Below are 55,692 nucleotides of genomic sequence, written 5' to 3' on the forward strand. Positions count from 1 at the left end.
AGGTATTTGTTTTGGTGTGGTTACCTCACTAATACCCTAAATTCGAGGGGGTGGCAAGTTTTTTTGTATAAAAACGCATGAAATAGGGAATACTAATAGATTTTTTATAAAAACTTTTGACAATACGAATTAGTTTAGGGGAGAGATAACGATGAAAAAATTATTATTAACAGGGTTCGAACCATTCTTGGAATTTCCTATTAATCCAACTTATGAAATAGCTACTACTTTACATGGGACAATAATAGGTGATTATGAAGTGATTGGTGAAGTATTATCAGTGGATTTTCATAAGTCGGGAGAGCAATTATTAGAACTGATTGAAAAACATGATCCAGACGCAGTTCTCTCTCTAGGTCTAGCAGGAGGTAGAAATTCTATAACGCCTGAGAGAATTGCCATTAATTGTAATGATGGCCCTGTAGACAATGAAGGATATAAGCCAAATGGTGAAAAAATCGAAAAAAATGGTCCAGATGCATATTTATCGAAACTTCCTCTCTATGAAATCGTACATAAGTTAGGGGAGTCTGGATATCCGGCAAAAATATCGAATACAGCTGGTACATACTTGTGTAATAATGTGATGTATCACGGTCTTCATTATTTTAGCCAACGTGGATTAGATCGTCCATCTGGATTCATCCATATACCAGCTTCACATAAGTTGGCATTGAAGAAAAACATGCCAAGCTGGTCTCAGCATGATTTGACGGAGGCAATTAAACTGGCAATTAGCTGTATGTAAGGGGGGATAACATGGCACATCCAAAAATTAAAGTAGAGGCTTCACCATCTGAAAGAATCTTTAATTTTCTATCTGTTCTTACCATAATAGGAACGTTTGGTTACACCTTTTATATGTTTAGTAGCTTACCAGAGACAATTCCAAACCATTTTAATGCAGCAGGAGAGGCCAATGGTTGGGGAAGCAGAGGAACGGTCATCATTCTACCAATTGTAGTAGCAATACTTTTTATTGGTATGTATGTACTTTCAAAGTTTCCACATACTTTTAATTACACCATTAAGGTTACAGAAGAAAATGCATCAAGGGTTTATCTAATTGCACGACGATTAATAGCCATTATTAATTTTGAAATAGTGGTGCTTTTCACTGTCTTACAAGTGATAATTATTGAATCTGCAATCACTGGTTCTAGTATTTCGGCTGCTTTTTCTATTCTCTTTATTTTTGTACCATTGATAACCTGTATAGTGTTCCTAATCAAATTAAGTAAGGTCAAATAATAGATAAAAAATATATCATTTTCTCCATTGCTTTCAATACTTAAATATATTAAAATTACTTAGTTAATGAAAAATTGAATGTGAGATGATGATAATGCCAAGGTATATTTGGCTTTTAGCGATTGCTACGACCATTAGTGTAACTGGTGGTTCTTTTTTATGGCCACTTAATACGATATACATGCACAATGAATTAGGAAAAAGTTTAGCATTTGCGGGCTTTATATTAGCTTTTAATCAGGGGGCTAATATTGTTGGGAATTTAATTGGTGGTATTTTGTTTGATAAATTTAGTGCCTATAAAACGATTCTTTTAGGTACTACTCTTTCAACTGGGTCTGCTATTGTATTATCGTTTAATCATGATATATGGACATATTCTATTTGTCTATTAATCATCGGTCTAGGCTCAGGTATTACATGGCCCGTGATGTTTGCTATGGCGGGGTCTGTTTGGCCAGAAGGTGGAAGACGTGCCTTCAACGCAATTTATGTTGCACAGAATTTAGGTGTGGCACTAGGTGCGACAATTGGTGGGTATGTAGCTAGTATCTCATTTGACTATATCTTCATTGCCAATGCATCATTATTCTTTGTTTTTACCCTAATTGTAATCTTTGCATTCCGGGGTATGGATGAAGAGAAGAATCGTCATATGCATACAACAGTTCTGGAACAACGCGGTAAAATTAAAGATAAATCAGCGTTTATCGCATTACTTATATTAAGTGGTGGATTCTTTGTCACGTGGTTTGCATACAGTCAGTGGCAATCCACCATTGCATCCTATACACAGGATGTTGGAGTACCACTTGAGCAGTATAGTGCACTTTGGGCCATCAACGGATTTCTTATTGTATTGGGCCAACCACTGTTAAAACTATTTACGGATAAAGTCACTTCACCGAAAAAGCATATTTATATCGGTGCAGCGATCTTTATATTTTCTTTTGTGATTGCCATGTATGCAGAAGCATTTACCATGTTTGCAACAGCAATGGTCATTCTAACGATTGCGGAAATGCTAATTTGGCCAGCTATTCCAACATTGGCAAACGAATTAGCACCACAGGGTAGAGCAGGATTTTACCAGGGCTTTGTCAATAGTGTAGCTGCTGCAGGAAGAATGCTAGGACCATTCTTAGGTGGTCTAGTAGTAGATTTATTCAATATAGAAGTGTTGTTCTATGGATTACTCGTTATCTTATTTATTCCATTCCTGACAACAAAACTATATGATAGAGGTATACAATCAGAGCAAGTTTCTGAAAAACAAGCTTAAAGGAGTTTTACGATGCCGGATATTAAGTTAATTGCATTAGATATGGATGGTACCTTATTAACTAACGATCACCAAGTGGATGATCGTACGAAAGCAGCGATACAGAAGGCCATGGATAAAGGTGTTCATGTCGTATTAAGTACAGGAAGATCATTCGGTACCTGTTATCCAATTGCAAAGGAACTAGAACTGACATCTTATTTAGTTACATGTAATGGTGGAGAAATTTGGACAATGGAACAAGAGCTACTTGAACAGCATTTACTAGATACAGAGGTTATGGAAAAGCTGTGGAATTTAGGTGCTGGACTAGGTGCATACATGTGGATGATATCAACTGAAGGTTTCTTCCGTGGAGAACGTCCAGATAATTTCTATGATTATAAGTGGCTAAAAATTGGTTTTGAATCATCTGATACAGATAAATTGGATTTAATCATTAAGGAAATGTCATTACTCGGTGATTTTGAGATAACGAATTCTCTACCAACAAACATAGAAGTTAATCCCCTCGGAGTGAGTAAAGCAAGAGCACTTCACCGTGTTTGTGAGGAGATAGGCATCTCCATGGATGAGGTAATGGCATGCGGGGATAGCTTAAATGATATTAAAATGATACAAGAAGCCGGTGTCGGTGTCGCAATGGGAAATGCACAAGAAGCCATTAAAAAAGTAGCCAACCATACAACAGATACAAACAATAATTATGGAGTTGCAAAGGCTATAGAACACTTTGTACTGTAGGGCTGTTGCCAAGTAATTCCATGGTCCCTTTCATTCGACTCAAAAAAAGAGTATAATGGTAGTACAACGATGAAAGGGGATGCTGTCATGTCTTTTTCAAGAGGACCAAAAGAGCCAGTCCCAGAAGTTGAAACAAATATTTGGGCATGCACCAGCGATGAGTGCAACGGTTGGATGAGAGAATCATTCAGCTTCAACCAAGAACCAGAATGCCCACTATGTAAATCCACAATGACACAAGAAGTACGCGTACTACCAGAAGTAAAATAAGGACAACATAACTATAAATAAGCACCCCCACCATAATAATGGGGGTGTTTCCTTATAGTTATTGGTATTGATGGAATTTTTATATTAAATAATAATACGAAAAGATTATAATTATATATTAGCACTGAGTGGCCCGAATACACGGAGACTCCTACGGGAATAGTGGGCAGGGTGAGACCCCACAGGACGTAGTCCGAGGAGGCTCACCGTTCACCCCGTGGAAAGCGGAGTGTATTCGGGCCACGGGTATGTTGAGTAAGTTATTAATCAAATGTAATAATAATGTTAGAATAATTCACCACTTAGCCCACCTATACATAAATTAGATTATAATATTTTTTATAAAAAAGGATGTGTCTTTTTGCCAAGAAAAACAGGTTACTACGTCAGTGGAAACACAGCAGAAGGCTTTGTAAACTTTCTATCCACCAACACTCCCAACTTCCATCACCACATAATCCTAAAGCATCCATCAAATAAAATCAAAACAGCCATTATAAATGAAATCATAAAAAAATACGAAACAGACCATGACATCGAAGTACTCTATAGTTCCATTGGAAAAGAATATGTAGAAGGTGTTATTATTCGTGATAAAAAAGTAGCCATTATTGATGAGAGAATTGCAACTGCAGATCTTTCTGGATCATTTGAAATCGATCTAGCACTATTTATCAGTCAAGATATAACCAATATAGATTTATCCGAAGACTTAAATAAAGTGAACCAACTAACACAAAAAGCCTATGATAACTTTGAAACTGGATTAAAAGTACATGATGATCTAGAGGAAGTATATATTAAAGAAATGAATTTCGATGCTGCGAATAACCTAGCAGATGATTTCATTGAGACAATATTTAAGTACGTTCCCAAGCAGAACAAGGAAGCATCAGCTGTTCATCGTTTATTCGGTACGAACACTAGAGATGGTGTCGTTAATGTGGTACCCGAAATATTAAGCCAATTATCCAAGAAATACTTTATTAAAGGTCGTGCAGGAACAGGGAAATCAACCTTTATGAAGAAAGTAATGTCTGCTGCCCAAGACCATGGCTTTGATGTAGAACTTTATCATTGTAGTTTCGATCCAAACAGTGCGGATATGGTGCTAATTCGTGAATTAGAATTTTGTATTTTTGATAGTACAGATCCACATGAATTTTTCCCAACTGGACCTGGGGAAGAGGAAATCGATATGTATGAAAAAACGGTGACTCCTGGTACGGATGAAAAGTATGAAAAAGAGATAACGGAAATAAATACACGGTACAAATCGTACATGAAAAAGGGTGTTGTCGAATTAAAGGCAGCAGGTGACATCATTCAAAAGATGGAACAGAAGTATACGATGGAACCACGCGAAATGGAAAAAGTTATCTCGTTTATCTCTGGAAAAATTATTGAATAAGCAGTGGTCCTGTGGGTTTAAATTCGCTCACAGGGCTTTTTCCCTAGCTAGGGACCTTTCGACTAAAAACAGTCATAAAACTAAAATTTCACTTGTATTTTGTTATAAAATCATGTAAAATAAATTAACTGAAAATTATGAGTAGAAAAATAATGGGAGGTGGAAAACGTGATATCTGTAAAGATGCTAAAGCCATATTATATTAAGGCAGACGATCAGTTTGTCCGTATAATTTTGGCATATCAATACTTTTCAGTAGTGATTAATAAAATAGTATATCAATTTATTCCAATTGAAGGTAAAGAAATTCGCATCAACCGCAGAACACGAAAAGTAGAGAATGTCGGTAGTCGTTTTGCTTTTCAAAAAGGTAAAGAAATAATTTACTTGACGATGACCGAACTAATTACACTTCCCGATTTTCTAACGCAATTACACAACATCGCTAAACCATATTATAATACCGGTCAAGAAATTAATGAGGTTAATGCTGAAAATGAATTAGTGATGAAAGAACTGGAAAAGAAAAATATTAAACGATTAATAGATAAAGCACTTGACGAACGTGATGAGAAATCGTTTCGTGAACTTGTGAAGCTCTTATGAACCAAAAGAAGTATGCCCTTTTACCTAAAGTTTAGGTGGGCATACTTCTTTTGGTTCATATTTAAATAAAGATGTTTTAAAGATAAAATATGGGGTACTAAACACATAACAAATAATATTCCACTTGAGATATTGGGGGTAATAACCATGGTAACAGTAAAATTATTAAAGCCCTATTGTATAAAGACTGATGCTGAAAATATTTATGTTCTGTTAGATCAGGAGCATTTTACTATTTCCATTCAGAATGAAACTTATCAATTTATACCGATTAAATCGAAGGAATTTATCATTAATAGATATACGAAAAAAATCGAGAATCTCGATGCGACATTTGCATTTCAGAAAGATGATAAGATATTTCATCTATCCATGAGTGAACTGATTAATATTCCAGATTTTCTTATTAAACTATACTTCCTAACAAAATCCCATATTAATTACAATCAGGAAGAGAACATGAATGATGATATTGATGTGATTATGGATGAGTTAGAGCATTTAAATGTAAAACGATTAATCGATAAGGCACTGGATGAACGTAATGAGGAAGCATTTTATGACCTGATTGCGATGCTGTAAATGAAGTAATAATACTTGTGAACAAAGAAGACCCCGTGCTAGTTTAATCCAACAAGGGGTCTTCTTTGTTTACTTAACTTTTTCCATGACGTCTGTAACTTTTTCTACAACTAATGCGCTTGCACCTTTGTCCTGTACTTTTTCCATCATCATGGCGATTAGTATGTCTTGATCTTCGGATGGATAACCGACAAACCAACCGTTTTGTGCTCCATCTTCTTCATCAAGTGTCAGTTTTAATTCGGCGGTTCCGGTTTTTCCTGCTATTTTGAATGGTGCATTTTTTGCGTATCCTGCAGTTCCTTCTGTTACCACATTTCGTAATGATTCTCTAATGATGGCTGCCTGTTCAGAGGTAACTAGCTCATCTTTCCATACTTGAGATTTCTCTTCTTCCATTAGAATGACAGGCTTTATCATAGCCCCATCATTTAAAAATGGTGTATACATGGTTGCCATGTGAAGGGCACTTGTTTCAATTTCTCCTTGACCATAACTGGTGTTTGCTACTAACACTTCTCCATCCAGTGTACCTGTAGTGGAAACAGTGGAAGAAGAAATGGCAAGGTCGATTGGTAATGCCTCTCCAAATCCAAACTTCTCAAGACCAGCTACTAGCGCGTCACCACCCATTTCGACACCTTTCATAGCAAAATAGATATTATCCGATAGGGTCATCGCAGTTAATAGGTTAACAGGGCTTGCACTCGCTACTCGAGTTACTTTATAATCTCCCCAACCTTCACCGTTACCCCAGGTTAAGCCTTCAATTTCGATTTTTTCTTCCGGATCAATTACTCCATTCTGTAGACCGATTGCTGCTGTAACGGGTTTGATAACCGACCCAGGTGCATAGGTTGCATTAGAGCGATTGAATAATGGCTGATCTGGATTGTTCTGTAATTCATCCCAATCCGATTGTGATATTCCGTATACCATTTTATGTGGATCAAAGGAAGGGCTGCTGGCAAGTGCTAAAGTTTCGCCTGTTTTTGGTTCGATAGCAGCAGCAGTACCCGGGATATCATCAAATGATAAATAGAGCTCTTCCTGAACAGTACTATCAATAGTTGTATGAATACTTTCCCCATTTTGTACTTCTATTTCAGCTAGGACCACATCTTCCTGGCCTTCTTTTTCAACGAAAATTTTGATACCTTTTTTACCTCTAAGTCTGTCTTCAAAAATACGCTCCATGCCTGTTTTTCCAATCATGTCATTAGCTGTATAAACTTCTGAATCTAATTCCTCTAAATCCTTGTCTGTAACTTTTCCAATATAACCAACTACATGGGTTGCTGCTTCACCTAGTGGATAGATTCTTCCAAGAGCTGTTTGCCCCATAATTCCATTTACTTGCCATAGTTCATCCAATACTTCTGTATCGGATTTAGGAATTTTTTTATTTAATGGAACAAACATATCCGGTTGTACCCAGTCAGCGCTAATCGCTTTATCAATGGAATCAACCGAGATATTTAATAAAGTGGCAATCTTTTTCTTGTTTTCTTCCGGATTATCTCCAAGTTTTCCAGGGACAATCCCGATATCCCATACTTCTCCATTTAAAGCTAACGGAATTCTGTTCCGGTCAAGTATTTCACCACGGGTTGGTTCTGTTGTCGTAATTCTTATATCTCCACCATCTTTAATTTGAGGGAAGATATATCCAGGATCCCAATTAATAAACCAATTCTTTTCTTCTTCTTCCCCTTGTTGGGTAAGGGTGGCTTCGTAGTCAAACGTAATCGGTCCTGCCATTGAGTCCATTTTTACTGAAAAGGGTAAAGTGGCAGAGCCTTCTTCCATCGCAAGCTCAAGCTTTTCCTCTGATAACTTGGTATACGTAATTTCAACATTTTCTATTTCTAAATCGCCATAGATCTTTTCATATCGATCTATATATTGATCTGTTGGATAGGTTTCTTTCGACTTTGAAGCTAACATGTCATACATGTTTGTAAAGTTATTTTCGCTCCAAAGCTTTATGTAATCATCAAAACGTTCATGTGGTGTAACTTCATCCTCTGAACATCCTGCAATGAACAAGATAGAGGCAAAAACAAAAAATATTAAGCGTCTCATTTCCATCCCCCTGATTAATGAATTTGCTTCAAAACATATTATAACATTTACGTTACATGATAAAAGAATAAAAAGTCATCTGACTATCCGCCAGATGACTTAATTTTGTTATTTTGCTTCCATATGACTCTTAATCTCTGATGATAATCGATTAAACTCAGACTCAGGAACAATGTAATACCATATCGAACCAATAATTTGTCCGCTACCGGAGATTTGCATGGTTTCAACATTTGCCCTTGTTCCTAAGTAATTTGTAAACAGATTTTGAATGTTTTTCATTTGAAGATCAGTGTTAACATTATCACCTAGGATCTCCAGGATGTCTCCAACTTTCGTGATGCTAGTAAAGCTAGCAGCTTCACTCATAGCTGCCGTAATAACGGCACGTTGTCTTTCATTACGTCCCATGTCACCTTGTGGATCACTCTTACGCATTCGCACGTAAGAAAGTGCTTCTTCACCGTCTAAGTGTAATTCGCCAACAGGGAAATGGTTCCCGTCTTGTGAGAATTCCAGCTTATTATTAACGGTTACACCACCAAGTACATCAACACCTTGTTCAAAACCTTCCATATTAACTTTCCCATAAAAGTGAACAGGAAGATCAAATGCTTCTTCCACCGTTTGAACAGATAATTCTACATCTCCAAATGCATAGGCATGATTTATTTTATCCATTCCACGACCAGGAATATTCACGTAAGTATCTCTTGGTATACTTAACATTTTCATGGAATTCGTTTTCGGATTCAACGACATAAGGATCATGGTATCAGAACGACCTTTATCTCCTTCTCGTTCGTCAACTCCTAATAATAGAACATTTAATGATTTCTTATCTTTAAAGATGTCTTTAATTTCTTTTTGCCGTTCTGGATCTTGGTCCCTCTCTAGTGGTTCATGCATGTCACCAACTGTATCATGAATCTTATCCCACACATACCATGCATAGCCTCCACCAATAAGTAATAATGCTAGGAGGATTCCCCCAACCCAATATGGCCATTTTCTTTTTTTCTTTTTCTTGTTTTCCACTCTTGATTCAGCCATTTAAAGTCTCCTTATAATTACTAACTTTTGGGAATAATTATATCGAATCCTGTCGTTTTAGTCTATCTCAAACTAAGTATGATTACTCATTATTTTTTACTAATAGGATGTGCGGTAATAATATAACGATCAGGTGCATTTCCAATAAAGTTAAATGGATAGCATGTTGTTAGAGTTAGTACTTCATTTGGAGCGGTTGGTGCGATAACGGTCCTATCATCTGCGCTAACGATATAGGTATCAACTATTTCATAAGAAAAATCACCATAAGGTAATTTTATCGTTAAAATGTCTCCAAGTTCTAATTCACCCATTCGACGAAAGACTGTTTCACGATGTCCGGACAAGACAATTTGATCTTGTTGGAGTGGATAGGCTGTTCCTTTGTAATGTCCGACTCCCTTTGCCAACTCATTTGGATCGGTTCCTTCTACGATAGCAATGTCTGCTTCTAGTTTTGGAATGTGGAGGAGACCAACTGTTTCTCCGGTATCGGGAGTAAAATCGGCAGGGAAAGTTGAACCTGTTTCTTCTATAGTAGTATTTGTTTGGTTATTTTTTAAAGATGACGATCCTTCAAGAAGAGATTTAGCTTCTGCTAATGCCTGGTTTTGATTAGTATTTGTACTTATGTATTCATATAGGCCAATTCCAACAAAAACAATTCCAATAATCATGATGAGGAGGGCAATTTTTTTCATTTAGGACGAACTCCCTATAATTTATTTTTTATCTTATTTTTTATTGTAGCATATATAAATATGCCTGAGTATTGATATAAAGCTATTTTAACACTATTGATGTTCCTTATAAAGAACAAAATGTTCTTTAAAAAAGTCAAAATAATAAGGAATTAATAGAATATAAGAGGAAATGGAAGCAAAATATTCAAAAAACTTTAAATTTGGCCGAATATGAGGTTTTTCTTTCTGAGTATTATATCCTATACTTCAGTTAAGGTTGTTCTTAATAAGGAACAAAAATGTCTTATTAAAGAACAATTGTGTTTAACTAGTTAGATACATAAGGGAAGATAAAAATATGTAATTATCTTCTCCGTGCGTTTAAATATGCGCGATTTAGACGCACATCGTTCTTTATAACGAATAATAGGGAGGAATTTGAGAATGAGTATTAAGAAAAAATTAGGTATGGGTATTGCTTCAGCTGCATTAGGAATCGCATTAGTTGGTGGAGGAACATTTGCTTACTTTAGTGACACAGAAGTATCTAACAATACATTTGCTGCAGGTACTTTGGATTTAGCGGTGAATCCATCAGTTGTAATTGATGTTGATAACTTGAAGCCTGGAGATGTAATGGTTCGTGAGTTTGCACTTGAAAACAATGGGTCTTTAGATATCTCTTCAATCGAACTTGCTACTGCATACAATGTTATCGATGCTAAAGGTGATAACGTTGATGACTTCGGTAAGCATATTAAAGTTCTATTCTTAGAGAACGCTGATAAGACTGGTGATGGTTGGGTTATCGGAGACTATAATGATGTAATCTCTGAGACTACGTTGTATGACCTGAAAAATATGACTCCAGATGCCGTTGAAAATTTAAATCATTGGATTACTGAGTTACTTGGCTTAGGCGGTGAAGACAGTGGATTAGCTGCTGGAGATAATGACCAAATGTTCGTTGCATTCGAATTCGTTGATAATGATGCAGATCAAAACGAATTCCAAGGAGACTCTTTAGAGCTTGAGTGGACATTCACTGCTCATCAAACTGAAGGCGAACTTAGATAATAATTTATAACATAAAGAGGAGAACTAACCCTTCTCCTCTCTTAAAATTTTTAGAAATACATACTAAATAAAGAACATTTATGTAGAGACTTAAGAATACTTTAGAGAAGGGAATGTTGTAACCATGAGTATTAAAAAGAAACTAGGAATGGGTGCACTAACTGCTGCACTTGGAATTAGCTTAATTGGTGGCGGAACGTATGCTTATTTTAGTGATACAGAAGTAACGAATAATGAATTTACAGCCGGAACTTTAGACATCAATTTAAAAGGTACGGATGATAGAGAAGAAGTGGATTTAAGTATAGATAATATGAAGCCGGGTGATTGGAAAGTTCACCAAATACGTGTTTATAACGAAGGTAGCCTAGATGTCAAGGATGTAACACTAAACGTGGATTATGAAGTTATAGATGTGGATAGTAATAATGTTGGCGAGGATTTTGCGGATCATATTTTAGTGAACATTATGAAGCTAGGATCAAACGAAGTCGTGGCCGATTGGGTACCACTTTCAGATATTGAGGATCTAATTGTTGCAGAAGATTTAAAACCAAAGTCTAACAATCCATATCAAACTGACCATAGACAAACACTTAGATTTGACTTTAAATTCAATGACAATGGTGAAGATCAAAATATCTTCCAAGGAGATAGTATTGACTTCAATCTATCATTCGAAGCTAGTCAGAAAGATGGAGAACCTAGATAGCTCTATTTTTTGGATGAAGGGTGGGTACAGCACCTTTCATCCAGAAATGTTTTTATTTTGTTTTATTAAGAATCAGGTTCTGCAATTTTTAATAAAGCAAAATAAAGTCGTCATAAAAGGAGGGAAGGCCTTTGGAACTGAGTCGCCTTCAAAAATACAAGAATCTAAAGAAGAAGAAGTTAATTTTAATGAGTAAAATTATTGTGGCATTCTATCTAGTAATCTTTTCATTTAGCTACCTTACAGGAGGTACTGCAGCATACTTCAGTAACTCAAATCAAGGAATTATGAAATTTAAGGCTGGCACTTGGTATGATGGCAGCTTTCTAAAATTTGTAGGTAACAATGGAACTGTTGTTGACCAATCTTGTCCTTCAGTTGAAATTTCTGCAGATTTTAAAAATGTAGGCCATAAGATGCGGGGACCAGCAAAGTACGAGGTTTATTATACAGACACTGTAAGTAAGGGGAAAGGTTCACCAGAGAATCATGGTTCCCCCATATTTGAAGGACAAATTCAAGCGTTAGATCAGAATGAAGTAGTAACACTTTCTTTTGTAGGAGAAAATGAAGGATTTTATGTGTTTAAAGTTTATCAAGTAGAGAACTTTGAAGGTAAAGAGAAAGAGAAAGAAATCTGGAGCAATAAATTTAACATTAAATGTAAAGATAAAGGAAAAAACAAGCAGAACACAAAGGAACAAGAAATGGAAAATGAAATAAGTGAAGAAGCTGCTGAAGATGTTTCACAGTCAGAAGAACAAACTAATAAAGAAAACGAAGTAGTCGAAGATTCATCAAGTGAGCCTGTTGAAGAAGAAACTTCACAACCAGATCCAGCTAAAGAGGAAAATAATCAAAACAATGAACAAAATGACAGTACAACAGAGGATATATCTGGAGAAGAAGTAAATTCTTCTGAGGGGTCTAATAATGGAGAAGTAGATGCGGCAGATACAAACAAACAACCTGCAGGGGAAGGGGAAACAAATGAAGAAACCAATTAAGAAAAAAATATTTAGCTTCATTAACCATCTTACTACAGTAGTTCTATTTTTACTTTTAGCAAGCATGCTATTCTTCGTCATTTCATCCAAAGCATCTGGTGGAGAACCAGAGATATTTGGATATCAATTAAAAACAGTACTTTCCGGATCCATGGAGCCAGGTATTAAAACTGGGTCAATTATAGCTGTGAAACCTGGTGGTGATATGACTCGATTTAAGCAAGACGATGTTATCACATTTATGGAGGAAGATGGAAAGCTAATTACCCACAGAATCACGGAAGTAGTTGCTAATGGAGACAGTGTGATGTACCGAACAAAAGGGGATAATAACAACGCGGAAGATATTAATCCTGTCCTATCTGAAAATGTCGTTGCAGAATATACAGGATTTACAATTCCTTACGTAGGCTATGTTATCAACTTTTCACAGTCTCAAAACGGAGCATTCCTTCTACTAATACCAGGAATTCTATTAATAGGATATGCCGGTATAACCATTTGGAGGGCAATAAGAGAAATAGAATTGCCTAAAGAAAATGTAAAAGAAGAAGAAAAATCAGTAGTTTAATAAACTTGTATGCAAAATCTTGCCTGCAGAGGGGGCAATTAAATGAAGCGGATAGTTGGTTTAGGTCTCTTACTTGGAGCGATGTTCAGCATTATGTTTAATCCAATTACAACCAATGCTGATAGTGCTGCAGATTCTGATAAAAAATACAATGTTGATATTAGCTTATCTCCGAAAGATGTATTATTCGATATAGCCAATATGAAGCCAGGAGACTGGGCTCCTAGAGAGATAACGATAAAGAATAAAGGAAAACTAGATTTTGATTATCAAATGCAAATTAAAAATGAGGGTGACGAGAAACTTTATAACGAATTATTACTCGAAATAAAAGAGGCAGACGAGACATTATATAGTGGAAAGTTAGCAGATTTTGAACAAATTCCGCCGAGGTTTCTTGAAGTGAACGATAGTGAAACATTGCAGCTAACTATTCGTTTTCCAGAACATCTTGGCAATGAATTTCAAGGACTTGGTGTCAACTTTTTATTGCAATTCGTTGCAGAAAGAAGTAAAGGGCCAACAACACCAGAAGACCCAGAAGATCCAGAAGAAACAACTGATCCAAAAGAGGATGACGACCAACCAGGCGGGGTAAAAGATGATTCCGACAAAGGCGGCAATAAGAAAGATGTAGAAAGTGTTGGTGGTGTTGTAAATTCTGGAGCTAAACTGCCAGATACTGCAACCAGTATGTTTACATTTATGGTCATAGGTATAAATCTGCTGTTAATTGGTGGACTAATTTGGATGGTATCAGTCATCAGAAAGTCTAAAATTAGGCGAGCATAGCTAAGTTCCCATTATTTTACAAAAGTTGCAAGCTTTTCTTTCAAAACTAGTTGCAATGTGACAAAACAAGACACACAAAAAGCACTAGTTATTTAGTATAATAGTCTTAGAAAATATTCCTTCTATACAAAGGCAAACTCATTGAAAGATGAGGACGCAAAGTTACAGGTCCAAATGCTTTTGCGTGGATGGCTGGACTGCATAGATAGTAAGTAATGGGGGATGGGAAATTGAATAAAGTTCAGAATGGGTTAAAACTTGATTATGAATGGATTAAACTAATCAAGGAGGCAAAGAATCTAGGAATGAGCGTTGAAGAGATCCGTCTATTTCTTGCAGAGACTAAATAGTTACATATATTACTTTAGTTGTAATTTTCGTACTTTATATAGAACTACTCACCCATCTGTGTTATAATTCGCTTGAAAGAGGTGAGTCGACTTGATCGGAGAAAAAATTAAACAACTACGTAAAGAAAAGAAAATGTCTATATCCGAACTTGCCGAAAAAGCAAACGTTGCAAAATCTTACTTAAGTTCAATCGAACGAAACCTCCAGTCGAATCCATCCATCCAGTTTATCGAAAAAATAAGTACCGTTTTAGGTGTTTCCGTGAATGAACTTATAAATGAAGGGGACTCAGTAGAACTAGAAGATTTAGACGGCGAGTGGCTTAGCATCGTGAAAGAAGCCATGGAATCAGGTGTAACAAAAGAAGAATTTAAAAACTTTCTTGAATTTAATAAATGGAGAAAGAACCAAGACTAGGACCGTAGGAAACTACGGTTTTTTATTTTTCTTATTTTTTGTTATAGTATATTAGAATTTAATAATAAAGCATGGTGGAAAAATGCAGAAAAAATACTTCTATTGGCTATTGCCAACTACATGGATGGCGATCCTTTTCTTCTCTTCCTCAACGCCATATGAAAAGCAGGATATAAAACCTATTCTTTCGGGATTATTGGATTTATCTTTTTTAGAGCCTTATCTAAGTTGGATATCCTTCCAATATCATCAATCCGAAGTCAGCGTTAGCGCTCAAGGAGTAAATGGACTAATCGAATTTTTCATTCGTAAAGGTGCCCACTTTGGAACTTTTCTTATCTTGATGATCTTTTTTTATTTAGCATTCAGGAAAACTGTGCACTGGTCATTAAAGAAAATTCTAGTTATCTCATTTCTAAGTACCATTGCATATGCTATCATAGATGAAATCCATCAAGGATTCACACCAAACAGAACCCCTTATATTGGCGATGTCATGATTGATGGCTTCGGTGCTTTTGTAGCATACTTGATGCTATTATTTTGGAATAGAAGGAAAAAATAGTAATTTGTCATATTTTGTTAATGAAATTAGTAGATTTTGTGGTATGATTAGTTCTATAATTCTATAACACTTGGTTGGGGCGGTAATGTAATGGTTGAACGCGAGTTTTTCAAGAATATGATGAAAAAAGTAATTGATGATACAGAAAAGAATAAAATACGTTCTTCTGACGAGTTAATTCAAACATTAATTAAAGAATTAAGTGACCAAAGAACGATGACCCAAAGTAAACGAATGATAAATTAGAGAGAAGGGCTAACACCATGTTCATGGTGTAGTCCTTTTTTCGTTACGCAATTTATTCGACAAAACTGGACATTGCTACATACCATATGCTAATTTGAGAATGTGAATGAAGAAGGGTAGGGACTACAACGATGACAAACGAATCTATATTAATTAAAAATGTAAACATATACTTAGAAAATGAAAAAATAGAGCGTGGTAAGCTGCTAATTTCAGAAGGGAAGATTAGTGCTATCTTCTCTGAAAATGAACAACCAACCAGCTATCCTAGTCGATTTAAAATCCTAGATGCAGAAGGTTTAAATGCTGTTCCTGGGTTTATTGATGGCCATATCCACGGTGCCAATGGGGCTGATGTAATGGACGGAACCGAAGAAGCGCTTGATTCTATTGCGAAGGTTCTTCCGCTAGAAGGTACCACAAGTTTTCTAGCTACAACAATTACACAATCAAAAGAAAATATTGAGCATGTACTTGAAAATGTAGCCAGCTATCAATCAAAAAATGGTTATGCAGAAATAATCGGTATTCACCTTGAAGGTCCTTTTATTGAACCAAGTAAAAAAGGTGCACAACCGTTAGAGCATATCCGTAAACCTGATATTGAACTATTTGATAAGTGGCAGGCACTGTCTAATAATAAGATCAAAACGATCACGATGGCACCAGAACATGATGAAGATGGTGCATTTATTCGTCATTTAAGAGAACATAGTATCAATGTTTCTGCTGGACATACGGATTTAGATTTTAATGGCATGAAGGAAGCGGTCGCGCATGGGGTGAACCAGGTTACTCACCTATGTAATGCTATGAATGGCATTCATCATCGTGATATCGGAGTTGTAGGAGCTGCTTTCTTTCTGAAAGAATTACATGCGGAACTAATTGCGGATGGTATTCATGTGGTACCTGAAATGCTGCAGTTAATCTATGAGAATATGGGCAGTGAACGATTACTATTAATTACTGATGCCATGCGTGCTAAATGCCTGAATACTGGTACGTATGACCTCGGGGGACAGAAAGTATTAGTAGATGAAGAAAAAGCCGTGCTCGAAGATGGTACTTTAGCTGGCAGTATTTTAAAAATGAAAGATGCTATACAAAACATGCTAAAGCTTGATGGAGTCGAGTTTGAGGATGTTATAAAAATGGCAAGTACCAATCCTGCTAAACAACTACATGTTTTTGACCGAAAAGGTAGTATTGCGGTAGGGAAGGATGCGGATATCTTATTGGTGGACGATACATTTACGATTAAAGAAACATTCTGCCGTGGAGTAATCGCAAGAGGAGAATAGCAAACCCGTATCTATAAAAAGAACTTGTAGTTGTAACGATCATTGCTAATTTAGCAGTATTGTATAAAGTGAATAATTAAAAGTCTTTTTACAAAAATAGTTGCTATTTGATAGAACCGCGCGGTACATCCCCAGAATTAAGGTGGAATAGCAGTAAGAAACCTCTCCGGCAGAATACTCCGCTTTCCACGGGCACGGCCTCAGGCTCCTCGAACAGATGTCGCCCCTGTGCTGGCAGTAAAAGCGTAGTATATTTCCGGAGCGGGTCTATGTGCTTTTCATGTTCGTTCGGATTTTAATCAACTAAAACTCTTTTGTCCCAGCCTCATCTTTTTTGTGAAATCAGATTGAAGTACAGTCACTCCTTCGTGCTTTCCACTTCAATCTCCACATACTTTTCCTCAACAGCTTCGATAACTGCCTGACCACTTGTCAAATCAACTATCCATTCTTGAAAAGTAGTTTCCTTCCCATCCTCCACGAAAACGACAAACTCTACATTTTCTAAATAGTTAATGGTCTCAAGAATATGTTCAGAGTTTCTTATCTCATTTTCTAGTTTACCTAGTAATGTGTAGTCAACAGTGATAGAGAATCCTTTCATTAATTGTCTTTTCATGATACCGACAGCCTTAATGGTCTCAGAGGTGGAACTACCATATGCACGAATTAATCCTCCGGCACCAAGTTTAATACCACCAAAATATCGTGTTACAACGACCACTGTATCTTTAAGATTTTGTTTTTTTAGAACTTCAAGCATCGGTACGCCAGCTGTACCACTCGGTTCCCCATCGTCATTTGCTTTTTGAATTTGGTCATGTTCACCAATCATATAAGCAGAACAATTATGTGTCGCATCATGATATTTCTTTTTCATCTGCTGGATGAAGATCTGTGCTTCTTCTTCTGATTCAACTCGTTTGATAGTCCCTATGAATCTAGACTTCTGAATAACAACTTCATGGGAACCACCATCTTTTTTAACGGTATAATACGTTGATAACAATAGACAAATCCTCCTATTAGTAAAATTATAATGAAATTATGTTTATAAAGTGAAAAGTTTGGGTACTTACTACTAGGGTTTCATAAATATTTATACACTTTTTAAAAGTTTTTTCCATTATACCCTATAAAAAAAACGGAATAGCACGTATAATTATACCATAGGTTGGTGAGTGCTGATGGCAGTGAAAACTAGGGATAAAGATTTAGATTATATCCTTGATGAAATGGTTGATGTCGTTGAAAATAGTAAGGACGAAATCTTTAACATTAGTGAAGAGGCCCGTTCTGAACATGAACAATTGCTTCGTGAATTAGAGTATACGAAGGAAAAAGTTCTCGATTACATAGAGGACGGAGACAAGCTTGAGCAAAATGTTCGCTATTCTAGAAAACGTTTATCGGAAGTAAGTAAGTATTTCGACCGCTATTCAGAGGAAGAAATTCGTGAGGTCTATGAATCAACTCATGAGCTACAGACTAAGTTAGCTATGCTACGTCAGGAAGAACGAGCTTTACGATTGAAACGTGATGAGCTTGAGAGAAGACTACAGAACCTAGACAATACTATTAAACGCGCTGAAAACCTAGCAAACAAAATCTCGGTCATACTCACGTACTTAACAGACGATTTTAAACAAGTAAATGAAATGATTGAAGAAGCAAAAGAGAAACAAGAATTTGGTCTGAAAATAATCGAAGCACAAGAAGAAGAGCGTAAACGAATTTCAAGAGAGATTCATGATGGTCCTGCTCAGATGTTAGCTAATATTTTACTTCGTTCAGAACTGGTTGATCGAACATTCCGAGAAGGTAGTCCTGAAGATGCATTAGCTGAAATAAAAAGTATGCGTAAGATGGTCCGTTCGTCACTTTATGAGGTGCGCCGTATTATTTATGATTTAAGACCAATGGCACTAGATGACTTAGGTTTAATTCCTACGATAAAAAAATATGTCAATACAACAGCAGAATATAACAATGTAAAAATAGAGTTCACTTCTATTGGAGAAGTAAAGCGTATTAATCAAAAGTATGAAATTGCATTTTTTAGACTGGCACAAGAAGCGATTCAAAATGCTGTTAAACATGCAGAAGCTACATTAATTACTGTGAAGATTGAGATCTGTTCGAGAAACTTAAATCTCGTCATTACAGATAATGGGAAAGGCTTTGATCCTACCATTAAAAGAGATAAATCTTTTGGATTAATGGGCATGAAAGAGCGCGTTGAGATGTTTGATGGTATAATAGATATAAATTCAACCATCGGATTAGGCACAAAGATAGTAATTCGAGTACCTTATGAAAGGGCTCTTATATAAAAAAATAGAGATAAAAGATTATTGTCTAGCATGGAACGTAATAGGGGAATTATTAAATATTACGTATTGGGGAGGAAAAGGCAATGAGTTTCGAAAAAACAGTTAATATCATTTTAATTGATGATCATAAGTTATTCCGTGAAGGGGTAAAACGTATATTAGAATTTGAACCATCGTTTAATGTTGTGGCAGAAGGTGACGATGGAATCATGGCTGGTAAGCTTGTAAAAGAATACAATCCAGATGTCATTCTAATGGATATCAACATGCCAAACATGAATGGTGTACAGGCTACAGCCGAATTGGTTCGTAACCATCCAAATTCAAAAGTAATCATCCTTTCGATTCATGATGATGAAAGTTATGTAACACATGCCCTTAAAACAGGTGCTCAAGGATACTTATTAAAAGAAATGGATTCTAATTCATTAATTGAGGCAATAAAAGTGGTTAGTGAAGGTGGATCATACTTACATCCTAAAGTTACCCATAATTTGGTACAAGAATACCGCCGATTAGCGAAGGAAACGGTAGCTGTTGGAGTAGGTAGTCACCGAGTAGAATATCACCGTCCATTACATTTACTAACCAAACGTGAATGTGAAGTTTTACAGCTTCTTGCAGATGGTAAAAGTAATCGTGCAGTTGCAGAAGCATTATACATTAGTGAAAAAACAGTTAAGAACCATGTAAGTAACATTCTACAAAAAATGAATGTAAACGACCGTACCCAGGCAGTAGTTTCTGCAATCCGTAAAGGTTGGGTTGAGGTTTTATAAATTGTTAACTAAAATGAGAATCACTCTTTTGATAGAGGATTCTCATTTTTTTATGTATCTATCAGAATTATATATTCTTTAATTCCAATACTTTTTCAGTTGTCATGAGTACTTTTAATGCTTGTTTCAACGTACTAAAAGTTGGAATCTCTTTGAAATTATTCTGATATTGAACAATGGAGTGAGCAACTTCTGGTTGAACTCCAGAGATTGCAGTGGTGATTCCTAATACTTGAAGCAAATAAATTACTTGGTAAAGTCCTTTAGCAACATCAGAATCTAGAACAGGTATCCCGGATAAATCGATAAATAGATATTCAACATGGGACTCTACCACTTTTTCTGGGACTGTTTCATATAGGTGTTTCATTCTCAGAGTATCTACATTGCCATTTAGTGGTAATATGGCAATTGTATCACTAATCGGAATGACTGGTGTACTTAGTTCGTTAATTAAGTTCTGTTGTTTAGTTAAACGTTGAGTGGTTAATGTATAGTGCATCTCAGAGTACAAAGTAGTCAATTTGCTGAAAACGGTATTGAAGGTTTTGTGCCAACGAATAATGTCGGAATGGGTGACCACATCTTTATTTTCATGGATAAAAGAGTACGTATAATCAAAGAAAATATCTTTTGCAATGTTAATAGCATGAATAACTTCATGAGTAGGAGTATCCGTCTTAATTCTACTTTCAGAGACGATATGCACCCATTGATTAATGTAGTTATCTACTACTTCTTCATCATTAAGCAAAGCACTTATAGCTGTTTTATTTGTTAATGTATTTTGAGCTCTAAGCATTTCCGCCACTTCCGGAGAGGTTTTCACCGAATAAATAGAACCCTCCTCTACCTTCCGTGTATTTAACCACTTTTCAGTAATTGAAGGAATCTTACTAAACAAATAGTCATAAATTTCTTGATCTAATTTATTCATAGCTACCCCATCTTTAAAATATATTTGTAACTTAAAATTAACACATTTAACTGGAAAACATGATAAAATTGCATATTAATTTAATTATAATTTCTCATCTACATACTATGGTGCATTTTTTCAGTCATTCATGTAAAATATAAGAGGCGAACAGTAATAGAATAATAAAATAAAAAATTTAGGGGGAGAAGTTGGAATGAAGGTAGCTGTAATGTCTGACAGTACAGCGTATATCCCTGAAGATATGCGTAAGGCTTATGGGATACATATGATTCCTCTTAGTGTAAATTTTGGGGATGAAACGTATCAAGAAGAAGTTGATATTACCTCTGAAGAATTTTATCACAAGATAAAAGAAGTAAAAGAACTACCAACTACATCACAGCCAGCTATTGGACTTTTTACGGAAAAATTAGAAGAACTCAGTAAAGAGTACGATGCTGTAATTTCTATACATCTGTCTAGTGGAATAAGCGGTACATATCAAGCTGCAGTTAGCGCTGGTGATATGGTAGAAGGCATCGATATGTACGCTTTTGATTCGGAAATAAGTTGTATGGCTCAAGGATTCTTTGCACTTGAGGCTGCTGAAATGGCGAAGGAAAATAAATCTGCTGAGGAAATTATGGATCGTCTGAACGAAATGAAGAAAACGATGCATGGCTATTTTGTAGTAGATGATTTAACCAACCTGCAACGTGGTGGTAGATTAAGCAGCGCTCAAGCACTTATGGGAAGCCTATTACAGGTAAAACCAGTATTACATTTTGTAGATAAAGTGATCGTTCCATTTGAAAAGATTCGTACCCGTAAAAAGGCAATTAATCGAGTAATGGGTCTTGTGGAAGAAGATGCGAAAGCTGGAAAGGTTGCAAGAGTAGCATTTATTCATGCAAATGATGAAGAAAGTGCTTTAAATTTACGAGATGAGTTTAATGAAAAATACCCTAATGTTGAAACTTCAATAAGTTACTTTGGCCCGGTTATCGGTACACATCTTGGGGAAGGCGCAGTAGGAGTTTGTTGGTATTATAAATAAGCAATCATTTTTAATATTATATCTATTTGACTGCCAGTTATCTGGCAGTCTATATCATATAGAAAGTGAGTGATTTAATGACAATAGTAAACCCACTTGATGAAATATCCTCTCAAAACCTCCGTCAATATGCAGGTAAATTATTACTCCAGAATGAAATTCCACCTGAACTTACTTTTCATTTTACGAAAATCCCATCCATTAAACGAAAGCTTACTAGAAATGAATGCCAGAGATGTGGTAATCAAAAGAGAGTCCTGTTTGGAACTATCCCTTGTGCAAAGTGCCAACAATCCCATCTATACTGTAGAAATTGTGTAGCAATGGGTAGAGTGATGGAATGTGAACCACTCTATTTTTGGGAAGTCGAGGATACAAATTGGACTAGCTATGATTCCCCATTAAGTTGGAAGGGTACATTAACAAATGCCCAGCAAAGAGCCTCTGATCAACTCGTTTCCACTATTCAAGAAGGTAAGAAGGAATTCCTGATTTGGGCAGTATGACTAGCCGAAAATGAAAACAGAGAAAAAGACATTAAAATGCCCATTCGATTTCAATGTCTTCTCCGTTAATAATTATTTGTTTAACAAGCTTTTGAATAGTTGCTTGTCGGGTGTTGAAATTTGCATCCTTTATTTGGATAACTAGATCATGTAACTCTTCCGCTGATATCTCTTCTTCAGCGGATTCTTCTTTTTGTCGAAGTAAGAGGCGTTCTTTCTCAGCATTTAAAATATCTATTTGTTTATCTAAGGCTTCTCTTTCAAATTTTCCAATAGCATACAGACCTATAATACGTTCAATCTTCTCGTTAACTTTGCTAAGCTGAGCTTTATAATTTATTGCGGGTTTGGCTTTTTCCTCTTTTTCCTTACCGAGTGTTAGGTGTTGAAGTTCTTCAAAAATGATATTTTCTAACTTTGAACCATTCCAAGTTTTATTCATGCACTTCTCCGGGTATTCAGAAGGAAATCTTCTAGCTCTACATATGTAGTAGCGGTATTTTTTACCCTTATTATTTCCTGATTTACCGCTTACCGCATAGGTAAGGTAAGATTCTCCACAACAAGCACACGTGATTAATCCTGATAATAAGCTTTCTTTTGCTTTATGGGCATTGTGTCCTTTATGTCGTCCCAATAATGCCTGAACTCGATTAAATTGCTCTTCAGTAATGATTGGTTCATGAACCCCTTTGAAATGTTCTCCTGCAAAGCTCACGTAACCGATATACAGTTTATTAGACAATATGTCACGATACCGTCTAAAACGCCATACAGGGTATCCTATGAGCTTTAATTCCTTCTGGACTTTGGATATGGAGTGGTATTGTTCGTAGAGGTCGAAAGCTTTTTGTATGTGGTCTTTTTCATCCGGTTTAATGATAAGTTTTCCATCTTCGCGTTTATATCCGGCAGGGTCATAATCTCCGCCCATAGCAGCATAACCTTCTTGTGCCCTTTTAATGTGTCCATTTCGCATACGTTCTGCAATGTTTTCTCTTTCCAGTTGAGCAAATACAGAAAGAATTCCAATCATAGCACGTCCAAACGGTGTGGATGTATCTAAAGTTTCAGTAATGGATACAAATTCAACATCATTCTTCAAGAAACTATCCTCAATTAATTCCATGGTATCTCGTTGTGATCTGGATAGCCTGTCCAACTTATAAACGATTACGACATCTATATTGTTTATTTCTCTAAGCATACGCTGTAATTCTGGTCTGTCCGTATTAGATCCACTGTAACCTCCATCTATGTAAAAATCGTGTATATCCCAGCCCTTTGACTTACAATATGCTTCTAAACGCTCTTTTTGGGTAGGGATACTATAGTTCTCTATTTGTTCCTTAGTAGATACTCGAATATACAGAGCTGCTTTCATGAAGTATCCCTCCCTTAATATTGTTTAAATGCGCCGATAACTTTTCCAATGATAGTGAATTCTGTTGATTCTAAATTAATCACTTCAGGATAGAAGGTTTCATCTGTACTCATTGGTATTAATGTAACCAGGTTATCTTTACAATGAATCTTTTTAACGGTGGCTTCGTGTCCGTTGACAAGTACAGCAGCTATTTCTCCATTCTCAACATTTAAGTCGCGGTCAACTAAGACAAAACTGCCGTTTTCAAATTCACGATTCATACTTTCCCCTTTAATTTTCAAATAAAAAACATTTCTGTCTTGGAGTTTCATCAAAGGTGGAGCTGGAGCATAACCAAGAATATTTTGTTCAGCTAAAATAGGGGTTCCGGCAGCTATAGTCCCTATAATCGGTATTTCTCCATTAACTTTATAAGTAGTAGGTTCTTCAGCAACAACATCGCTAAAGCCGATTAATTCATTAACACCTACGCCAAAATAAGCAGCAAGAAAACTTGCATTTATGGAAGATGCATCTTTACCATTTTCATATTTTGATAACATACCTTTACTGAATTTTGCACCCTTATCTCCAAATTGATCATTTAACTCCTCTGCTAGCTTTTCTAAAGTTAATTTAGATCCATCCTTAGCTTTTCTCTGTTCTCGTAATCTCTTTAAATTATCTGCAAAACTGTTCATTTCTCGTTTCCCCTTTGTTTTTTCTACAATTATTTTCTAAAAACTATTATATAGGAAACGTTTCGACAAAGCAACATTTGTTTGAAAAAATAGTACAAAAGTAGTTGACATCGAAACTTTTCTAATTTAATATAGGGGTACATCAAGTTTCTATCTCGAAACATAAAGGAAGGTGAGGGAATGGCAGGGTATAACAAATTTAAAGGGCTTCTTGTAGAATTAGGTATTAGACAAACCGAAATCGCTGATTTGCTAGGGATGAATAGAAGTAGTTTAAACTCTATTCTGAATGGGCAGGGAAGGGATTTTAAGGTCAGTGAAGTACGTACAATTTGTGAACATCTGAATATTAGTCCAGAGGTTTATTTTTTTAATCAAAAGGTTTCTAATTAGAAACTCATAGAGGTGGAGTGATGATAAAAATAACAAGTATTGAATTAGACGGGCATCAGATTTCAGTTCCAGCTGGTCTAAGCGAGTTACTAGCCAACGGTAACGGGTGGGGTACTAAACAAGAAAAATTACACGTTGGGTATTCTCGGGAAGTTGTGAAACGTGACGGGAAGCTAATAACCGTTTTAAGAAAGAGGTGAAAGTGAGTGTCTCAAGAAGAGTTGGAATCATACCGTGAAAGGTTAAACGAAATCAAACAAGGAAGTAGCGTTCTAAAAGTTGGAAGGTTAGAAGTGCTGATGAAGGATCTAGTGGGAACTTACAATATTCCGAGTTATCCCAGTATTGTTTTCGGAGATTACCGAAAAGTGAATCCAGAAGTAACTGATTTGTATTTAGAAGTTGTAGGTGAGTTATTCAATATGAGGGGGTGGATGGGGTAATGGCCATTCAAGATCACTACCTAACGGAAGACTTAGACCAGTTAACGGACCATCTTGAGAACCTACATAAATCATGCATGGGAATTTTAGAATCTGCAATTTCTGCAGATTTTACTGTAACCGATAAGCACCAGGTATCCATTCAACAATCACTTCGGGTGATCTTGGCTCTTCACAACAAGAAATTAAAACATGATGAGTTTGAGCTATTGAACAATGGTATTTATGCAAGAAAGGGATGGTATAAGGATGAAACATTTAACAAATCCTGATTACTTTTTCCCGGTTGTAACTTTAGCGGTGTGGATTTGGGTAGCGTTTAGTGTTTGAGAAAAAGTGCGCTGAAAGGGAGGAATTACTTTGAGTAGTGATGCAAGAGAAATGGTAGAAGGGTACGAGGATATAGCAAGAGATATTCAGGGATTTCTTTGGGAAGGTAAACCTTTCAAAAGCAATAAAATTGAACGCTCGAAAGAAGAATTGGAGAATTTTCTAGAAGGGATACGAAAAGAGTGTTGGGATAACTATGATACTGGGGCTCGCAGTTTAGGTTGGAAAAAATAACACACAGTTCGGAGAAAGAGGGTGAGTACATGAACAAAGAAAAAGCAGTTTGGTTTTTATATGGTGTCATCCTGTTTCTAGGCATCTTATCTTTTACCAGTCTTACCATTGCAGCTATTGAAGTTCTTAAGTAGGAGGAGGGCAATGTTCAAAATTTTTACTGGGAAACCAGATGCGGTGGAAATGAAATTAAGTAATTTCTTCATGGATGATAGCTTAATTAAATCGATTTACATGTCATCTAGAGCAGATGGAACAATTGTAGTCTTGGTCCATTACGGCTATTAGAAGTTTACTAGCTTGAGAGGAGGTGAGAAGAATGCTAGAACGCTACCTAGTGGTAATCGAAGAAGGAGAAGGGCACTTAACTGATGACCGCGTTACTATGATGGAACTTGAATCAAGTGTAAGAGAGTTCGTTGGAAAGGTTGCAGCTAACAATTATTCCTTACATGAAGCACCTCAAAAAATTAAACGAATTTACAAAGTCGATTTAGTGTATGGGAGAATTCATGAAGTAGAACCAGTATTAGAAGATATGAAAATAGTACTAAAGAAAAAACCCACTGACGGCAATCAGTGAGTAAGAAAAACATATTCACTATCAATATAACACGAGAGGGGAAATTTGGAAATGGAAATTAAAGTGACTATCAATGCACCAGGTCTTGAAGGTGCTATCCATACACTGGCTCAAGTTCTAGCAAACTATGAATTGCCAGTAAATATACCAGGTTCAGAAGTAGTTGAACAACCTAAACAGGAGGTACAAGCTCCGCAACCAGTACAACAAGCGCCAGTTCAACAACCGGTACCGACTCAACAACCGCCACAGCAAGCACCTGTTCAGCAACCACCGGTACAACAAGAGGTTCCGCAACAAGCAGCAGTTCCAACTAGCAATCCTACATACAGTATGGATCAGTTGGCAGTAGCAGCTACTCAATTAATGGACGCGGGCAGACGTGATGATGTGGTGAATCTAATTACTTCATTTGGTGTACAAGCGTTAACTGCTTTACCTCAGGAGCAATACGGGGCCTTTGCAACAAGACTTCGTGAACTAGGGGCAAAGATATGAGTAACGGCATAAACCACTCTGAGAGGGCTCACGCATTATTATCTGCAAGTGCTTCTAACAGATGGCTTAATTGCACGCCCTCCGTGAGATTGGAAGAACAGTTTGAAGATAAAGGATCTACTTATGCTGCAGAAGGAACACTAGCGCATGAGATTGCTGAGTTAAAGCTTCGTAAGTATTTCACTGAGCCAATGGCGCAAAGCACATATACCAGAAGGCTTAACAAGTTTAAAAAACATGAGTTGTTCCAGGATGAAATGCTGAAGCATACAGACACTTACCTGGACTATTTAAAAGAGATTTTCCTAAGCAAAGCTACTACGCCTTATGTAGCAGTTGAAAAACGTGTCAATTACAGCGCGTATGCTCCAGAAGGTTTCGGTACCGTGGACTGCGTTATCATCGGTGGCGATACGTTGCATGTAAATGACTTCAAATATGGAAAGGGGGTGCCTGTAAGTGCTGAGGACAACTCTCAGTTAAAATTATATGCCCTTGGCGCATATTTAGAATATGGATTCTTGTATTCTTTCAAAAAAATTCACCTTTCCATCGTACAACCTCGTCTTGATAGTATTTCAGAATACGAGATGAGTTTAGAAGATTTACTTGCTTGGGGCGATGAGATTAAACCTATAGCAGAAAAAGCATTTAAAGGTGAAGGTGATTTTAATCCAGGAGAACATTGCAAGTTTTGTAAGGCTAAGGCAGTTTGTCGAGCTCGTGCAGATCACTTCTTGGAATTGGATGGATTTAAGAAGATGCAGCCTCCTTTAATCAGTAATGATGAGGTTGGTCAGATCCTTGAAAAGGGACTTGAGATTGAGTCCTGGATAAAAGCATTAAAAGATTATGCGCTTACGGAAAGCCTGAAAGGTAATGAGGTTTCAGGTTGGAAGGCTGTAGAAGGTAGAGGTACACGAAGCTATGTAGATATTGACAAGGCTTTTGCGCATCTTCAGGAAAATGGAATTGATGAAGCAATTCTATTTGAACGGGTACCGTTAACCATTCCTAAGCTTGAAAAAGAGCTTGGTAAAAAAGAGTATAAGAGTTTACTAGAAGAGCCAGGACTTGTATCCAAAACACCAGGTAAACCGACTCTTGCAAAAGCTTCAGACAAGCGTAAGGCAATTACTAATGAAGTGTCTGCAGAGGATGATTTTAAGTAGTGGGAGATATTGCAGATTATCACGTTGAACAATATGCCTCTGGAAGATGGGGCTTGCCACACAATAACTATCAAGGGAGAAATGTAAACATGGAAAATAATACGCGCGTTGTAACAGGTGAAGTTCGTTTTAGTTTTATCAATCTATTAAAGCCTCGTGCTAATCAATTTGGCGGGGAAGAAAAGTATAGTGTAACAATTCTGCTTCCTAAATCTGACGTAGCAACAAAACAAAAAATTGATGCTGCTATCGAAGCTGCTAAGCAAAAAGGTAAAACAGGTAATTGGAATGGGGTTATTCCTCCTAACGTAGCAGTTCCTATCCATGATGGTGACGGTGTAAAACCTTCAGATGGAATGCCTTTTGGTCTAGAGTGTAAAGGTCATTGGGTATTTACTGCAACAACTGGATTGGATTACCCGCCTAAATTAGTAGGTCCGGATCTAAATCCAATAATGGATGCTACAGAAGTTTACAGCGGTATGTACGGACGTATCTCTATTAATTTCAGTCCTTATAGCTTTGCAGGTAAAAAGGGTGTTGGTTGCTATATCAGCACAAACGTACAAAAGACTCGTGACGGTGAGCCTTTAGGTGCGTCTGCTCCAGCTGCAGGTGATGACTTTGGCGGAGGACAAGTACCTCCTCAGCAACCGCAGTACCAACAAGCTCCACCGCAACAAGGTTATGGTCAGCCTCAGTATCAACAGGCACCGCCTCAACAGGGCTTTGGTCAACCACAACAAGGTTACCAACAACCACCGGTGCAACAACCTAATTATGGTCAACCTGCACCTCAGGGGCAACCACCACAACAGCAACAATTTGACCCTATCACTGGCCAACCATTAAACGGTGGCGTGTATGGGATATGATTCGCACATTAAATATTGATATTGAAACTTATTCTTCAGTGGACATCAAGAAAGCGGGATTGTACAAGTACGTACAGTCCCCTGATTTTGAAATAATACTATTCGGCTACTCGGTTAATGGGGATCCAACAAAAATAGTTGATCTAGCGCAAGGGGAAGTTGTCCCATCTGATATAGTCTATGCTCTCCACGATCCAAATATAACCAAACACGGATATAATGCAGCGTTCGAGTGGTACTGCTTAAGTAAATTTTTAGGTCGGGAGCCTATCTCGTGGGTAGACCAGTGGAGAGATACTATGCTTCACGGGATGTATTGTGGCTTTACTGCCGGACTAGATGCTACTGCAAGAGCAGTAGGTTTACCTCAAGATAAGCAAAAAATGAGTGTAGGTAAAGCTCTTATCAAGTTGTTCTGTACGCCTACGAAACCAACTAAGAAAAATGGGAATCGAACCAGGACTTTGCCTCATCATGAACCAGAAAAGTGGGAGTTATTTAAAGAGTATTGCATCCAGGACGTTGAAGTAGAAAAAGCAATTGAAAAAAAGCTATCCAACTTTCCAGTTCCAGAACAAGAGGAAAAGCTTTGGCAACTGGATCAGAAGATAAATGCTACTGGAGTAAAAGTGGACCAGGAGTTAATTGACGGGGCGCTATACATAGATGACTTGTCAACGGCTCAATTAACAGAAGAAGCAGTGAAAATTACAGGCCTTGCTAATCCGAATAGCGCAGCACAATTAAGAGGTTGGCTAGAAGAACAAGGTATTAAAGTAGAGAACTTACAAAAAGCAACGGTAGAACAACTAGTAGAAGAAACAGAAGGAAAGGTAAAAAGGGCATTAGAGATTCGCCAGGAGCTTTCCAAAACAAGCATTAAGAAGTACGTGGCCATGAAAGAAGCAGTCGGGCAAGATGGTCGAGTTAGAGGACTACTTCAGTTTTACGGGGCTAACCGTACTGGAAGATGGGCGGGGCGCTTGGTTCAAGTTCAGAACCTTCCGAGAAATTACTTGGAAACCCTTGGCCATGCTAGACAACTGGTCAAAGACAAAAAGGATGAAGCGTTAAAACTCATATATGGCAATGTGCCTGATACTCTTTCTCAGCTTATTAGAACGGCTTTTGTTCCAAGTGAAGGAAACCTATTACTCATCTCTGACTTCTCTGCTATTGAAGCTAGGGTAATCGCTTGGCTAGCTCATGAACAATGGAGACTGGATGTATTTGCAACTCATGGAAAGATATATGAAGCTTCGGCATCTCAAATGTTTGGAGTGCCGATTGAGTTAATTAAAAAAGGTAATCCGGAATATGAGCTTAGGCAAAAAGGGAAAGTTGCTGAACTTGCTCTAGGTTACCAAGGTGGAAGCGGTGCATTAATCAGTATGGGAGCCTTAAACATGGGTCTATCTGAAGAAGAGCTTCCGGATATTGTAAAGCGTTGGAGATCCTCAAATAGAAGAATTCAAGATTTATGGTACAGCCTAGAAAATGCAGCACTTGCAGTTATGCGTACCGGGCAACCAGTAGGAGTAAAGGGGTTAATCCTTGCTAGGGAAAGCGATATTATGAACGGTTTAGACTTTTTAACTATCACTCTACCAAGTGGAAGAAAGCTTTATTATGTGAAACCTTTTCTTGCTGAGAATGATTTCGGGAAAGAAGCAGTTAACTATTGGGGATTAGACCAAACAACTAGGAAATGGACTAAAGTTTCTTCCTATGGCGGGAAGTTTACGGAGAATGTGGTACAAGCCATTGCAAGAGATTGCCTGGCAGTGACGTTAGAAAGATTACATGAAGCTGGTTATCAAACCATTATGCATATTCATGATGAAGTTGTCCTGGATGTACCAAGAGAACTTGCAGACTTAGAAACAGTGGAAAACATTATGAAGCAAGATATTAGTTGGGCTCCCGGACTTCCGTTAAACGCTGATGGTTTTGTATCGGATTATTATATGAAAGATTAGGAGGGGTAAACATGTACAATGATTCATTTGATGCTTTAATAAGCGCTTGGGCACGCTCATTAGTAAAAGACTTGAATAAAAGGCAACCAACTTATGAAGAACTTGAATACAATTGCGAAACCTCCATTACGGATGAGGATATGCTACGTATCCAAATTGATGGGGCTATTGACTCCGGGAACAAAGAGTTGTTCTTACAACTCACTGATCAGTTGAAAAGTTGTGTGGGATATGGCTAGACCACGGACAAGGTTTACTGAGGAAGAAAAGCCTACATTTGTAAGTTTTATGAATCAGATGGTCCGGTGATGTTAGCTGATGCTCTTGATAGACCCTATCAAGTTATCCAACGATTATACACTGACTTAGAGAAAAAAGGTCGTTTAGATCATTATATCAATCTCTGGGAAGAACAGTTTAAAGATGTCGAAACAGGAAGTGGGTGGTTTAGATGAAACGTATTAATGGGGAATGGTTGTCCGAGGAAGAGTGTTTTCAGAAACACGGGAAACTAGTGTTTGTTGGTCTAAGAAAATTACTTCCTATTGCAAGGAAAATAGGAGTGGATCCAGAGGATTTAATCAGTGAAGGAAAAATCGGTTTAATCCAAGCATATCGGAAATTTGATGATTCTCTAGGGTTTAAGTTTTCGACTTATGCTGCACGGGCGGTTTACGGTAATGCAATGCGGTTCATTCAGGATAAATCTAAAACAATTAAATTCTCTAGAAAATATTGGGAAGTCGCAAACCGGATAAGAAGAGAGGACTTAATTGAGTTGCCTAAGATGGAAATTGCTGAGAGATTAGGTGTTTCAGAGAAATTAGTAGAGGGTGCACTGGCTAGCGTGACAAGTGTTCACTCTTTGAATAAGAACTCTTTTGAAGATAATGATGTTGCGACATTAGAAGAATTTATTGGGACTCAAGCTGATTTTACAGGCGTGATTGTTCATCAATTTATCTCCGGTTTAAAGCCAAGAGAACGTGAGATTATTGAGCTTCGTTTATTAGGAAAAGGTCAAGTAGAGATAAGTCAAGAGGTCGGTGTTACGCAAACGCATGTAAGCAGGATATTAAAAGGGATTGGAAAACAATACTTAGCAATGTAAGGGAGGCTAAACAGTGGAAGTTATATACGCAAATCCGTGGTGGACAACGCTTTGGATAATCATCATTTTTGGTTGTATTGCATCCATATTTTCAGGCGGTAATAAGGAAGAGTAGAGACAAAATGTGAGGTAAATAAAATTCGAAAGGTTGATGTTTATGAAGAAAAAATTAGTGTTGATTATTGTGAGTTTCATGGCTGTTATTTTAGTGGCTTGTACAGAAGCAGATACCGTAAACCACAACATAGATAAGGCGGCTGACTCCTTTGAAGTTCAAAGACGTATCGTATTTGTAAACGGGATTACCGATAAATATTTGCTAACTATCGAGGGGTTATGTTCCTTAGATACTACGGATGAGAAGAAACTACGCGTGACTTGTAAAGTTGATGACGAACAATATAAAAGGCATTACTTAGGGTTAAGCGATAACGTTAGTTATTTTGTTGAACAAACAGATGCAGCCTATGCAGATCCTTTTCATTACAAAGTTCTATTTCGACCTGAATCTATTATTCCAGATATAGATCTTCAGACAAGCAAATAATTTCAACAGTGAAAAATTAATAAGGAGGATAAAAAAATGAAAAACACATTAGGGGATTTAAACAACCATTTATTTGCTCAGCTAGAACGATTAAATGATGAGGATATAAAAGGCGAAGATCTGAAGGAAGAAATTGAACGTTCGAAAGCAGTCACGGGAATTGCAAAGAACATTATTGATACCGGAAAATTGGTTCTTGATGGGCAGAAGTTCATGGATAGTGACAATCGTATGAATGCAGACGCAAAGCTTCCTAAGATGCTCGAGGGTGGGAAATAGTGTCTCAGAGATACAAATACTCAGATGAAGAAATTGAGTATGTTCGTAAAATTGCCCCTGGTAAATACAACGACGAAATTGCAGCTTTATTCAATGAAAAATTCGGTACTCAAGTAACAGAAAGCCAAATGAAAAGTTTAAAGTCGAATCACAAAATTAAAAGTAATGTTCCTAAGTATAAGCCGGATGAAAATTCGGGACTGTTTACTAAAGAACAAAAGGACTTTATTAAAGCAAACGTAAAGGGTCTGCATAATTACGAACTTGCGGAACTGGTAAATAATATGTTTGGTCTGTCTATTACTGCGCAGCAAATGAACACTTACAAATCGAACCATAACCTATCCAGCGGTTTAGATGGGCGATTCGAAAAAGGAAGTTCCCCTTGGAACAAAGGGAAGAAGGGACTGCAGATAGGTGGTAAGGAAACGCAATTCAAAAAAGGGCAACAACCTAAAAACTATAGACCTGTTGGCAGTGAACGTATTGACAGTAAAGACGGCTACATCCTAATAAAAGTTCAAGACCATGGAACCTATCAAGAAAGATGGCGACATAAGCATGTTGTCGTATGGGAAAAGCATCACGGAAAGAAAGTACCAAAAAACCACGTGATCATGTTTGCAGATAGCAATAAGCAAAACCTAGATTTGGGCAATCTGATTTTAATTTCTCGAAGCGAACTTGCCCGGATGAATCAGCAGGGATTATTTTCAATGGATCCTGAAGTTACGAAAGCAGGTCTTAATTTAGTAAGACTAGGTAATAAAATTATGGACTACGAGTATTTTAGGACGAATCCAGAAGAATTTGAAAGGTACTTAAGGATTGCTAAAACTAATGGTCTAACGGAACAAGGTTTTATGGCGAGATTAAAACGGGGTTGGAGCTTGGAAGAGGCCTTGTATAAACCGAAGCACTATCGAATGAAAAGAAGTGAATAAGGAGTGTTTAAATGCTTATTTCAAAGAGAAAGTTACAGGATGCTGAAAGATTTGCAGTTAAACTGAACAGTTCAGTAAATAATGTGGTTTCAAAGGAAGCCGTGCAACAGCATATCAATTATTTAATCAACCATGTCAAAGTACTTGAAGTGATGAGACGAGATAAGAGTAGATAGGAGGGTTTACTTTGGAATTAAACGATTATCAGGAGCTGTCAGCAAGAACCGCAACAAGACATGATTTGGAACTATTGAATTTCGGTTTGGGGATTTCTGGTGAAGCAGGAGAAGTTGCAGATTTAATTAAGAAATTTTATTTCCATGGACACGATATAGAAATGGATAAGATTAAAAAAGAATTGGGAGATGTACTTTGGTATTTATCCCAGATTGCTAGATTGGCAGGATTAACTCTTGAAGAAGTCGCTCAGGGAAACATTGACAAACTTAAAAGGCGATATCCAGAAGGGTTCTCTGTGGAAGCTAGCATAAAGCGAGTTGATGAAGATGCTTGAGATTGTACAAGGTTCTTTAGACCACTCTAAAGAAGTTATGAAAAAGACTTTATCCATTACTAAACAGAATTTGTCCAATCTTAAGAAGGTCGTTAAGCCCAAGGATCGGACTAAAATGCATAAACAACAAATTAAGGAAATGGAAGCATTGGTGCACTTCTTCAGGGTATCACGAATGCAGCCTGTCTACATTGATAGTATATGCATCAATTATATGTTATATGTCCAACTTATGAAAAAACTTAAAAACTATCAAGTTGAAGAATTCATAGCGGATAACAAGCTAGTTATCTCTTACTCTAATAAATCTACAAAAGGCAGATTTGAACTTTATGACATCTCAGATAAGTTACAAGGATTAAACTTCTTTCCGAAGGCTGTCATACGATGAGAAAGCCTAAATGGACACTGTTGTTTCGTGTTGAAGGTGAACACCAGGTGTACCTCTATGAACCTCTTAGAAAGTACGAGTTAAATGCTAGAAAGCGGCAAGGTTGGAAGGTTATTGCATAGAAAGTAGGTGAGTGTATGTCAAATAAAGCTTTAATGGAGCTAGGGGCTCTTCCAGGAATGATGGCTGTTAAAATGCAAGTGGAACAAATTATACAGCTGAAGAAAATTGCTAAGTTACGGGCGCAACAAGGGCTTAAGAATCAGAATCAATCTAACCATTTAATTTTTACAGGAAGCCCCGGTACCGGTAAAACAACTGCAGCTAGATTAATAGGTGAAGCATTCTCATCCTTAGGCATTTTAAAATCAGAGGACTATAATAATCCTTTTATCGAAATCCACCATGCAGACATTACATCTTCATTGGTGGGTGAAGCAGAGAGAAATATAAAGGATAAGTTTGAAGAAGCAAGAGGCGGGGTTTTATTCATTGATGAGGCTTACGCATTTATAGGCGGTGAAAAGTCTCATAAATCCGGAGAAAAGGTAATTGCCACTATTGTGCAGCTTATGGAAGATTTACGAGAAGAAGTGATGGTTATTATTGCAGGGTACGCAAATGAGATTGATGAATTTTTAGACTCGAATCCTGGACTTCGTTCACGCTTTTCGAATACGGTGCATTTTCCGGATTACTCAGTACCGGACATGCTTCAGATTGCACAGAAAATGTTAACAGATCAAGATTACCAAGCAGACAATGAATACTTAGGAGCCTTGGCTAATCGGTTATGGTTTGAAAAAGATAAAAAGGGTTTCGGGAATGCGCGTACGGTTCGTAACATATTGGAAGAATCGATTCGGATGCATTCCGTGCGAATTGCACAGATGGAGTATCCAAGTCGGGAGGATTTAATGCTTCTTACAAAAGTTGATCTAGAATCAAACAGGCATCACATGTTATCAGAAAAAGAAATCTTACAAAAGGCCATGAAGCAGATGCAAACTAGATTACTAGAGTTTGAGCTTCAGGATATTATTTCACGAAAAAGTACAGTTGAGTAGGTGAGAACATGGCATTACAATATGACAGACAAATAACAATATCCGCTGGGAATAGTCGTAAGGCTACCCAGTGGCCTGCTCAGGTCTTATATTGGTCCGACATGGTAGAAAAGCTGAAGACTGCAGTAAGAGGTAAGGAAACACTGGAAGAGTATCTGAAGCTACCAAAACGTGACCAAGATGAATTAAAAGACGTTGGTGGATTTGTTGGTGGGGAGCTTATCAATAACCGCCGGAAAGCTTCCAACGTAAAGAATAGGGATATTATCACACTTGATTTAGACAATATACCTGCAGGTGGAACAGAGGATATCCTTAGACGTTTAGAAGGCTTAGGGTGTGCCTATGCAACGTACAGTACGCGTAAGCATGAGCCTAATAAACCACGTTTAAGAGTCCTGGTTCCCTTAAGCAGAACAGCTACTGCAGATGAATATGAACCGTTAGCGCGGAAACTAGCTTCTATTATCGGGATGAGTTTTGCAGATCCTACGACTTTTGAAGCTTCAAGACTTATGTATTGGCCAAGTTGTTCATCCAACAGTCAATATGTATTCCATTACGGCGATAAGCCTTTTCTTGATACAGACGCGCTCCTTGCTACCTATGGGGACTGGCGCAACATCCTGGAGTGGCCTCAAGTACCTGGTGCAGGTGAGTCTCATGTAAGACTTGCAGCAAAGCAAGGTAACCCTTTGGAAAAAAGAGGGGTTATAGGAGCGTTCTGTAGACAATATGATATTCATTCTGCTATTGAAACGTTCTTACCTGGCGTATATTTGCCTACAGATGATGGAAGTGGTAGATATACCTTTGTGGATGGCTCAACAGTTGGTGGTGCTGTTATCTATGAGGATGGGTTATTTCTTTATTCCCACCATGCTACGGATCCTTGCAGCGGGAAACTAGTCAATGCGTTTGACCTGGTAAGGCTGCATAAGTATGGAGACTTGGACGATGATGCAAAGCCGGAAACTCCGGTGAATAAATTACCTTCTTTCGTACAAATGGCTTCTTTTGCATTAAATGATGTTGGCGTTGCGAACATCTTAAATCAAGAGCGCTATGAACAAGCAATAGAGGATTTTGGGGCTCCCAACGATACTCCAGCAACGAAAGAGGACTACAACTGGATCCAACAGTTAAAAGTTAGCCCTTCTACTGGACAACCTCAGAAGACCATTGAAAATGCTGCCATTGCGCTAGACGGGGATCCTAATTTAAAGGGCAAGATTAAAATGGATGCCTTTGCCGATACGATTATAGGTGTAGCTCCTTTTCCATGGGCTCCAAGGGAAAAAGAAGAAGGAGAATTCCGTTGGACTGATACGGATGATTCCGGGCTCCGGAGTTACTTAGAGAAGATACTTGGCTTTCGTGTACGTGACATTATAAATGATGCGTTGGTACTTGTTGCTGCAAAGAATCGTTTCAACCCCGTTGCAGACTATTTGAATAGTTTACAGTGGGATGGGGTGAAGCGGTTGGATACTTTATTTATCGAGTATTTAGGGGCTGCAGATACGCCTTATACTCGAGCTGTAACTCGTAAGTCTTTTGTTGCTGCCGTATCCCGTGCCATGCATCCCGGTATTAAATATGACACCATGCCCGTTTTAACTGGTTCTCAAGGACTTGGGAAAACAACTCTTATTCAAAAGATGGGAAAAGCGTGGTTTACCAATAGTATTGAGTCGTTTGAAGGGAAAGAAGCAGCGGAATTGTTGCAAGGTGTTTGGATCGTAGAAATAGGGGAAATGAGTGCTTATAGTAAGTCGGATGTAAACACGATTAAAGGGTTCTTAAGTCGTACAGAGGACCAGTATAGAGCTGCTTATGCACGTAAAACAGAGAAACACCCTAGACGTTGTGTATTCTTTGGTACCAGTAACCGAAATGACTATTTAAAGGATCCTACGGGAGGTAGACGTTTTCTTCCAATTGATGTAGGTATCCAGCAACCGGTTAAAAGTGTTTTCGAACATTTAGATATGGAAGTGGAACAATTGTGGGCGGAGGCCGTGATGTATTGGCGACTAGGCGAGTCCCTATTTCTAACTGGAGAGCTTGCAGAAGAGGCGAAAAGGCAACAGGAAGGACATTCTGAACAAGATCCTTGGGAAAGTGTTATACGTGAATTTGTAGAACGTAAGGTGCCTGTAGATTGGAGTAAAAAGGATATTTCTACTAGGAAACTCTATTGGACAAGTGACTTTGGAACACCTGATACAGAGCTTGTAGAAAGAGACCGGATATGTGCTGCAGAAATCTGGGTGGAGTGTTTCAATGAAAAAGTTAACCGGATGAAGCGGTCGGAAACGATGAGAATTAATGACGTGTTAAACAACATAGAAGGTTGGGAAAAGAAACCGAGTCCTTTTCGATTTGGTCCTTATGGGTTGGTGAAAGGTGGATATTTAAGGGTAAACTAGAACGAATGTTTGTATACTTTGACTGTATACTTTCTACCTGTTTTGTATACGTTGAAAATTTTGGAAATGTATACCTTGTATACTTTAAAAAATAACAAAGTATACGGGAAAGTATACAGGCAAAACCTTTAATATATCTATATTTATTACTATTTGTATACTTTGTATACCTTAAATATATAAAAATAAATAAATAGGTAATATAGGTATTTTAGGCTTATATACGTTATACCTAAATAGCCTAATTTTATACCTATACGTGTACGTGAGAGAAAAAGTATACACCTTGAAAGCGAGGTTTGCGTTTTGAGAGAGAAAGAAATAGAGGAGTATCTCCGTAAAGAAGTTAAAAAAGCCGGAGGCAAAGCATATAAATTTGAGTCACCAGGAAACGATGGTGTACCGGATCGCATAGTTGTGTTTCCAGGAAACAGAATTTATTTCATCGAGTTGAAAGCACCAGGTAAAAAACCTAGACCGTTACAGGTAAAACAGATGCGAGATTTACGAAATTTTGGATGTAAAGCAGATGTGATTGATAGCAAGGAAAAGGTTGATAACTTTATAGAGTTGGTGAAACAGCGTGAAATTTAAACCGCATAGCTACCAACGATACAACATCAATCGAATACTAGGAAGCCCTAATATCGGTCTTTGGTTGGATATGGGACTTGGGAAAACTGTTATCACGTTAACAGCCATCAACGATTTAAAATACAACCGGTTCGCGGTGAATAAAGTCTTGGTTATCGCACCGAAAAAAGTAGCACAGGGCACCTGGACAAACGAAGCTAAGAAGTGGGACCACTTAAAGTTATTACGATTTTCCATTGTGTTAGGATCCCAGGCCAAGAGAATTAAGGCCTTAAACACACCTGCAGATGTGTACATTATCAACCGGGATAACGTGGTATGGCTAGTAGACTATTACAGGAATAGTTGGCCCTTTGACATGGTTGTCCTGGACGAGTCTAGTAGCTTCAAGAATCACAACTCGAAGCGGTTTAAAGCATTGAAACAGATTAAGCCACACATCAAACGACAGGTACAGCTAACCGGCACCCCTTCCCCGAATGGCTTACTGGATATCTGGTCCCAGATTTATTTATTAGACGGTGGCCAGCGATTAGGTAAGACCATCGGAGGATTCCGGGAACGATATTTTGAACCGGATCAACGTAATCGGGACAGAGTTTTCACCTATGCACCGAAAGACGGGGCAGACAACCGAATACACCAACTTATCGGGGATATAGTGGTGAGTATGAAGGCAGAGGATTACATCGAGCTTCCACCGGTTACATACAACACGGTACCGGTAGTCCTGGACGATAAGGCGAAAAAAGCATATGAGAAGTTGGAGAAGGAAATGCTTCTTGAAGTAGACGAAGCGGAAATAACGGCAGCATCAGCTGCAGTACTTGGAAATAAGCTTTTACAGCTTTGTAACGGGGCCGTCTATGACGAGGATAGAAATGCAATCGAGATTCATAACAACAAGATGGAATCCTTCTTGGAGCTAATCGAAGCATTAAACGGATCCCCGGCATTAGTCTTTTATAACTTCCAACATGATAAGAGTCGGATTCAACAAGCCCTGGCCAAAACGAATTTACGAGTACGAGAGTTGAAGACGGCTGAGGATGAAGCGGATTGGAACAACAAAGAGATAGATGTACTTCTTGCACATCCAGCTTCAGCCGGCTACGGATTGAATTTACAAGAGGGTGGAAACCATGTTATCTGGTTTGGTCTGAACTGGAATCTAGAACTCTACCAACAGGCTAATGCGAGATTAGCAAGACAGGGGCAAAAGGAAAAAGTATTCATCCACCGGTTAACCGTTTTAGGAGGGATGGATGAAAACGTAGAGGCAGCACTTGAAAATAAAGCTGCAACACAGGAAAGTCTTTTATCAGCATTGAAGGCAAGAATCGAAAAGGTAAAAGAGGGGGCTTAGCAATGAAGTTGACCGATAAACAGTTAAAATTAATCACCGATATTGCTTCACAAAATGCCATTAAAGCGTACAGAGAGGACCAAGTAAAACGAGAAAAGGAAAAGCATGATACACGCTTACGTAACATCAAATTGCTGTTGAAACATTACAGATCGTTAGTACTTCATTGTGAAAAGCTTGAAGAGGACTTAGTAAAGTTTGAAGATACATCTATCCAAGACCTGGACATTAAAGAAATAAACCTTGAAAGCATTGAGTCTATCAAGCAAAGTAAAACCAAAAGCTTGGCTATGGTGTATTTCGTTAGAGGGAAGATGGAAGCTTATAAGAGGTCTTGTGATGAAGAGGAAATGAAGTATTTTCGAGTGCTAGAGATGCGATACATTACGTCTAAAAAGTATACCATTCAAGATATAGCGGATGAAGAAAATGTGGACGTGAGAACGGTCCACCGGTATTTAAATAGGGCCTTGGAAGAATTACCAGTAATATTCTTTGGAGTAGATGCTATTCAGTTTGAAAAGTAGCCTGTCCGAAATCTGTCTTGATTGTGTCATTATAAAAGTGATATGATGATAGTGTGAAATAAATGTAGATATATAGAAAAGGCACCTAGTACTGCGAATACTAAGTGCCTTTTTACATTAGAAAGTTGGTATCTTAGGTTCTAGACTGCTAATCCAAGACACAAAGTTACTAAAAAATAAAGTTACTGTATCTGGAATGATAGACGGATTAATGAAATGAACAAATAAAACTAGAACTAATCCAATTAAAATATAAAATTGCTTCTTCATTTGCAACCTCCTTTTATAGTACATTCGACATGGAACTTGTAAAATCCTGTTAATTTAGCAGGAATTTAATAAGTCTTAATCGAAGTACTATATTAAACAAATGTAGAGGGGGATTTTGAATGCTGGAAATAACTGAAACTGAATTGACTGAGGTGATTGCCTTGGCAGAAGCGTTGAGGAAAAGTAGCGAGAATTATAGTAAAAGCCCTAAGAAGTCTTATAAAGAGAGATTCCTTGATGAAGATTTAATGAGCCCGGAATTTAAAGATCTAACAGATAAAGAAAATACGTTATCAGATTATCTTAGAGGACTTAGTATAGGAGCACTTCAAGATTTACTCGCAATCATGTATCTAGGTAGAGATAAAGATTATAACAAACGAGATTCGGCAAGAACAATCATGAAAAAGCAAAGAGCTTATTTTGATAACCAAATAGGGCCGAATCAAATAGCCATAATTACTACACTTATGGAAAAGCGACCTTTAGACGATTATTTAAAAGTTGGAGTCGAAATACTTCGAATACATGTGTGAGCATCAACAAAGGATACTTTCTTGTTTTAGGAAGTCTGCAATTTATATGGTAACTAGATTATTAAGACATCCTAACGGGTGTCTTTTTTTAATTTCATGAAAAGTGGGAGGAGAGGTGCAATGTAGATGGCTAAAAACAAAGGTGAAAGACGAGGGAAATACTATACTCACGTAGAACCAAGGTTGATTGAAATTGAGGGCTGGGCAAGAGATGGTCTAATTGATGAACAGATAGCTAAAAATTTAGGAGTAGCATACTCCACATTTAGGAAGTATCGGGATGAACATTCGGCACTTTCGGCAGCCTTAAAAAAGGGTAAAGAAGTTGTTGATAGGCAGGTCGAGAACGCCATGTTAAAAACGGCTATGGGCTATGCCTATGATGAAACTACTTATGTATCCGTAGAAATGAGCCAAGAAGAATATGATCTAATCGTTGATGTGGAGTTACAGAAGTTTGATAAAGAGAACCCCAATGCAACAGAAGATGAACGCGATCTCTTTATTATGCAAATACCGAAGACAAAGCAAGTCATAGAAAAGGTCGTAACTAAGATGGTGAAGCCCGATACTACAGCTCAAATATTCTGGTTGAAGAACCGTAGACCTGATAAATGGCGAGATAAACAAGATATCGAAGCAAAGGTAAATCATACTCATAACCCGTACCAAGAATTAACTGTTGAAGAGCTAAAACGGTTGGCTGAAGCCGGAGAATAGTATGCATTATTATGAATACAGTATTCATTTTCGGTTGACATAATACTTCTTAGTGGAAGTTGTGTTAAATTACAAACGTTGATTTAACGGCATTTGTGAAGGTGCTAAAAATTATGGATTATGCACTATTTTATACATTGTTGATATATCAACGTTTTAAGTGCTTCTCAATTATAAAAATTGGAGAAAAAATGCATAAAAAATAAGGTGGTAAGATGACGGATCTTAGTTTGATTCGAAAGGGTGCAAGGATAGAACTGGCCAAGCGCGAGTTCTTTTATTTTTGTAATTTATTGGCCCCTGACTTTTATAAGAAAAATAGACAATACCTGATTGATATGTGTAACGAAATGCAAGAGTTCTATGAGTCTGATGATGAAGTAGCCGTTATAAACGTCCCTCCCAGGCATGGTAAGTCTCGTACAGCTTCCATGTTTGCACAATGGGTATTTGGACTAAATCAAAACGAAAAGATAATGACTGGATCATATAACGAAACTCTGTCAACTACCTTTTCCAAAGCTGTACGAAACGGCATATCTGAAACAAAAGCTGATAAAGATAAAGTGGTTTATAGTGACATCTTTCCCGATACTCAGATTAAACGAGGCGATGGGGCTATGAACTTGTGGAGTTTGGAGGGTGGATACAACAACTACTTAGCTACTTCACCAACTGGTACAGCAACTGGTTTCGGTGCTTCATTTTTGATTATTGATGACTTAATCAAAAACGCAGAGGAAGCATTCAATGAAAATACTTTAGATAAGCATTGGGAATGGTTTACGAATACTATGCTTTCGCGACTTGAAGAAGGTGGCAAGATTCTTATTATTATGACTCGATGGGCCTCAAAAGATTTAGCTGGTCGAGCATTAGACCATTTTGCAGAGGAAGGTAAAAAGGTCCGTCATATTAACTTAAAAGCATTGCAAGATGATGGAACGATGCTTTGTGATGAAGTATTAAGTCGCAAATCATACGAAAGTAAAATTCGAGCTATGAGTCCAGAAATTGCAGCTGCTAACTATCAACAAGAGCCTATCGATATGAAAGGTCGCTTATACAGTAGTTTCAAAACGTATGAAGGTGAATTACCGCAATTCAAAGAGATTAAGAACTATACGGATACTGCTGATACTGGAGCTGACTATCATTGTTCAATTAACTATGGTGTTACTTTCGATAATGAAGCCTATGTATTGGATGTTCTTTACACGAAAGCACCAATGGAAGAGACAGAACCGGAACATGCCAAAATGCTATTCGAAAGAAAAGTAAATTGGGCAGATATTGAATCAAATAATGGTGGTCGTGGTTATGCACGTTCGGTTGAACGAATTTTAAAAGAGAAATTCAAATCTAATAAAACTCGAATTGAACCATTCCACCAATCTAAAAACAAGCAAGCTAGAATTCTATCAAATGCTACCTGGGTGATGGATCATATTTATTTTCCAAGCGATTGGCGTTTTAGGTGGCCTGAATATTATAAGGCTATGACAGAGTATCAACGTGAAGGTAAAAACAAACATGATGATGCTCCGGATGCAACTACTGGTATTGCAGAAAAGATAGGTCAAGGAAGTCTATTTAGTTTCGACTAGAAAGAAGGTGAAAACGTGACAGGATATTTCCCATTCCAAGGCGTTAAAACGGAAAATGACCGTATAAACGAACTAATTATTAATGGTGCCAAAACTGCGCTCAGTGATGTAAAAGTTCTTGAACGAGAAATTAACAAATTTAAGAAATCTGATAAATTAAAGTGGATGAAGCTGGGTATTGATTACTATGAAGGCAATCAGGATATTACAAATCGTGAAAGAAAAGTAATAGGTAGAGGCGGGCGTTTAGAAACGGTTGATAATCTACCAAACAACAAAGTCCTAGATAACCAGTATGAAAAACTTGTAGATCAAAAAGTAAACTATCAGTTGGGTAAGCCCTTAACTATTGAAACTGAAAGTGAAACTTACTCAAAGCTTTTAAAACAGATATTCAATAAACGTTTCCATCGTAAGTTGCGTAATATTGGAGAAGACGCTTTAAATGGCGGTATTAGCTATTTGCATCCATACTACAACGAAAGCCGCGAATTAGCTTTTAAACATTTTAAAGGTTATGAGATTCTGGTGTTCTGGAAAGATGCCGATAAAACAGAAATAGAAGCTTTCGTTCACATGTATCATGTAAATGAATATGAGGGCGATAAGGAAGTAGCAAAAGAATACGCTGACCTATATAGCAAAGATGGGGTTACAAGTTATGTTTGGCATAATGGTAGTTTGATTGAGAATGTGGAGAAAGAACCTTCAACATATCTAACTCTTACTGATGAAGATGGACAAGAAAAGGGAATGAATTGGGAACGTATTCCTTTAATTCCTTTCCGATTTAACAGCAAAGAAAAGCCGTTAATCAAACGTGTCAAGTCACTCCAAGACGGAATTAACACCATGCTAAGTGATTTTCAAAATAACATGGAGGAAGATTCTCGATCCACGATTCTAGTTCTTCATAATTATGACGGGCAAGATTTAGGGGAGTTCAGACGTAACCTTTCAGTATACGGTGCCGTTAAGGTTCGTAGTGCTGATGGAGCTAAAGGTGGCGTTGATACCCTAGAGATAGAAGTTAATAAAGATAACTATGAATCTATCATAAAGCTATTTAAGAAAGCACTCGTTGAAAACGGTCGTGGTTATGATGCTAAAGATGAGCGCATGAGTAATAATCCTAACCAAATGAATATTCAAAGCATGTACTCCGATATCGAGTTAGATGCAAATGGAATAGAAACAGAGTTCCAAGCTTCTTTTGAAGAGTTGTTATGGTTTATCAATGTTCATCTATCAAATACCGGTAAAGCCGATTTTGAAAGCGAGGAAGTTAAGTTTATCTTTAACCGAGATACACTTGTTAACGAAGCTGAGGTTATTAAGAGCTTAAGTGAATCTACGGATCTATCAATTGAGACACGAATTTCTCAACATCCATACGTGGACGATGTTCAAAGGGAGTTAGACAGAATTAAGAAAGAACGCCAGGAGCGAATGGATGAGTATGATAATTATGATGAGACTTTCCGAAAAAAGCAGAGTGATTTAAATGGCCAAGAGTAGAGAGTATTGGCGGAAACGTTTTGAACTGTTAGAAGATGCGCAAAACCATAAAGCTATGGAGTACTCAACAGATCTTGCAGATGCCTATATTGAATCCTTCAAAAAAATTGAAAAGGATATCGCTACCTGGTATCAACGATTTGCTACAAACAATGAGATTACACTTCAAGAGGCTAAACGAATGCTAAAGCTAGATGAGTTAGAAGAGTTTCACTGGACCGTTGAGGAGTACATCAAATATGGGAAAGAGAATGCTATTAATCAGGCATGGATGAAACAACTTGAAAATGCTTCAGCTCGTGTTCACATTAGCCGTTTAGAAAGTTTACAGTTGCAATTAAGGCACCATATTGAAGAACTTTATTCCGCCCAAATAAAAGATTTTGAAAATCTAATGAAAAATATATATGAGGACCAGTATTATCAAACGGCCTTTGAAATTCAGAAAGCCTTTGAAGTTGGTTTTACGTTGCATGCCTTGGATGATGATGTTCTTGCTAAGGTAATCAGTAACCCATGGACATCTGATAATATGACATTCAGTGCTCGTATTTGGAGAGATAGAAATCTATTGATTGATACGTTGCACACTGAATTAACACAAGCATTTGCTCTTGGAGAAGGTCCACAAAGAGTCATTTCAGTTATTCAACAAAAAATGAATACTTCACGTTCTAACGCTGCAAGGTTGGTACAGACTGAGCAAGCGTTTTTTAGTTCGTCAGCTCAAAAAGAAACATTCAAGGAATTGGATGTTGAAAAGTATGAGGTTGTTGCAACTTTAGATAGTAAGACTAGTGAAATCTGTCAATCTATGGATGGAAAAGTTTTTAAAATGAGTGACTATGAGCCGGGTGTTACGGCTAATCCTTTTCATCCAAGGTGTAGAACAACAACAGCGCCTTACTTTCAAGATGATAACTACGGTGAAAGAATTGCTAGAGGAAAAGACGGAAAAGTTTATTACATTCCTTCGAATATTACTTTCAAAGAGTGGAAGGAGCAATATGTTGCTTAGTGAGGTGGTCCAATATCTCCTGGCTACCACTCCTGGTAGCCGATGTGAATTGTAAAGGTGGTGAGAATATGGGTTTAACTAAAAAGAACTTAGTGGAACAATTTGACAAAGCTAGAGTAGAGAATGCTCATTTTGTGTTTGTTGGAATTGAAGCTGAGGGAGTTCAAGAAACAATCTGCATCCCTAGCCGTTCGTTTGACGAAAAACAAGCGTTTTACGAGCGTAGCTATACAGATAATTTAGTTCATGTAATGAATAAAAATGTATTTATTCGTGGTTTATCTCGTGGTGGTTCTGAACAACTGGATATAATCGGCTAACACTGCACCTAGCAGACAAGCGTTAGGTGCTTTTAATATTACCCTTTTAAAAGTTTGGGGTATATCAAACGAATCTCCTAACAGGGAGCGACCTGTATAAATATGCTATTGGAGGATTGGAAAAATGGAATGGTTAAAAGAATTATTAAAAAATGCAGGGGTCGAAGAATCAAAGATAGACGGTTTTGTTACTGGTTTTAACAAAGAGGTTCCAAAACACTTTATTCCAAAAGAGACATACAACACGCTTGCAGAAACGAAAAAGCAGCTAGATGCAGACCTTAAAGCAAGAGATGAGCAACTTGAGGAATTGAAAAAAGTCGATGCAGCGGGATTGGAAGCAAAGATTGTGGAGTTACAAAAATCTAACGAAACTGCTAAGACGGAATTTGAAGCTAAGTTAAAAGAAACCCAGTTAACTAGCGCTTTGAAGTTAGCTCTTACAGGTAAGGTGCATGACGTCGATTTAGTAGCTGGCCTTATCGATAAAGAGAAAATCGAATTGAATGAAGACGGTACGGTAAAAAGCGGACTTGAAGAGCAAGAGAAAAGCTTGCGAGAATCAAAGACCTTTTTATTTGTTCCGGAAAAGAAGGACCCAGGTTTCAAAGGGTTTATTCCTAGTGGGGGTACAGGAGGGGGCGATCCTAACGTAGACATTGGTTCAAACTTCGCTAAGATTGCTAACGAAAAATCGCAAGCACCAAAAAACGAAAATGGCCCATGGGCTTAATTATTAGTTTAGGAGGAAAAAGAATATGCCATATGTAAAACAAGTGGAAACAGCAGAACGTATTAATTTTCTAGCATCTTCAAAGTTCCAATCATTTACGTATCAAGTAAGTGATGCAGGAGTAGTCGCAGATGCAAATGGAAAGAAAATTGTTAAAGCAGGTACAATCCTTCCAGCAAACGATGCTACAGCTGAAGGTATTCTTTTAACAGATGTGGATGTAACAAACGGACCACAACCAGGAGCTTTACTGGTAGAAGGTTACGTTATTGAATCTCGTCTTCCTGTTGTACCTGATGCTTTAGCAAAACCAGAATTAACAAAAATTACATTTCGATAAAAATAAACTTTTTAATTACTAGGAGGTTAACATAATGCCAGATGTATTAGAACTTTTTGATTCCAAAACAGTATTAAATTATTTAAAAGAACGTCAATTCGCACCACTTTTAGGTGAAACTCTTTTCCCTGAAGTGAAGCATGGAACACTTGAATTTGAACACTTAGTAGGGGCAAGTTCCCTTCCTGTTGTAGCATCTGTACATGCATTTGATACAGAGGCTGAAATTGGATCTCGCGAAGCTGCAAAACAAGCATTAGAGGCGGCATATATTAAACGTAAAATGCAAATCACTGAAAGAGACTTAATTGCATTGCAATTCCCTCGTACACCACAAGAACAACAATATCTAATGCAAAATGTATTTGGTGACATCGACAGTTTAGTTCGAGGCGTTAAGGCTCGTATTGAGCTAATGCGTATGGAAGCTTTATCAACTGGTAAAGTCACTCTAAATGAAAATGGCTTGAATATGTCTGTTGATTACCATGTGCCGGCAGAACATCAAGAATCGTTAGCAGGTACTGCACTATGGACTGATGAGGCGAATGCTGATATTATCGGCGACTTAGAGCGTTGGGCAGATTCATTAGACGAAAAGCCAACACGTGCTTTAACATCTAATAAAATTCTTAGCTTAATGCTTCGAAATGATAAAATCATTGGTTACTTGTTTGGTAAGGGCTCTGGCCGTATTGCAACTCGTCAGGATCTAAATGCATTCTTGTTACAACATGATTTACCTCAAATTGCTGTTTATGATGCGAAATATCGTAAACAACTTGCTAATGGCAAGTACACAACTGAAAGATACTTTGGAGAGAACAAATTTGTTATGTTCGGCTCTGGAACTCTTGGAGAAACTCTATACGGTCCAACTCCAGAAGAATCTCGTATGCTTCGTGAAGGTAACGAAGAGGTTCATAACGTAGACAAAGTTATTGCAATGGTTTACGAAGAAGGATTGGATCCAGTATCAACTTGGACTAAAGCTGCAGCAACTGCGATACCATCATTCCCAGAAGCTAATAACGTATTCCAAGCGCAGCCAATTGCTTAAGGAGGATGATGCGAAATGGCTAAATTACTAGTTAAAATTCAAAATTCTGTATTTCCAGTACGTGTAAATGGAGATCGTTACCAAAATGGTGACGAGCTTGAAATTGATGAAGTTCAGTTCACTAAGGGCACCATGGCAATCCTTGATAAGATTGAGGATAAAATTCCTAATCCAGATGGAGATAATAACCCAAATGGCAATCCTGATGGTAACGGTGGGAAAGATGAATTCGAAGGTAAAACAGTAGAAGAATTAAAAGCTTATGCTGATGAACACAACATTGATATCGGAAATGCTACAAGTGAAAAAGGTATCATCAAGAAAATCAAGGAAGCTACTGAAAAAGCTGAATAGGGCGTGATACTATGCTCGAAGAAGTAAAAGCACGTTTAGGCTCACTAGGGGTTAAAATCCCTAGTGAGCCTCCTGGTGCTGACGATATGTTGTTAAACTTCTCCATCGACAAGGTAACGAATCATATTAAAAGCCAAACAAACTTAAGTTATATCCCTTCTGAACTGAAAGAAGTTGCTATCGATATGGTTGCAGGTGAATTCCTTTATATGAAAAAGGGAATGGGTCAGTTAAACATTGAAACAATTGATTTTTCTCCAGTTGCTAAACAAGTGCAAGATGGGGATACAAACGTTTCATTTGCAGTTGATATTAAAACAACTCCTGAAGCTAAGTTTGATGCTTTGGTTAATTACCTACGTCACAACGAAGTCGATTTTATTCGTTACAGGGTGCTAACATGGTAAACGCTCGTAGAAAAGCCATTCAAATGTTGTATCGTGGCACTTGTACAGTAAAAACGTGGGAAAGTGTAATGGATCCAGTAACAAAGATTACAACTCCACGGGAAGTAACTAAATATCTAGATCAACCTTGTAAACTTTCATACCAAAAACAAACAACAGCATCTAGTACAGGAGGTCCAGCGGTAATATCTCAGACTATCAAACTATCACTTGTTCCTGAACTAGAGATACCTGCTGGAAGTAAAATTATAGTCACTCAAGATGGTAAAACAACGGAGTTTGCTCGAAGTGGTGAGCCAGAAGTACGCATGGACCATCAACACCTTACGTTGGAACTGTTTAAGGGTTATGCGTAATGGCTAGGTGGGGTAGAGTCGATTATAAGCAGCTGCAGAAGTTGCAGAAACGTATGCAGAAACTGGAAAAAGTACAATATCAACAGTTCTGTGAAGCAATGGCAAAAGAATTGGCTGCTAGATTGCTAGCAAAAGTTATCAAGCGTACACCTGTGGGCGATTACGATGACGGTACTGTTGGAGGTACTCTTCGAAGAGGATGGACTTCAAAGAGCCATCGTGAGGCAGAACTTGCTTCTACATTTGGCGGTGGATCCGGTGCTAAAAAGTTTGCTGACTCCATGACTGTTAAAAAGGTTGGCAATATTTACGAAATCGAGGTTATTAACCCAGTTGAATATGCTGCATATGTTGAGTTTGGGCACCGTACTCGTAATCATCAAGGGTGGGTTCCAGGTCGATTCATGATGACAATATCTGCTGATGAATTAGAACGACAAGCACCAAAAATCATTGAAAGAAAGCTTATTAAACTATTGGGAGATGCGTTTAATGGAGATTAAAGACATTATTACAGCTATCTCCATTAAGCTAAATCAAGTCTTTGGAGATAGTTACACAAATTATACGGATGATGTAGAGCAGGGCTTTCAGGCACCTGCTTTTTTAATTCTCTTTTTAAATTTAGAGAATATACGACAAATCGGTAATCGATGGAGAGTGACAACACTCTTTAATGTGCAATATTTTCCATCTGGTGGGGTACTAGACGCTGCTAGCCATGCATTGAGGGTACAACAAGCTCTAAAGGAAATAACGCTCTTAAATGGCTCTATTATGCTTGGAACAGGAGCGAATAGTGAAATCGTCGATGGAAATGCACATAACTTTATTAACTTCAATTTCTACTTACAAGAAGTTGAAGCAAAAACATTCATGGAATCGTTAGATCAACACTCTATATCGAAAGGGTGAAATAAGTGGCAAATAAAAAAACTGAAGAAGTTGCTTCTTTTACAAAACAACAACTTCTAAAAAGTAAAAAATATGCCCATCGTCAAGATGCGTTAAATGCTTTGTTAAAAGATGATAAAAGCTATTCGTTTGATGAAGTGGATAAAATCCTAGATAAATTCTACAAAGGAGGTAGTAAATAATGCTAGGTGGAGGCACATTCCTTACACAAAACAAAGTACTACCCGGTACGTATCAAAACTTTATTTCCGCAGCACGAGCATTTGCTAACTTATCCGCGCGTGGTTACGTAGCACTTCCAATGGTTTTAGATTGGGGTCCAGATGAACAGGTGTTTACCGTGAGTCTAGAGGCATTGCAAAAGAATCTGGAAAACAACTCACGTAAAGTATTCGGTTATGAATATACGCACCCTAAATTAAAGGGGATCCGTGATGTATTCAAAAGTGCTCACACTGCATTTATTTACAAAATAAATGAGGGCGCAGTTGCTGCATCTAATACGTTTGCTACGGCGAGATACAAAGGTGTTCGTGGTAACGATTTAAAAACCGTTATTTCTGCAAATGTAGACGAGCCAGCAAACTTTGATGTAAAAACATTCTTAGGAACTACTTTGGTTGATGAACAACTAAACGTAGTGGATGCTGCGGGCTTGGTGGATAACGACTATGTTATTTGGAAAGATGAGGCAATTTTAGCTGCAACTGCTGGAACGAACTTCACATTAGGGTCAAATGGTACTGCGCCAACTGGAACTCCTCACCAAACAGCTCTCGATGAGTTAGAGGCTTATGGTTTCAATACGCTAGCATGCTTGAGTTCTGAACAGCCTATTAAGGATTTGTATATAGCTTACACAAAGCGTATGCGTGATGAAGTAGGAGCTAAGTTCCAACTTGTAGGGCATAAATTAGGTGCTGCGGATCATGAGGGCATCATTGATGTTCAAAATGATGCAATTGGTGAAAGTGAAGAAGTGTTTGGAGCGGTCTATTGGACCGTTGGCGCTCAAGCAGGAGTAGCTGTAAATGAATCAAATACCAATGATTTGTACGATGGTGAATATACGCTTGATTTGTCTGAAACGAAGACAACTTCACAACTGAAAGAATTACTGAAAGCTGGTAAGTATGTTTTCCATCGCAATGGCGCAGAAATCTATGTGTTAGAAGATGTGAACACATTTACTTCCTTTACACCGGAAAAAAATGAAGATTTCAGCATGAACCAAGTGATTAGAGTACTAGACCAAATCGCTATAGATACCGCTCAATTATTCAATACTCGATACTTGGGTAAAGTACCAAATGATGCAGCTGGTCGTATTACGTTCTGGAAAGATATTATTAAACATCGTGAGGAAATGCAACGATTAAGAGCAATTGAAGATTACGATAAAGAAGCATTAACGATTGAACAAGGTGATTCAAAAAAATCTGTTGTTGCTAATGAAGTAGTAAACGTGACTGTAGCAATGTCGCAATTATATATCACAACAGTGGTAGCGTAGGAGGGGATATTGAATGAATGAAACGATGCATGCAAAAGATGCCATAAGTGGTGCACAGGGTGAAGCCTTTGTGACAATTGAGGGTACCCGCTATAATTTTGCTCAGCTTATCAATTTACAAGCCGACATGGGTAAAACTAAAACTCAAGTGCCAATCTTAGGTAAGGTGGGTAAGGGTAATAAGTCAACAGGTGCTGAATACACAGGAAGCGCTACTTTCCACTTTAATACATCAATTTTCCGTGAACTGCTTTATCGTTACAAAGAAACGGGAGAAGATATTTATTTTGATATTCAAACAACAAACGAAGATAAATCTTCTTCTGTTGGCCGTCAAACTGTAATCTTAAAAGATTGTAATCTAGATGGAGGTATTATCGCCTTACTAGATGCAGACGCGGAATACCTGGAAGATTCATTTGAGTTTACCTATGAGGACTGGGATTTTCCAGAAAAATTCTCTATTCTTGATGTAATGCAATAAGGTAAGGGCTCACTTCGGTGGGCTCTTTTTTTAAAAAATATTGTTAGGAGAATGATAGATGAGTAACTTACAAGCTTTCTTTGCTCAAAATGTAGAAAAAGCACAAATAGAGGAACACGTGATTTCTAAGCGTTTTAAGGATGAAAAAGGAAATCCAATACCTTGGAAATTCGGAGCAATTGATGGAGATACAGATGCAGCAATACGTAAATCTTGTACAAAACGTATGCCTGTTCCAGGTAAGAAGGGTATGTTCATGCCTGAAACAGATTATGATCTATACACTTTAAAGACCGCAGTTGCAACAATTAAATTCCCTGATTTAAACAACGCAGAGCTCCAATCCTCTTACGGGGTTATGGGAGCAGAATCACTTCTTCAAAAAATGCTTAAGCCTGGTGAGTTAACAGAAGTGAAGAAAATCGCTCAATCAGTAAATGGCTTTGACGTAGGTATGGACGAGCTTGTTGAAGAAGCAAAAAACTAATAGATGACGGTGATAGTGATGCAAACATAGCACACTTTGCGTTACACAAGCTAAAACTATTGCCGTCACAATATTTAAATCTTCCTAAACTTGAAAAGGCCTTTATAATAGCTTCGATTCAAGTGAAAATTGATGCGGAAAAGAAATCAGAGCAAAAAGCTAAACAAAATGCAAAGAGATCTGGAAAAGGTTCTCGTGGTAGAAAAAGGTAGAATATAATCTCTCTTTTCTGTATATTTATGGGTGAGGAGGGATTGTATGGCTAGAAATCAAATAATGGCTGGAGAATTCTTGCACAAACCTATTAAATTGACCATGCGGGGCAAAGTAGTAATTAACAACGGTATAGGCGATGCTATTCCACTAGATAAAACCACAGTAAAAGAATATGAACTTATCACAGAAGACCATAGAAAAAGTGCTATAAGCGGTGTATCTAGAGGTTTAGTAGGAGGAGCTTTACTTGGACCTGTCGGATTATTGGCGGGGCTATCTGCCAAAAATAAAACGACACGAGTATTAGCAATTGAATATGTTAATGGTAAAAAAAGTTTAATAGATATTGATGAAAAGATATATAGTATTTTCATCCAAAATATGTTTTAACGCATCTAACGGATGCGTTTTTATTTTGCTTAAAAAAGGCGGTGAAAACATGACCACAATTAAAACCGCAATACAGATCAATGATATGATGTCCCAACAGTTCAGAGCTATGAACATGGCGATGACAACAGTTATTGATAGTTTCCAAACTTTGCAGGATGCAACAGGTAAAGCGATAAATGTTTCTGCGCTAAATGCTGCCCAGCGAGAATTACAACAAGTAGAAGCAAATTTCAATCAAATTGAAGATGAAATTAGACAAGCCAATGAGCAACAACAAAAACTAAATAACAGCGTTCGTAATGGAAAGAATGCATCTGATGGCTTACTTTCTAGCGTGAAAACTATTGCAGCTACTTATTTATCTTTTCAAGGCGCAAAAGGCTTATTTGGTCTTTCCGACCAAGTAACCAATACAACAGCTCGTTTAAACCTAATGAATGACGAACTTCAGACAACGGCTGAATTGCAACAAATGATTATGGAGTCAGCAATACGTTCCAGGGGTCAATATTTACAAACGGCTGATATAGTGTCCAAATTGGGGCAGAGAGCAAGTGATGCTTTTGGATCTAATCGAGAAACTATTGCCTTTGCAGAAAACTTAAACAAGCTATTTGTAATTGCAGGAGCATCACAACAGGAAGTCTATTCTGCTAGTTTACAATTAACACAAGCATTGGGGTCAGGAGTGCTTCGAGGTGAAGAACTAAACGCTGTATTCGAAGCTGCGCCAAATGTTATTCAAACCATTGCTGATTATTTAGAAGTTCCCATCGGACAAATAAGGGATATGGCATCTGAAGGGGAAATTACAGCTGACATTGTTAAAAATGCAATGCTTGGTGCCACAGACGAAATCAATGCAAAGTTCGAGGAAATGCCTTACACGTTTGGCCAAGTATGGAATCTCTTCTTAAATAATATGTATCAGATTTTTGAGCCGTTGATTCAAGTAATAGGTGCAGGAGCTCAATTTATATACGATAATTGGTCTACTTTAGAGCCTATCTTCTGGGGACTAGTGGCTGCGGTTGGCGCTTATACAATTGCTTTGGGAATACAAACGGCAGTCACGTGGTTAGCAGTTGCTGCAAACAGAGCTTTAATTGCTGCTATGCTTACCAATCCAATTGGATGGATCGCCTTGGCTATTGGATTTTTAGTAGCTTGGATTTACAAGTGGATTGAATCAGTTGGTGGAATACAAATCGCTTGGGCAATAGCAATGAACTACATTCAAACTGGTTGGGACGTACTTAAAATTGCTTTTATGGCTGGAGTATTTTATGTATTGAATGAACTCGACAAATTGAAGTTAGGATTCAAAATGGTGAGTACAGCTGTTCAAAATTACATGGGTGATATGAAAGCCGGAACGCTCCTCATACTTCAAATGATGGTCAACGGAGCAATTGGAATTATTAACGATTTCATTGCAGTACTCAACAAACTTCCAGGAGTATCTATTGATGCAATTGGGACAGTAACTTTTGGTA

76 protein-coding genes and 1 riboswitch (1 of these 77 only partly in view) are annotated in these 55,692 nt (G+C 37.6%); of the genes, 67 read left to right on the plus strand and 9 right to left on the minus strand.

Annotated elements, in window-relative coordinates:
* Positions 1–151 precede the first annotated feature (151 nt).
* From BN999_RS00005 to BN999_RS00040, 8 genes are all read left to right on the plus strand, one after another.
* Positions 152–748, plus strand: a complete 597-nt coding sequence (locus BN999_RS00005; RefSeq protein WP_096269340.1) for a pyroglutamyl-peptidase I — start codon at positions 152–154, stop codon at positions 746–748.
* Positions 749–759: 11 nt separating this feature from the next.
* Entirely contained in the window at positions 760–1,251 is a 492-nt protein-coding gene (locus BN999_RS00010) for a DUF1648 domain-containing protein (RefSeq protein ID WP_096269341.1), read from the plus strand.
* A gap of 94 nt (positions 1,252–1,345) precedes the next feature.
* Positions 1,346–2,533 carry an MDR family MFS transporter gene (locus BN999_RS00015; protein ID WP_096269342.1) on the plus strand — a complete coding sequence of 396 codons (1,188 nt, stop codon included), beginning with the start codon at positions 1,346–1,348 and terminating at the stop codon, positions 2,531–2,533.
* Between the two features lie 12 nt (positions 2,534–2,545).
* A complete protein-coding gene (locus tag BN999_RS00020; protein ID WP_096269343.1) occupies positions 2,546–3,277 on the plus strand; it encodes a Cof-type HAD-IIB family hydrolase in 732 nt (243 codons plus the stop codon).
* Between the two features lie 87 nt (positions 3,278–3,364).
* The gene (locus BN999_RS00025; RefSeq protein WP_096269344.1) at positions 3,365–3,547 is read left to right on the plus strand and encodes a cold-shock protein; all 183 of its coding nucleotides are present in this window, start codon (positions 3,365–3,367) and stop codon (positions 3,545–3,547) included.
* 361 nt (positions 3,548–3,908) lie between these two features.
* The gene (locus BN999_RS00030) at positions 3,909–4,958 is read left to right on the plus strand and encodes a hypothetical protein (protein WP_096269345.1); all 1,050 of its coding nucleotides are present in this window, start codon (positions 3,909–3,911) and stop codon (positions 4,956–4,958) included.
* A gap of 168 nt (positions 4,959–5,126) precedes the next feature.
* Positions 5,127–5,564 (plus strand): IDEAL domain-containing protein, encoded by a 438-nt coding sequence (locus BN999_RS00035; RefSeq protein WP_096269346.1) that lies wholly within the window; start codon positions 5,127–5,129, stop codon positions 5,562–5,564.
* 147 nt (positions 5,565–5,711) lie between these two features.
* Positions 5,712–6,146 carry an IDEAL domain-containing protein gene (locus BN999_RS00040; protein WP_096269347.1) on the plus strand — a complete coding sequence of 145 codons (435 nt, stop codon included), beginning with the start codon at positions 5,712–5,714 and terminating at the stop codon, positions 6,144–6,146.
* Positions 6,147–6,215: 69 nt separating this feature from the next.
* Here BN999_RS00040 and BN999_RS00045 read toward each other — a convergent pair whose 3' ends face one another.
* The 3 genes from BN999_RS00045 to BN999_RS00055 all read right to left on the minus strand — a co-directional run bounded on the left by BN999_RS00045 (position 6,216) and on the right by BN999_RS00055 (position 9,985).
* Positions 6,216–8,231, minus strand: coding sequence for a penicillin-binding transpeptidase domain-containing protein (locus BN999_RS00045; protein WP_176481814.1), 2,016 nt, complete (start codon positions 8,229–8,231; stop codon positions 6,216–6,218).
* 108 nt (positions 8,232–8,339) lie between these two features.
* Positions 8,340–9,284, minus strand: a complete 945-nt coding sequence (locus BN999_RS00050; protein ID WP_096269349.1) for an LCP family glycopolymer transferase — start codon at positions 9,282–9,284, stop codon at positions 8,340–8,342.
* An 89-nt stretch (positions 9,285–9,373) separates the two neighbouring features.
* Positions 9,374–9,985: a class D sortase gene (locus BN999_RS00055; RefSeq protein WP_096269350.1), complete on the minus strand. Its 612-nt coding sequence runs from the start codon at positions 9,983–9,985 to the stop codon at positions 9,374–9,376.
* Between the two features lie 426 nt (positions 9,986–10,411).
* Here BN999_RS00055 and BN999_RS00060 point away from each other — a divergent pair, with 426 nt between their 5' ends.
* The 10 genes from BN999_RS00060 to nagA all read left to right on the plus strand — a co-directional run bounded on the left by BN999_RS00060 (position 10,412) and on the right by nagA (position 17,009).
* A complete protein-coding gene (locus BN999_RS00060) occupies positions 10,412–11,044 on the plus strand; it encodes a CalY family protein (protein ID WP_096269351.1) in 633 nt (210 codons plus the stop codon).
* A gap of 124 nt (positions 11,045–11,168) precedes the next feature.
* Entirely contained in the window at positions 11,169–11,756 is a 588-nt protein-coding gene (locus BN999_RS00065) for a TasA family protein (protein ID WP_096269352.1), read from the plus strand.
* 131 nt (positions 11,757–11,887) lie between these two features.
* Positions 11,888–12,763 carry an amyloid fiber anchoring/assembly protein TapA gene (gene tapA / locus BN999_RS00070; RefSeq protein ID WP_096269353.1) on the plus strand — a complete coding sequence of 292 codons (876 nt, stop codon included), beginning with the start codon at positions 11,888–11,890 and terminating at the stop codon, positions 12,761–12,763.
* A complete protein-coding gene (gene sipW / locus BN999_RS00075; protein ID WP_096269354.1) occupies positions 12,747–13,334 on the plus strand; it encodes a signal peptidase I SipW in 588 nt (195 codons plus the stop codon). The genes tapA and sipW overlap by 17 nt, the downstream gene beginning before the upstream one ends.
* A gap of 42 nt (positions 13,335–13,376) precedes the next feature.
* Entirely contained in the window at positions 13,377–14,126 is a 750-nt protein-coding gene (locus BN999_RS00080) for a TasA family protein (RefSeq protein WP_096269355.1), read from the plus strand.
* A 121-nt stretch (positions 14,127–14,247) separates the two neighbouring features.
* Positions 14,248–14,331, plus strand: a riboswitch (cyclic di-GMP riboswitch).
* Positions 14,332–14,356: 25 nt separating this feature from the next.
* On the plus strand, positions 14,357–14,476 hold the full coding sequence (locus tag BN999_RS00085) for an anti-repressor SinI family protein (RefSeq protein ID WP_096269356.1): 120 nt from the start codon (positions 14,357–14,359) through the stop codon (positions 14,474–14,476).
* Positions 14,477–14,567: 91 nt separating this feature from the next.
* Complete coding sequence (locus BN999_RS00090; RefSeq protein ID WP_096269357.1) at positions 14,568–14,894, plus strand: helix-turn-helix domain-containing protein; 327 nt, start codon at positions 14,568–14,570, stop codon at positions 14,892–14,894.
* An 82-nt stretch (positions 14,895–14,976) separates the two neighbouring features.
* Positions 14,977–15,459, plus strand: a complete 483-nt coding sequence (locus BN999_RS00095; RefSeq protein ID WP_096269358.1) for a VanZ family protein — start codon at positions 14,977–14,979, stop codon at positions 15,457–15,459.
* Positions 15,460–15,549: 90 nt separating this feature from the next.
* Positions 15,550–15,705 carry a hypothetical protein gene (locus BN999_RS20380; RefSeq protein WP_176481815.1) on the plus strand — a complete coding sequence of 52 codons (156 nt, stop codon included), beginning with the start codon at positions 15,550–15,552 and terminating at the stop codon, positions 15,703–15,705.
* 131 nt (positions 15,706–15,836) lie between these two features.
* Positions 15,837–17,009 (plus strand): N-acetylglucosamine-6-phosphate deacetylase, encoded by a 1,173-nt coding sequence (gene nagA, locus BN999_RS00100; RefSeq protein ID WP_096269359.1) that lies wholly within the window; start codon positions 15,837–15,839, stop codon positions 17,007–17,009.
* A 358-nt stretch (positions 17,010–17,367) separates the two neighbouring features.
* Here nagA and BN999_RS00105 read toward each other — a convergent pair whose 3' ends face one another.
* On the minus strand, positions 17,368–18,018 hold the full coding sequence (locus BN999_RS00105; RefSeq protein WP_096269360.1) for a YigZ family protein: 651 nt from the start codon (positions 18,016–18,018) through the stop codon (positions 17,368–17,370).
* 178 nt (positions 18,019–18,196) lie between these two features.
* On the opposite strand from BN999_RS00105, the gene BN999_RS00110 reads away from it, so the two are divergent.
* Positions 18,197–19,342, plus strand: a complete 1,146-nt coding sequence (locus BN999_RS00110; protein WP_096269361.1) for a sensor histidine kinase — start codon at positions 18,197–18,199, stop codon at positions 19,340–19,342.
* A gap of 83 nt (positions 19,343–19,425) precedes the next feature.
* Positions 19,426–20,121 carry a response regulator gene (locus tag BN999_RS00115; protein ID WP_096269362.1) on the plus strand — a complete coding sequence of 232 codons (696 nt, stop codon included), beginning with the start codon at positions 19,426–19,428 and terminating at the stop codon, positions 20,119–20,121.
* A gap of 67 nt (positions 20,122–20,188) precedes the next feature.
* On the opposite strand, the gene BN999_RS00120 is transcribed toward BN999_RS00115, so the two are convergent.
* Positions 20,189–21,058, minus strand: a complete 870-nt coding sequence (locus BN999_RS00120; protein WP_096269363.1) for an STAS domain-containing protein — start codon at positions 21,056–21,058, stop codon at positions 20,189–20,191.
* A 196-nt stretch (positions 21,059–21,254) separates the two neighbouring features.
* Here BN999_RS00120 and BN999_RS00125 point away from each other — a divergent pair, with 196 nt between their 5' ends.
* Entirely contained in the window at positions 21,255–22,097 is an 843-nt protein-coding gene (locus tag BN999_RS00125) for a DegV family protein (protein ID WP_096269364.1), read from the plus strand.
* 77 nt (positions 22,098–22,174) lie between these two features.
* On the plus strand, positions 22,175–22,603 hold the full coding sequence (locus BN999_RS00130; RefSeq protein ID WP_096269365.1) for a hypothetical protein: 429 nt from the start codon (positions 22,175–22,177) through the stop codon (positions 22,601–22,603).
* 31 nt (positions 22,604–22,634) lie between these two features.
* On the opposite strand, the gene BN999_RS00135 is transcribed toward BN999_RS00130, so the two are convergent.
* Positions 22,635–23,987: a recombinase family protein gene (locus BN999_RS00135; protein ID WP_096269366.1), complete on the minus strand. Its 1,353-nt coding sequence runs from the start codon at positions 23,985–23,987 to the stop codon at positions 22,635–22,637.
* Between the two features lie 14 nt (positions 23,988–24,001).
* Positions 24,002–24,670, minus strand: a complete 669-nt coding sequence (locus tag BN999_RS00140; RefSeq protein ID WP_096269367.1) for a helix-turn-helix domain-containing protein — start codon at positions 24,668–24,670, stop codon at positions 24,002–24,004.
* 180 nt (positions 24,671–24,850) lie between these two features.
* Here BN999_RS00140 and BN999_RS00145 point away from each other — a divergent pair, with 180 nt between their 5' ends.
* The 6 genes from BN999_RS00145 to BN999_RS20385 all read left to right on the plus strand — a co-directional run bounded on the left by BN999_RS00145 (position 24,851) and on the right by BN999_RS20385 (position 26,358).
* Positions 24,851–25,063: a helix-turn-helix domain-containing protein gene (locus BN999_RS00145; RefSeq protein WP_096269368.1), complete on the plus strand. Its 213-nt coding sequence runs from the start codon at positions 24,851–24,853 to the stop codon at positions 25,061–25,063.
* A gap of 20 nt (positions 25,064–25,083) precedes the next feature.
* Positions 25,084–25,263 carry a hypothetical protein gene (locus tag BN999_RS00150; protein WP_096269369.1) on the plus strand — a complete coding sequence of 60 codons (180 nt, stop codon included), beginning with the start codon at positions 25,084–25,086 and terminating at the stop codon, positions 25,261–25,263.
* Positions 25,264–25,269: 6 nt separating this feature from the next.
* On the plus strand, positions 25,270–25,506 hold the full coding sequence (locus BN999_RS00155) for a hypothetical protein (RefSeq protein WP_096269370.1): 237 nt from the start codon (positions 25,270–25,272) through the stop codon (positions 25,504–25,506).
* Entirely contained in the window at positions 25,506–25,778 is a 273-nt protein-coding gene (locus tag BN999_RS00160; RefSeq protein WP_096269371.1) for a hypothetical protein, read from the plus strand. Before BN999_RS00155 ends, BN999_RS00160 begins: the two co-directional genes overlap by 1 nt.
* 88 nt (positions 25,779–25,866) lie before the next feature.
* Positions 25,867–26,070, plus strand: a complete 204-nt coding sequence (locus tag BN999_RS00165) for a hypothetical protein (RefSeq protein WP_096269372.1) — start codon at positions 25,867–25,869, stop codon at positions 26,068–26,070.
* 144 nt (positions 26,071–26,214) lie between these two features.
* Entirely contained in the window at positions 26,215–26,358 is a 144-nt protein-coding gene (locus BN999_RS20385) for a hypothetical protein (protein ID WP_176481816.1), read from the plus strand.
* A 182-nt stretch (positions 26,359–26,540) separates the two neighbouring features.
* Here BN999_RS20385 and BN999_RS21185 read toward each other — a convergent pair whose 3' ends face one another.
* The gene (locus BN999_RS21185) at positions 26,541–26,666 is read right to left on the minus strand and encodes a DUF2933 domain-containing protein (protein WP_141249027.1); all 126 of its coding nucleotides are present in this window, start codon (positions 26,664–26,666) and stop codon (positions 26,541–26,543) included.
* Positions 26,667–26,704: 38 nt separating this feature from the next.
* Between BN999_RS21185 and BN999_RS20265 the strand changes: the two genes are divergently transcribed.
* The 18 genes from BN999_RS20265 to BN999_RS00250 all read left to right on the plus strand — a co-directional run bounded on the left by BN999_RS20265 (position 26,705) and on the right by BN999_RS00250 (position 40,949).
* On the plus strand, positions 26,705–27,151 hold the full coding sequence (locus BN999_RS20265) for a hypothetical protein (protein WP_141249028.1): 447 nt from the start codon (positions 26,705–26,707) through the stop codon (positions 27,149–27,151).
* The gene (locus tag BN999_RS00180; RefSeq protein WP_096269374.1) at positions 27,148–28,323 is read left to right on the plus strand and encodes a DUF2800 domain-containing protein; all 1,176 of its coding nucleotides are present in this window, start codon (positions 27,148–27,150) and stop codon (positions 28,321–28,323) included. The genes BN999_RS20265 and BN999_RS00180 overlap by 4 nt, the downstream gene beginning before the upstream one ends.
* Positions 28,324–28,412: 89 nt before the next feature.
* Positions 28,413–29,198: a DUF2815 family protein gene (locus BN999_RS00185; RefSeq protein ID WP_096269544.1), complete on the plus strand. Its 786-nt coding sequence runs from the start codon at positions 28,413–28,415 to the stop codon at positions 29,196–29,198.
* Positions 29,198–31,177 carry a DNA polymerase gene (locus BN999_RS00190; RefSeq protein ID WP_217988452.1) on the plus strand — a complete coding sequence of 660 codons (1,980 nt, stop codon included), beginning with the start codon at positions 29,198–29,200 and terminating at the stop codon, positions 31,175–31,177. The genes BN999_RS00185 and BN999_RS00190 overlap by 1 nt, the downstream gene beginning before the upstream one ends.
* 11 nt (positions 31,178–31,188) lie before the next feature.
* Positions 31,189–31,416, plus strand: a complete 228-nt coding sequence (locus tag BN999_RS00195; RefSeq protein ID WP_096269376.1) for an IDEAL domain-containing protein — start codon at positions 31,189–31,191, stop codon at positions 31,414–31,416.
* A 69-nt stretch (positions 31,417–31,485) separates the two neighbouring features.
* The gene (locus tag BN999_RS20390; RefSeq protein WP_176481817.1) at positions 31,486–31,632 is read left to right on the plus strand and encodes a hypothetical protein; all 147 of its coding nucleotides are present in this window, start codon (positions 31,486–31,488) and stop codon (positions 31,630–31,632) included.
* Positions 31,629–32,288 (plus strand): sigma factor, encoded by a 660-nt coding sequence (locus BN999_RS00200; RefSeq protein WP_096269377.1) that lies wholly within the window; start codon positions 31,629–31,631, stop codon positions 32,286–32,288. The genes BN999_RS20390 and BN999_RS00200 overlap by 4 nt, the downstream gene beginning before the upstream one ends.
* Before the next feature lie 157 nt (positions 32,289–32,445).
* A complete protein-coding gene (locus BN999_RS00205; RefSeq protein WP_096269378.1) occupies positions 32,446–32,835 on the plus strand; it encodes a hypothetical protein in 390 nt (129 codons plus the stop codon).
* A 36-nt stretch (positions 32,836–32,871) separates the two neighbouring features.
* A complete protein-coding gene (locus BN999_RS00210; RefSeq protein ID WP_096269379.1) occupies positions 32,872–33,114 on the plus strand; it encodes a hypothetical protein in 243 nt (80 codons plus the stop codon).
* Positions 33,114–34,058, plus strand: a complete 945-nt coding sequence (locus BN999_RS00215) for an HNH endonuclease signature motif containing protein (RefSeq protein WP_096269380.1) — start codon at positions 33,114–33,116, stop codon at positions 34,056–34,058. Before BN999_RS00210 ends, BN999_RS00215 begins: the two co-directional genes overlap by 1 nt.
* Before the next feature lie 11 nt (positions 34,059–34,069).
* Positions 34,070–34,234 carry a hypothetical protein gene (locus BN999_RS20395; protein WP_176481818.1) on the plus strand — a complete coding sequence of 55 codons (165 nt, stop codon included), beginning with the start codon at positions 34,070–34,072 and terminating at the stop codon, positions 34,232–34,234.
* 11 nt (positions 34,235–34,245) lie between these two features.
* Positions 34,246–34,572: a nucleoside triphosphate pyrophosphohydrolase family protein gene (locus tag BN999_RS00220; protein WP_096269381.1), complete on the plus strand. Its 327-nt coding sequence runs from the start codon at positions 34,246–34,248 to the stop codon at positions 34,570–34,572.
* The gene (locus BN999_RS00225) at positions 34,559–34,963 is read left to right on the plus strand and encodes a hypothetical protein (RefSeq protein WP_096269382.1); all 405 of its coding nucleotides are present in this window, start codon (positions 34,559–34,561) and stop codon (positions 34,961–34,963) included. Before BN999_RS00220 ends, BN999_RS00225 begins: the two co-directional genes overlap by 14 nt.
* 137 nt (positions 34,964–35,100) lie before the next feature.
* Positions 35,101–36,030: an AAA family ATPase gene (locus tag BN999_RS00230; RefSeq protein ID WP_096269383.1), complete on the plus strand. Its 930-nt coding sequence runs from the start codon at positions 35,101–35,103 to the stop codon at positions 36,028–36,030.
* Between the two features lie 8 nt (positions 36,031–36,038).
* The gene (locus BN999_RS00235) at positions 36,039–38,462 is read left to right on the plus strand and encodes a virulence-associated E family protein (protein ID WP_096269384.1); all 2,424 of its coding nucleotides are present in this window, start codon (positions 36,039–36,041) and stop codon (positions 38,460–38,462) included.
* Between the two features lie 306 nt (positions 38,463–38,768).
* Positions 38,769–39,056, plus strand: a complete 288-nt coding sequence (locus BN999_RS00240; protein WP_096269385.1) for a VRR-NUC domain-containing protein — start codon at positions 38,769–38,771, stop codon at positions 39,054–39,056.
* The gene (locus BN999_RS00245) at positions 39,046–40,422 is read left to right on the plus strand and encodes a DEAD/DEAH box helicase (RefSeq protein ID WP_096269386.1); all 1,377 of its coding nucleotides are present in this window, start codon (positions 39,046–39,048) and stop codon (positions 40,420–40,422) included. The genes BN999_RS00240 and BN999_RS00245 overlap by 11 nt, the downstream gene beginning before the upstream one ends.
* A gap of 2 nt (positions 40,423–40,424) precedes the next feature.
* Positions 40,425–40,949 carry a sigma-70 region 4 domain-containing protein gene (locus BN999_RS00250; protein ID WP_096269387.1) on the plus strand — a complete coding sequence of 175 codons (525 nt, stop codon included), beginning with the start codon at positions 40,425–40,427 and terminating at the stop codon, positions 40,947–40,949.
* 117 nt (positions 40,950–41,066) lie between these two features.
* On the opposite strand, the gene BN999_RS20400 is transcribed toward BN999_RS00250, so the two are convergent.
* The gene (locus BN999_RS20400; RefSeq protein ID WP_176481819.1) at positions 41,067–41,219 is read right to left on the minus strand and encodes a hypothetical protein; all 153 of its coding nucleotides are present in this window, start codon (positions 41,217–41,219) and stop codon (positions 41,067–41,069) included.
* A 119-nt stretch (positions 41,220–41,338) separates the two neighbouring features.
* Between BN999_RS20400 and BN999_RS00255 the strand changes: the two genes are divergently transcribed.
* The 21 genes from BN999_RS00255 to BN999_RS00345 all read left to right on the plus strand — a co-directional run.
* A complete protein-coding gene (locus BN999_RS00255) occupies positions 41,339–41,755 on the plus strand; it encodes a DUF3775 domain-containing protein (RefSeq protein WP_096269388.1) in 417 nt (138 codons plus the stop codon).
* A 126-nt stretch (positions 41,756–41,881) separates the two neighbouring features.
* Positions 41,882–42,475, plus strand: a complete 594-nt coding sequence (locus BN999_RS00260) for a transposase (protein ID WP_096269389.1) — start codon at positions 41,882–41,884, stop codon at positions 42,473–42,475.
* Positions 42,476–42,690: 215 nt separating this feature from the next.
* Positions 42,691–44,082 carry a phage terminase large subunit gene (terL, locus tag BN999_RS00265; protein ID WP_096269390.1) on the plus strand — a complete coding sequence of 464 codons (1,392 nt, stop codon included), beginning with the start codon at positions 42,691–42,693 and terminating at the stop codon, positions 44,080–44,082.
* 15 nt (positions 44,083–44,097) lie between these two features.
* Positions 44,098–45,600, plus strand: a complete 1,503-nt coding sequence (locus BN999_RS00270) for a phage portal protein (protein ID WP_217988450.1) — start codon at positions 44,098–44,100, stop codon at positions 45,598–45,600.
* A complete protein-coding gene (locus BN999_RS00275; RefSeq protein ID WP_096269391.1) occupies positions 45,587–46,618 on the plus strand; it encodes a minor capsid protein in 1,032 nt (343 codons plus the stop codon). The genes BN999_RS00270 and BN999_RS00275 overlap by 14 nt, the downstream gene beginning before the upstream one ends.
* 68 nt (positions 46,619–46,686) lie before the next feature.
* A complete protein-coding gene (locus BN999_RS00280) occupies positions 46,687–46,938 on the plus strand; it encodes a hypothetical protein (protein ID WP_096269392.1) in 252 nt (83 codons plus the stop codon).
* Positions 46,939–47,062: 124 nt separating this feature from the next.
* Positions 47,063–47,671 (plus strand): phage scaffolding protein, encoded by a 609-nt coding sequence (locus tag BN999_RS00285; RefSeq protein WP_096269393.1) that lies wholly within the window; start codon positions 47,063–47,065, stop codon positions 47,669–47,671.
* A 25-nt stretch (positions 47,672–47,696) separates the two neighbouring features.
* Complete coding sequence (locus BN999_RS00290) at positions 47,697–48,011, plus strand: hypothetical protein (RefSeq protein ID WP_096269394.1); 315 nt, start codon at positions 47,697–47,699, stop codon at positions 48,009–48,011.
* Positions 48,012–48,045: 34 nt separating this feature from the next.
* Positions 48,046–49,071, plus strand: a complete 1,026-nt coding sequence (locus BN999_RS00295) for a major capsid protein (RefSeq protein ID WP_096269395.1) — start codon at positions 48,046–48,048, stop codon at positions 49,069–49,071.
* Between the two features lie 15 nt (positions 49,072–49,086).
* Positions 49,087–49,425: a hypothetical protein gene (locus BN999_RS00300; RefSeq protein ID WP_096269396.1), complete on the plus strand. Its 339-nt coding sequence runs from the start codon at positions 49,087–49,089 to the stop codon at positions 49,423–49,425.
* 11 nt (positions 49,426–49,436) lie between these two features.
* Complete coding sequence (locus tag BN999_RS00305) at positions 49,437–49,832, plus strand: hypothetical protein (RefSeq protein WP_096269397.1); 396 nt, start codon at positions 49,437–49,439, stop codon at positions 49,830–49,832.
* Complete coding sequence (locus tag BN999_RS00310; protein WP_096269398.1) at positions 49,826–50,188, plus strand: hypothetical protein; 363 nt, start codon at positions 49,826–49,828, stop codon at positions 50,186–50,188. Before BN999_RS00305 ends, BN999_RS00310 begins: the two co-directional genes overlap by 7 nt.
* The gene (locus BN999_RS00315; protein ID WP_096269399.1) at positions 50,188–50,691 is read left to right on the plus strand and encodes an HK97 gp10 family phage protein; all 504 of its coding nucleotides are present in this window, start codon (positions 50,188–50,190) and stop codon (positions 50,689–50,691) included. The genes BN999_RS00310 and BN999_RS00315 overlap by 1 nt, the downstream gene beginning before the upstream one ends.
* Positions 50,681–51,103, plus strand: a complete 423-nt coding sequence (locus BN999_RS00320) for a phage tail terminator family protein (RefSeq protein WP_096269400.1) — start codon at positions 50,681–50,683, stop codon at positions 51,101–51,103. Before BN999_RS00315 ends, BN999_RS00320 begins: the two co-directional genes overlap by 11 nt.
* Before the next feature lie 5 nt (positions 51,104–51,108).
* A complete protein-coding gene (locus BN999_RS20405) occupies positions 51,109–51,285 on the plus strand; it encodes a hypothetical protein (RefSeq protein WP_176481820.1) in 177 nt (58 codons plus the stop codon).
* The gene (locus BN999_RS00325; RefSeq protein WP_255247354.1) at positions 51,285–52,616 is read left to right on the plus strand and encodes a phage tail sheath C-terminal domain-containing protein; all 1,332 of its coding nucleotides are present in this window, start codon (positions 51,285–51,287) and stop codon (positions 52,614–52,616) included. The genes BN999_RS20405 and BN999_RS00325 overlap by 1 nt, the downstream gene beginning before the upstream one ends.
* Before the next feature lie 13 nt (positions 52,617–52,629).
* Positions 52,630–53,100 (plus strand): phage tail tube protein, encoded by a 471-nt coding sequence (locus BN999_RS00330; protein ID WP_096269402.1) that lies wholly within the window; start codon positions 52,630–52,632, stop codon positions 53,098–53,100.
* Positions 53,101–53,158: 58 nt separating this feature from the next.
* On the plus strand, positions 53,159–53,587 hold the full coding sequence (locus tag BN999_RS00335) for a phage tail assembly chaperone (RefSeq protein ID WP_096269403.1): 429 nt from the start codon (positions 53,159–53,161) through the stop codon (positions 53,585–53,587).
* 59 nt (positions 53,588–53,646) lie between these two features.
* Positions 53,647–53,799 carry a hypothetical protein gene (locus tag BN999_RS20410; RefSeq protein WP_176481821.1) on the plus strand — a complete coding sequence of 51 codons (153 nt, stop codon included), beginning with the start codon at positions 53,647–53,649 and terminating at the stop codon, positions 53,797–53,799.
* Between the two features lie 46 nt (positions 53,800–53,845).
* Positions 53,846–54,193, plus strand: a complete 348-nt coding sequence (locus tag BN999_RS00340) for a hypothetical protein (RefSeq protein WP_096269404.1) — start codon at positions 53,846–53,848, stop codon at positions 54,191–54,193.
* A gap of 49 nt (positions 54,194–54,242) precedes the next feature.
* Positions 54,243–55,692 carry the 5' portion of a tape measure protein gene (locus BN999_RS00345; RefSeq protein ID WP_176481822.1) on the plus strand. Its footprint extends 515 nt past the window's final position, so only the first 1,450 of its 1,965 coding nucleotides appear in the window; the start codon lies at positions 54,243–54,245; its stop codon lies off the right edge, out of view.

It is taken from the genome of Paucisalibacillus globulus, from assembly GCF_900184735.1.
GTDB lineage: Bacteria > Bacillota > Bacilli > Bacillales > Amphibacillaceae > Ornithinibacillus > Ornithinibacillus globulus_B.

Bases quoted from the DNA above. Each gene is read 5' to 3' on its own strand.
- BN999_RS00005 (WP_096269340.1), top strand. From the start codon at position 152: ATGAAAAAATTATTATTAACAGGGTTCGAACCATTCTTGGAATTTCCT.
- BN999_RS00010 (WP_096269341.1), top strand. From the start codon at position 760: ATGGCACATCCAAAAATTAAAGTAGAGGCTTCACCATCTGAAAGAATC.
- BN999_RS00015 (WP_096269342.1), top strand. From the start codon at position 1,346: ATGCCAAGGTATATTTGGCTTTTAGCGATTGCTACGACCATTAGTGTA.
- BN999_RS00020 (WP_096269343.1), top strand. From the start codon at position 2,546: ATGCCGGATATTAAGTTAATTGCATTAGATATGGATGGTACCTTATTA.
- BN999_RS00025 (WP_096269344.1), top strand. From the start codon at position 3,365: ATGTCTTTTTCAAGAGGACCAAAAGAGCCAGTCCCAGAAGTTGAAACA.
- BN999_RS00040 (WP_096269347.1), top strand. From the start codon at position 5,712: ATGGTAACAGTAAAATTATTAAAGCCCTATTGTATAAAGACTGATGCT.
- BN999_RS00045 (WP_176481814.1), bottom strand. From the start codon at position 8,231: ATGAGACGCTTAATATTTTTTGTTTTTGCCTCTATCTTGTTCATTGCA.
- BN999_RS00050 (WP_096269349.1), bottom strand. From the start codon at position 9,284: ATGGCTGAATCAAGAGTGGAAAACAAGAAAAAGAAAAAAAGAAAATGG.
- BN999_RS00055 (WP_096269350.1), bottom strand. From the start codon at position 9,985: ATGAAAAAAATTGCCCTCCTCATCATGATTATTGGAATTGTTTTTGTT.
- BN999_RS00060 (WP_096269351.1), top strand. From the start codon at position 10,412: ATGAGTATTAAGAAAAAATTAGGTATGGGTATTGCTTCAGCTGCATTA.
- BN999_RS00065 (WP_096269352.1), top strand. From the start codon at position 11,169: ATGAGTATTAAAAAGAAACTAGGAATGGGTGCACTAACTGCTGCACTT.
- sipW (WP_096269354.1), top strand. From the start codon at position 12,747: ATGAAGAAACCAATTAAGAAAAAAATATTTAGCTTCATTAACCATCTT.
- BN999_RS00080 (WP_096269355.1), top strand. From the start codon at position 13,377: ATGAAGCGGATAGTTGGTTTAGGTCTCTTACTTGGAGCGATGTTCAGC.
- BN999_RS00095 (WP_096269358.1), top strand. From the start codon at position 14,977: ATGCAGAAAAAATACTTCTATTGGCTATTGCCAACTACATGGATGGCG.
- BN999_RS20380 (WP_176481815.1), top strand. From the start codon at position 15,550: ATGGTTGAACGCGAGTTTTTCAAGAATATGATGAAAAAAGTAATTGAT.
- nagA (WP_096269359.1), top strand. From the start codon at position 15,837: ATGACAAACGAATCTATATTAATTAAAAATGTAAACATATACTTAGAA.
- BN999_RS00110 (WP_096269361.1), top strand. From the start codon at position 18,197: ATGGCAGTGAAAACTAGGGATAAAGATTTAGATTATATCCTTGATGAA.
- BN999_RS00115 (WP_096269362.1), top strand. From the start codon at position 19,426: ATGAGTTTCGAAAAAACAGTTAATATCATTTTAATTGATGATCATAAG.
- BN999_RS00120 (WP_096269363.1), bottom strand. From the start codon at position 21,058: ATGAATAAATTAGATCAAGAAATTTATGACTATTTGTTTAGTAAGATT.
- BN999_RS00125 (WP_096269364.1), top strand. From the start codon at position 21,255: ATGAAGGTAGCTGTAATGTCTGACAGTACAGCGTATATCCCTGAAGAT.
- BN999_RS00130 (WP_096269365.1), top strand. From the start codon at position 22,175: ATGACAATAGTAAACCCACTTGATGAAATATCCTCTCAAAACCTCCGT.
- BN999_RS00135 (WP_096269366.1), bottom strand. From the start codon at position 23,987: ATGAAAGCAGCTCTGTATATTCGAGTATCTACTAAGGAACAAATAGAG.
- BN999_RS00140 (WP_096269367.1), bottom strand. From the start codon at position 24,670: ATGAACAGTTTTGCAGATAATTTAAAGAGATTACGAGAACAGAGAAAA.
- BN999_RS00145 (WP_096269368.1), top strand. From the start codon at position 24,851: ATGGCAGGGTATAACAAATTTAAAGGGCTTCTTGTAGAATTAGGTATT.
- BN999_RS00150 (WP_096269369.1), top strand. From the start codon at position 25,084: ATGATAAAAATAACAAGTATTGAATTAGACGGGCATCAGATTTCAGTT.
- BN999_RS00160 (WP_096269371.1), top strand. From the start codon at position 25,506: ATGGCCATTCAAGATCACTACCTAACGGAAGACTTAGACCAGTTAACG.
- BN999_RS20385 (WP_176481816.1), top strand. From the start codon at position 26,215: ATGTTCAAAATTTTTACTGGGAAACCAGATGCGGTGGAAATGAAATTA.
- BN999_RS21185 (WP_141249027.1), bottom strand. From the start codon at position 26,666: ATGTTTTTCTTACTCACTGATTGCCGTCAGTGGGTTTTTTCTTTAGTA.
- BN999_RS20265 (WP_141249028.1), top strand. From the start codon at position 26,705: ATGGAAATTAAAGTGACTATCAATGCACCAGGTCTTGAAGGTGCTATC.
- BN999_RS00180 (WP_096269374.1), top strand. From the start codon at position 27,148: ATGAGTAACGGCATAAACCACTCTGAGAGGGCTCACGCATTATTATCT.
- BN999_RS00185 (WP_096269544.1), top strand. From the start codon at position 28,413: ATGGAAAATAATACGCGCGTTGTAACAGGTGAAGTTCGTTTTAGTTTT.
- BN999_RS00195 (WP_096269376.1), top strand. From the start codon at position 31,189: ATGTACAATGATTCATTTGATGCTTTAATAAGCGCTTGGGCACGCTCA.
- BN999_RS20390 (WP_176481817.1), top strand. From the start codon at position 31,486: ATGTTAGCTGATGCTCTTGATAGACCCTATCAAGTTATCCAACGATTA.
- BN999_RS00200 (WP_096269377.1), top strand. From the start codon at position 31,629: ATGAAACGTATTAATGGGGAATGGTTGTCCGAGGAAGAGTGTTTTCAG.
- BN999_RS00205 (WP_096269378.1), top strand. From the start codon at position 32,446: ATGAAGAAAAAATTAGTGTTGATTATTGTGAGTTTCATGGCTGTTATT.
- BN999_RS00210 (WP_096269379.1), top strand. From the start codon at position 32,872: ATGAAAAACACATTAGGGGATTTAAACAACCATTTATTTGCTCAGCTA.
- BN999_RS20395 (WP_176481818.1), top strand. From the start codon at position 34,070: ATGCTTATTTCAAAGAGAAAGTTACAGGATGCTGAAAGATTTGCAGTT.
- BN999_RS00225 (WP_096269382.1), top strand. From the start codon at position 34,559: ATGAAGATGCTTGAGATTGTACAAGGTTCTTTAGACCACTCTAAAGAA.
- BN999_RS00230 (WP_096269383.1), top strand. From the start codon at position 35,101: ATGTCAAATAAAGCTTTAATGGAGCTAGGGGCTCTTCCAGGAATGATG.
- BN999_RS00235 (WP_096269384.1), top strand. From the start codon at position 36,039: ATGGCATTACAATATGACAGACAAATAACAATATCCGCTGGGAATAGT.
- BN999_RS00250 (WP_096269387.1), top strand. From the start codon at position 40,425: ATGAAGTTGACCGATAAACAGTTAAAATTAATCACCGATATTGCTTCA.
- BN999_RS20400 (WP_176481819.1), bottom strand. From the start codon at position 41,219: ATGAAGAAGCAATTTTATATTTTAATTGGATTAGTTCTAGTTTTATTT.
- BN999_RS00255 (WP_096269388.1), top strand. From the start codon at position 41,339: ATGCTGGAAATAACTGAAACTGAATTGACTGAGGTGATTGCCTTGGCA.
- BN999_RS00260 (WP_096269389.1), top strand. From the start codon at position 41,882: ATGGCTAAAAACAAAGGTGAAAGACGAGGGAAATACTATACTCACGTA.
- terL (WP_096269390.1), top strand. From the start codon at position 42,691: ATGACGGATCTTAGTTTGATTCGAAAGGGTGCAAGGATAGAACTGGCC.
- BN999_RS00275 (WP_096269391.1), top strand. From the start codon at position 45,587: ATGGCCAAGAGTAGAGAGTATTGGCGGAAACGTTTTGAACTGTTAGAA.
- BN999_RS00280 (WP_096269392.1), top strand. From the start codon at position 46,687: ATGGGTTTAACTAAAAAGAACTTAGTGGAACAATTTGACAAAGCTAGA.
- BN999_RS00285 (WP_096269393.1), top strand. From the start codon at position 47,063: ATGGAATGGTTAAAAGAATTATTAAAAAATGCAGGGGTCGAAGAATCA.
- BN999_RS00290 (WP_096269394.1), top strand. From the start codon at position 47,697: ATGCCATATGTAAAACAAGTGGAAACAGCAGAACGTATTAATTTTCTA.
- BN999_RS00295 (WP_096269395.1), top strand. From the start codon at position 48,046: ATGCCAGATGTATTAGAACTTTTTGATTCCAAAACAGTATTAAATTAT.
- BN999_RS00300 (WP_096269396.1), top strand. From the start codon at position 49,087: ATGGCTAAATTACTAGTTAAAATTCAAAATTCTGTATTTCCAGTACGT.
- BN999_RS00305 (WP_096269397.1), top strand. From the start codon at position 49,437: ATGCTCGAAGAAGTAAAAGCACGTTTAGGCTCACTAGGGGTTAAAATC.
- BN999_RS00310 (WP_096269398.1), top strand. From the start codon at position 49,826: ATGGTAAACGCTCGTAGAAAAGCCATTCAAATGTTGTATCGTGGCACT.
- BN999_RS00315 (WP_096269399.1), top strand. From the start codon at position 50,188: ATGGCTAGGTGGGGTAGAGTCGATTATAAGCAGCTGCAGAAGTTGCAG.
- BN999_RS00320 (WP_096269400.1), top strand. From the start codon at position 50,681: ATGGAGATTAAAGACATTATTACAGCTATCTCCATTAAGCTAAATCAA.
- BN999_RS00325 (WP_255247354.1), top strand. From the start codon at position 51,285: ATGCTAGGTGGAGGCACATTCCTTACACAAAACAAAGTACTACCCGGT.
- BN999_RS00330 (WP_096269402.1), top strand. From the start codon at position 52,630: ATGAATGAAACGATGCATGCAAAAGATGCCATAAGTGGTGCACAGGGT.
- BN999_RS00335 (WP_096269403.1), top strand. From the start codon at position 53,159: ATGAGTAACTTACAAGCTTTCTTTGCTCAAAATGTAGAAAAAGCACAA.
- BN999_RS00340 (WP_096269404.1), top strand. From the start codon at position 53,846: ATGGCTAGAAATCAAATAATGGCTGGAGAATTCTTGCACAAACCTATT.